Here is a 57,671-nt window from a genome sequence, read left to right as displayed (position 1 = left end):
CGTTTGCACAAGGCGCGCCGAGGCGGCCACATCCACGCTGGTGGTGTTCGTCACCTTCACCAGTGTGGTGGCGGACGTGCCGACCGTATCGGCGACTTCGACGGGGGCGGTGATCACCGGCAAGCCGAGACCCTTGACGTCCACATCGACATCCACGTCCGTGCTGGACGCAAGATCTATGGTGCCGCTGGCCGTGATCGCGCCGGACACGCTCACCACCGAATGATCGGTCAGGGCGATCGTGACGCTGGAGAGATTCCGGGCGTCGGGTGCGGACAGGTCGACGTTGGCGGTGACGTTCGCGGTCAGGCTGACCGTGACACCCGTGATGCGGCCGTCCATGACCACATCGGCGGTTGCCGCCGATGTGATGCCGACGGTGGCCAAGGCGGCTCCGGTGACGGTGATGGTGGTCCCGGTGACGGCGCTGGCATCCAGGGTCACCACGGTGCCGGTCAGCGATGCTCCCGACTTCACCCAGATCTTGGAGACGGCCGAGGTGATGGCGTTCGGATTGGCGAGCCCGGAATCCGTGATCGTTTCGATATCTTCGGCATCGGCATCGAAGCTGATCGTGTGCGCCGTGATGGCAGCGACCGGTCCGACCGTGATGAACTCGGAATCGACCGACAGCGTCTTCGCGCCAAGGTTCAGCGTTCCGGAGAATTCGACGGCATCGCTGCCCGCGCCGCCATCGACGATGATGTCGAACGTCAGCGTGCCCGGCAGGGTGGCCACGCCGAACGTGTCGTCGCCGGTGCCGAGCAGGATCTTCAGCTGAGAGGCCGGTGCGTTGAAGTAGATCTTCTCGAAGTTGGACGCGCCGGTCGGTGCGACCATGTAGCTGTAGCCCGCAACCGCGTTGTCGGACGCCACCAGCTGCGCGCTGAAGCCGCCGGTCTGGGTGCCGAGATCGATGGTGACGATGCCGCCGCTCTCGGGAGCGATCCGCGCAAGGCTGATAAAGCCAGCGTCTTCGCCCGTGGTGCGATAGGTCAGGTCGCCGTTGAAGCCCTCGCCATAGACCAGCGCCTCGAAGCCGGAGCGCGCTCCGGCAAGCGACGCGCCCTGCGCGGCATACAGCGTATCGGCACGGCCGCTGCCGGCCACAAGGTTCTCGACACTGTCGAATGAACCCGACACGCCAGCCGAAGAAACGTCACCCCTGTTGGCGCCATCAAGGAACCAATCGCTGCCGAGCGTGTTCTGGACGTTGAGCGTATCCTGCCCTGCGCCGCCGTCGAAGGCGAAGTCGGGAAGCGAGACGCCTGCGAAAGAGTCGGCGTCGAAGGTGAGCCGGTCATCCCCGTCGCTGCCCGCGATCGAGATGGCGCTGATGTCCGCAAGATCCCCGAAGGCCAGTAGCGCGCCACCATCCGACATGTCGCGGATTTCGACGCGCTGGATGTGGACGGTCTGCTCCTCGACCTTCTCCACCTGGTTGACCAGTTGGACCAGGATGTCGTGATCGGCACCGCTGTTGTCGAAATCGTTGAGGTTGAGCGACAGGATGTCCGCGTTCAGCAGCAGGCGCGGCTCCAGCGGCTCGAACAGGAGCCGCTGGCGGTTTGATCGTTTTGCAGCTGCCGAGTGCAGCAGGCGGGCCAGCCAGCTCCGGCGGATCGAGAAGCGCGCCATCCCGGGCTTGCGCCCACGGGGGCGACCGGTGATGCCTTCGGACTTGAACGGAAATGCCATTGTCCTGACGCCTTCGTCTGCGTGCTGCTGACTTACTCGCTACGCTACTGAACCGTTGCCGGTCTTATGCGTCCTGCTCGGCCAATTCACGGGCCGGCTCGGCAGTCTCCGGCGCACCCTCAGCCTGGGCGTCGTGCTCGCGCACCCGCTCTGCCGTTGGGGTAAAATTCCGGAGCGAATGCAGGTGCGCATAAATGAGATCGAGCTCATCCGCCCGCGCCAGCTGTTCCAGGCGCTCGCCCGACAGGGCCTTCAGCCGCTCGGCGCTGATGGCCTGGAAGCCGGTCAGCGTCATGCGCTGGCCACCCGGCAGCGTGAACTGCGCCTGCATGGGCTCGAGCAGGTCGAACTCCACGAGGCGGCGGGTGAAGGCCTGCGTCCGCAGGAACTGCTGCTGGTAGGCCTGCAGAAAGCCGAGCACGCCCTGAAGATACTGCGTGCGCTCGCCGGTGCTGTCGAACAGGCGCTCGCCGCGACCTTCGGTGTTCGCCCCCGAGAAATCCTCGTCGATGCAGAGCGTGAAGTTGTCGCCGGCATCGGTGCTGGCGAAGACGAAGGGATAGCGCCGCAGGAAGGCGGGGATGTAACGCGCGGTCCAGCCGCCGCTCCGGGACACGTACAGGTTCTCCTGGTCGCGCACGCCGAGCATTGCCACGGGAACCACCTGATCGCCCTGCCCGGCGAAAACGATGGCGAATTCCGGCATCGCCACGTTGAATTCCGCCGTCATCAGCGGAACGGAGTTGATGCTGGAGGCGAAGGAGTAATCCTGCCCGGCCTTCACCGACCAGTCGGCGTGGCGCTGGCGGGACACGGGAACGGCCCGTTCATAGATGAGAAGCTGACGCTGCGCCTTGTCCGTCGCGCCGGTGTTGCTTTCACCTACCATGACCTGCTCCCCCAAAAGTCGAATTGATCCGACCGAGCACATAGCACGGCCTTTGAATCAGCGCAGGGGAAAACATGCTTTTCAGCACTTCATGCGAGCATTTTCTTCTTTAGGTCTCCCTCTGCGGGCAAGGTTTAGCGACGTAATTGGCTAACGAGGAGGAAACGGACGGAAGTAAAAGCCCACAGGTTACTTCTTTGGGGTAAAACCTTTCGCTCCGTAGTAAAACGTGGCGAAGGGTGTTCCGTCTGCTGACAGTCCGGCGGACAGATGGCCGAGAGCCTCGCCGGCCGCTGATCGCAGAGCTGATTGCAGAGCTGATTGCAGCCCGGCGCCAACATTCCAGCGTCCGGCCAGCGCAAGAAGATCCTGCTCGAGATCACTCACCAGAAGCCCCGCGCCGTAGAGCATAAGATCGAACGAGCGGCGAGGGCTGGTTTCGTCGTGCACATCGAGCAGGAAGTAGTCGGCCGTACGCCCCCGCAGGAGGTCGAACGCCTTGAAGGCGACGGCTCCCGGGTCTCCGGGTGCACCCGAAAGGGCCGATCCGATGATGCGCTGCACACCGGCGGCGTCGAGATCCCCGGGCCAAACATAGCGGGAGATGTTGTACGCGCCGGAGACGGCGTTCCATTTCAGGACGAGGTGGACGAGCACGCCGTGTCCCGGCACGGGCAGGGCCATGGCGGCCCGCGCTTCGGCGGCATGTTCCAGGTAGACCTTGAAGACAGGGCCGGCGGCGGTGCCCTCATAGCCGAGATGAACGACATCGCACCCCCGCATCGCGTCCTGTATCCGGGGTTCGAGCTCGCCCGGCAGATCCAGTGCTCGCAGGACCTGCATCAGGCCGGGTTCGGGATCGTCGCCGAACGCTCCGGCGTGCACGCTGACGACGTACCGATCCGCCCTCACCGCTCCCGGCGCGAGCTTCACGCTGCGTTCGAAGCCGTATTCGTGGCCGAGGGCGTGGATCAGCCGGCGCGGACGTTCCGCGATGTCGTCCGGCGGCACGTCAGGGCTGGCTTGGCGCCGTGCCCGGAACCGCCGTGACGGCTTCCGGCTCCAGCGTAAAGGCCACGCGGCAGCGCTGCCCACCGGGCAGCAGGTTTTCCGGGTTCGGCAACATCAGGCGCACGCCGAATGTGCCGCTGGCGGCGTCGAACACCTGGTCCGTCACGCCCACCTTGGCGGGATAGCTTCCGCCGGTCGGCGGATCGAGCGTCACGGTGCCCGTCGAGCCCTCGCGGATGCGGCCCCACAGAGCCACCGGCACATAGGCTTCCACATGGAGCGGATCGAGCTGCACCAAGGTGAGCACGAAGCTCTCCTGGTTCATGAATTCGCCGGGGTTCAGGTTGCGCTCCGCCACGAGGCCGGACACGGGGCTTGCAATGGTGCGGAGCGACAGGGCGGCCTCGGCGCGCAACCGGTCCAGTTCGGCCAGCCTGCGCTTCAGCAGCTCGGTCTCGAGATCGCGCTGGGCGATCGCGAATTCCGCCTCCAGCTGGTCGAGCTTCTCGGCCGTGACGAGGCCGGTTGTCAGCTGCTTGGAGCGCGACAGGCGGCGCCGCGCGAGTTCGAGCCGCGTGCGCTGTGCCTCCACGTTCTCCGATGCCGCCGCCTGTGCGCGATAAAGCGCGGCATTGGCTTCCTCGACCGTCGAATCGAGCTTCGCCAGGGGTTGCCCCGCCTCCACCAGATCGCCCCGGCTCACCAGCACCTCGCGCAGGATGCCGGTTGCGGCGGAACCGACCTTCACCCGCTGCGCCGGCTCGGCCACGCAATCGAAACTGACATCCTGTGCACGCGCAGGCGCACCTGCACACAGCAGCGCGGCGGCAAGAAGAGCGGGGGCGGGCTGGAGGCGAAGGGTCATGTTGGCCTCTTACTCGGACTGGCCGGAGAAGGCGAGGATGCGGGTCTGCATCTCGTCCGACTTCATCAATTGCCGGCGCATCCCGGCATGGATCCGCTCCGCGCGGCGCTGCATCGCCTTCAGCAGCAGCCGGCGCACCAGCGGGCCATGCGCCTTCCGCAGCGGCAGCGTCACCGCACGCAGCACGCCGGCCCGGTCCATTTCCATCAGGGGATCATCGAGCGACAGTATGGCTTCGAAATGGCCCTTCTGCCCTTGCCGGCCCGCACGACCTGCAAGCTGGTCGTCCACCCGGCGGGCGTCATGCCGCTCCGACATGATGACGTGCAGCCCGCCGAGATCCTCGACGCCCGGGCCGAGTTCGATGTCGGTGCCGCGTCCTGCCATGCTGGTGGCGATGGTGATGTGGCCCCGCTGCCCGGCCTCGGAAACGATGGCGGCTTCCTGCCCGTCCTGCGCCGCGTTCAGCAGGCGGTGCGGCAGGCCTGCGGCGGTCAGCATCGCGCTCGCCTCCTCCGATGCCGCGACCGTGCGCGTGCCGATCAGCACCGGGCAGCCGCGCTCATGCAGTTCGCGCACCCGCGCGGTGATCAGCCGCCATTTCTCCTCGCCACGCTCCGTCACGAGGTCGGGACGGTGCACGCGCTGGATGGGGCGATGCGTCGGAATGCGCGTCACCGGCAGCCGGTAGACCTGCCAAAGCTCGCCCGCCACTTGCCGGGCGGTGCCGCTCATGCCGCACAGGTGCCGGTAGCGACGGAAGAAGCGCTGATAGGTCATGCGCGCGATGGTGGCGCGGCGGTGGGAGAGCTTGCAGCCCTCCTTGTGCTCGATCATCTGGTGCAGCCCGTCGCCCCAGAAGCGGTCGGGCATGACGCGGCCGGTGCCCTCGTCGATGATCTGCACCTTGCCCTCGCGCACGAGATATTGGTGGTCGCGGTGGAACAGCAGGCCGGCGGAGAGCGCCTGCCGTGCCAGTTCCTCGCGCATGACGGTGCCACGCCACACGCCGCCGAGAGGTTCGGCAACTTCGCGCACCCGCTCATTGCCCGCCTGCGTCAGCGAAATGCGGCGCTCGTCGATATGGACGAGGTAGTCCCGCGGCGTCTCCAGCTTCGCCGCAAGCTCCATGGCCTGCGCGATGACAGCCGCGTCCACATCGCCGTCCGCGTTCTCGGAGATGACGAGCGGCGTGCGGGCCTCGTCCACGAGCACGCTGTCGGCTTCGTCCACGATGGCGACATGCAGGCCGCGCAGCCTGAGGTCGCGGGTTCGGGACGCGCCCGCCAGCCCTTCCAGCTTGAGGCGAACATTGCTGTCCTGCTGCCCCAGCACCATGCGGTCCCGCAGATAGTCGAAGGCCAGTTCCTTGTTGGTGCAGTAGGTGATGTCGCAGGCATAGGCGGCGCGGCGCTCCTCCGGCTTCTGTCCGGAGATCACGATGCCGACGGAGAGGCCGAGCGCCCGGTAGACCGGGGTCATCAGCTCCGCGTCGCGGCGGGCCAGATAATCGTTCACCGTCACCACATGCACAGGGCGTCCGGACAGGGCCGCTGTCCCCGCCGCGAGCGTGGCCGTGAGGGTCTTGCCCTCGCCCGTGGACATCTCGGCAAGGCGGCCCCGCATCATGGCGAACGCGCCCATGATCTGCACGCCGCGATGGCGCTGCCCCTTGAAGCGGCCGGAAACCTCGCGCACCACTCCAAATGCGCGGGCCAGCTGCGTATCGGTTAGGGCGGACAGCTCCGGGGCTCGGCGCAGGTCGAGGCGCAGCGCATGGACAGCGGCATCGAGCGCCCCGGCGTCGAGCCCCTGCAGTTCGCCTTCCTGCTCCATCACGCGCTGGACGACGCGGTTCATCCGCCGCATGTCGCCACGGCTCAGCGCACCCCGGAAGCGGCCAGCGAAATCGAGCACGGCCTTGTCGAGCGCACTCCGCTTCGGTGCCTGCCGCTCGGCATAGAGTTCGATCCGGGGCTGCGCCGCGTCAGACATTGAACTGGCTCAGGAAGACCTGCCGCAAGCCGCGCAACAGCCTCCACGCGACGGCTTCGCGGCCATGGTCGAACCGCACATAGACCCGTCCGCCTAGCGCGCGAGCATCGTCGAGGTTCGCGACGCCCACATCGAAGAGGAACAGGCTCTGCAAGGCGCGCGGCCTGTCCCGGCCGCCGGGGTCCAGCGCGATCGTGCCGCCTCCCTCCGTCGTCAGAACGGGGCTCGGCACTTCGGACTGCGCGGCCGGGACCTCGCGCAGCAGCGTGGCCGGGACGGTGCGGCCGAGATCTTCCGCGAAGCGCACATGCACGCGCCCGGTGCGCCCGCGCACCAGATCCACATCCGCCTGAGAAACGACGACGCGCACCACGGGATCGGACGCCGCAACCACATATCCCAGCAGGTCGCCTTGTCGGACGAAGCGGCCCGTGAGGTCCTTCGCGTTCGGCAGGATGACGCGGCCATCATGCGCGGCGCGAACCGTGAGGCCGTCACGCCTCTGCCGGAAGGCCGCGAGCGTCGCCTCGATGTGGCCGATCTGCGCCGCGAACAATTCCGCCTGCACGCGGTCGAGTTGGCGCACAGCCTCATAGCGCAGGCGCAGTTCCTGCCGCTGCGCTTCCGCGACGGCGATCCGCGAGTTCAGCACCGGGTCTTCCATGCCCACCAGCACGGTGCCGCTGGCCACCTCCGCATCGCTGTCCGGGAGCACGGCGTTGACCACGCCTTCGGAACTGGCGCGCACCTGCGCCCGCTCCGGTATCCACACCACCCCTTCGGCCACGGTGGCGTAGGGAGCCGGGATCAGGAACAGCAGCGCCGCCAGGCCCGCCAGCACAGACGCCGATACGGTTAGCGCCCGGCGTCGCCGGCCGGAGAGGCGTGGGCTGGTGAAGAGGTATTGGCCGCCTTTCCAGAGCGGGAAGACGACGAGCGAAGCCACCGACCAGATGGCCATGATGATGCCGATGAAGAACAGCTTCGTGGCCACGAACATCGCGATGCCGAGCGTCACCAGCACGCGGTACAAGAAAGCGAGCACGCCATAGGCCACGAACCAGCGCGCCTCGCCCCGGCTGTCGGCCGGGTTGTCGGTCTCGATGCCGAACAGGTGCCGCTGCACGATGTACATGATGTAGCGGTTGGCGCGGGTGCCGAGGCTCTGAATCTCGATGAGATCGGACAGGATGTAGTAGCCGTCGAAGCGCAGCAGCGGATTGCCGTTGAACACAAGCGTGGAGACGCCGCCGATCAGCATCGTGTTGAAGGCGATGGCGCGCACCAGCCCCGGCTCGGCATTGGCCCAGACGAAGGCGGCGATGGCCGCCAGCGCCAGTTCGACGATCATGCCCGCGCCGCCCACCACCGCACGGCGCCATTTGTCGTGGAACGCTGCGGACGCGGAGGCGTCCACATAGGGCGCCGGCATCAGGATCAGCATCATGACACCGACCTCGTGGACCTCGCCGCCCCACACCTTGGTGGCGTAGGCGTGCCCCGCCTCGTGCAGCAGCTTGATGACCGGGTAGAGCACCAGCATCAGCGCGACATTGGTGGCGGTGAGAACCTGTCCGAAGACGTCGGCCTTCAGCTCCTCGAAATGCAGGCCCGCGACGACAGCCCCGGACACCACCAGCGCCAGCCACAGCAGGAAACCCGGCACGCTGAACAGCGGGCGCACGAAGGGCGCGGTCAGGTTGAGGATATGATCGGGGTCGAACAGCGGGAAGCGCAGGGCCAGCGGGTTCTTGAAGCGGGAGACGAAGGTCTGCCGCGCCTGCTTGTGCGAACGCTCCGAGATCTCGTCCAGATCCGGCGCCATCTCGCCGTGCAGCAGATCGCTGCCATGCAGTTGCGAGAGCAGCTGGATCACCTCGTCCTGCGTCGGCGGATCGTCGCCCGCCCGCTGTCCCACGAGGTCCCAGATCTCGGCCACCGTGCGGTGGCCGTTCATCAGGCACAGCATCAGATTGGCCTGCGGCGAAACGCGGTGGAACCGGCCGGTCTGGTGATCCTGCACGATGTACCAGACCTGCCCGCGCAGGACGTGCCGGTGGATCTGCGCATGCTGGCGCAGACGCGGCTTCAGGTTCTGGACGCGGTACCAGGAGGAGCTGAAGAGGGAGCGCGCCATCCGGACTGCCTTATGGCAGCCATTGCCACGCCTTGAGGCGCAGCCAGTCGGTCATCGAACGGGTCCAGATCCAGATCAGCAGGCGTTCCCCGGCGTCGATCTTGGCCACGCCCTCCATGCCCGGACGCAGGCGCGGCGAGTTCTCCGTCAGACGCCCCTCCACCCGGAACACCGTGCGTCCGCCGCCGGCCTCGGCCACGGGGGTGATGGTCTCGACATTCAACGCAAACGCCTGGTCCGGCAGCGAGGACACGACAAGCTGTCCCGCCTGCCCCGTCTGGACATCGGCGAGATCGCGCTCGTCCACATTCATGATGACGCGGTACGCATCGAGCGGCGCGATCTCGAACAGCACCTGCCCGCGGCTCACGGACGCACCGACCGACTGGCTGAGATCGCCGGACACGACGAGGCCGTCGAAGGGTGCGCGAAGCTGGGCGCGGGCGATCTGCTCGTCGATCAGCCCGATCTGCGCGTCGGCCTGCTCGATCTGGCTCTTCACCACATTGATGACGGCTGGCTGCCGGGCCGCCAAAGCGCGGTCATATTCATAGAGACGTTGCTGGCGCTCGGTGACCCATTTCAGGCGCTCGAGCGTGAGATCACGGTCTTCCAGCGCGGCGATGAGGTCCCCTGCCCGCACGGTGCTGCCGGCGCGCACATCGGCCTGCTTGATGAATCCGTCATAGGAGGCCACCACCGCACGCCGCACCGATCCCTCGATGCGAGACTGCGCGTTGACGCGGTATTCCTGCTCATACAGGGCGAAGAAGGCGATGACGGCGATGGCGCCAAGCGCCGCCAGCTTGCGGCCGGTGTGCGAGGGGCCGAGAAAAGTTTTTGCCTCGCGCCACAAAGCGTCGGCGACTTTGAAGCCGATCCAGCGGTCGCTCTGCCGGCGATCCTCCAGAACGGGAGCAAGCGCGGCGCATACGGCGTCGAGCAATCCCACCGTCTCCGGCTCGAAGGGCATGTCCTCAGGACGTTCAAGGCTGACGGCGCCGACAAAGCGGTCGCGCACAAGAAGCGGGATCGTCAGCACGTGGCCGCGCTGCAGAAGCGCCAGTTCCTCGGCCGCACGCGTGGCCAGAGGCTGGCCGGGCACCGGCGGATATTGCACCACGCTGCGCTGGTCCATCGCCTCGTCCATGGCGTTCTCGACATGACGGGCAAGGTTCATGCTCTGGCCGAAGCTCGCGGTGTGCGAGATGGCAGCGATGCGGACCGATCCACGCCGCACAAAACCGATGCTCACACGCAGCGCGGGTGCGCGGACTGCAAGCTCGGTCGCCACCGCCATGCAGGCCGGCTTGAAGCGCTCCTGCTCCAGCGCGGTCGCCAGAAGATCGAGCGCCAGTTTCGACCGCGTGCCGGTGCGCGAGGTGATGAACTCCCGGTCGGCGCGTTCGCGGTCGCGCAGGGCGGCGGTGCCCCACTGCACCTGCCGCATGGCCGAGCGCATGTGCCGAGCCTCGGACCGGCCGAGATCCAGCGCGACAACGGCGATCAGCGCACCGTCCAGCGATACGGGATAGGCCAGAGCGGCGGACCCTCCGCCGACACGCGCCTCCTGCGCCATGCCGCGCCCGTCGGCGGCGGCACGTTCGGCCAGCGCGACAAGCGCGGGATCGGGGCGATATTTGTCGGGCCAGACCGCTGCCGGTTCGAGGGCGCCGCCGGCTGCTGCCGGAACAAGCAGAAGACCAGCAGTTACATCGCCGATCATCTGGCACTGCAGGGACAGCCAGGCGCGGCGGAACTGCGCCGCATTGCCACCCTCGCCGAGCTGTCGCCAGATCGCCGTGTCCAGCACGGCGACATCGCCGCTCGCGCCCGCACCCGGAGCCGTTGCCGGCCTTTCGAGAGGTACGGGTTCGTCGCTCATGCTGGCGCGAGCCGGCGCTTAGCGTTCGACGTCGAGCGAGCCGTGGCGGGCCTCATGCTCGCGCAGCACGCCGCTGAGCACGGTCAGCAGCCGCTTGGCGGCGAGCGGGGTCAGGATGATGCGGTTGCTGAGCTCCACCGCCATGGACGATCCTTCGGACACGTTCCAGGTGCGGTTGGTGCCGAAGAACAGGTCGACCTGCTCGCGCGTGCTCTGCACGTTGATGACGTTGGCGAAATGGGTCGCCATGCCGGCATCGATCCATTCCAGCTTGCGGGCCTGGCCCTCGGCTTCACCCGTCGCAGGCGCACCGGTCGTCGTGTCCATGTTTCCCCCAGAAGGCCGCGGCACAGGCGGCCAATTTTCTTCATAGCCGAAATTGTACCGCAGCGGGGGCAGATCGCGCGCTTCGGCGCGCTCTGGTTGCCGGCGCGTTAAAAGCGGTAGGAGGCGCCCAGGCGTGCGCTGAAGATCTCGGGCTGCACGGCGAAGTCGTCGGGCTGCGCACCGTCGAAGGTGATCTCGTCGGTCGCCTTGGTGTAGAGGCCCTCCACACGCAGGCTGACATTGTTGCCCACGAGGGTCTCGATGCCGCCGCCGACCTGATAGCCCTGAAGGGTGTCTTCGTCGCCTTCGGTGCCGAACACCGCCGCCGCATCATCCGTGACGGTTGTCCGGATCCAGGCTGCGCCGCCCTTGGCGTAGATAAGGGATGCAGGCGTCACGAGAAAACCGAGCCGGCCAGTGACCGCATAGATGGCATCGACCTCGGCGAAGACCTCGGCATCGCCCAGCCCTTCGTCTTCGAAGGCGAGGTCCGTCCAGGTGCCGCTGGCTTCCACGCCGACGACCAGGCGCTGGAACGCATAGTCGAAGCCGATCTGCCCGCCGCCTCCGACGCGAAGATCGGCGAACTGCTCCCCGTTCAGCAGGATCTCGTCATAGCCGGTGTTTGCGCCCTGCCCTTCGAGATGACCGCCGAAATGGAAGCCGGTCCAGTCTGTCTCGATTGCCGGGGCGGCAGGAGCCTCGATCTGTTGCGTGCCGAACTTGAAGGCGCCGCCGATGCGCGCCTGCAGGAAGCTCGGCTCGTAGCTGGTGAAGTCCACCTCATAGCCTTCTTCCACGAAGGTGTAGGCAAGCTCCGCGCGGACCGCGAAGAAGTGCGTGAGCATGGATTCCACACCGAGACCAACATGCGCGCCGACCAGCAGGTCGTCCACGGGATCCGCAGCGAAGCCAATATTGGCCTCGCCGTCGATGAAGGCCACGCCGCCCTTCACGTAAAGCAGGGTCTCCGGGGTCACGAGAACGCCTAGCCGTGCGCTGAGCGCCGCCACGGTGTCGATGTTGACGGCATCCTCGGGAACGCCGTCGAACGGGTTGCCAAGATCGGCATGCACCCAGCTTGCCTCGGCCTCGACGCCCATGACGTAGCGCGGATGGAACTGCCAGTTGTAGCCGGCATAGATGCCGATATTGGCATCGGTTTCGCCGAAGCTGACGTTCAGTTCAGGAGCTAGCCCGGGAATAGCTTCTTCTGCGGAGTCGACGCTGCCAAAGCTCGCACCAGCCAGGAGGCCGAGATACGGCCCGGTCCAGGACGGCACGGTTGGGCTCGAAGGCGCGAAGTCGGCAGCATGAGCGGGGAGGGCGAATGCGGCCAACGCAGATGCCAGCGCGGCAGATTTCCAGAGGCGCATGTGTTGTCCCGTCCCAGCTACACTTTTGGATAACACACCGCGTTGTTCGCCGCTGTTGCACAACTGCAACGAGTGATCCCCATCACGGGGGCCGGAGAGCGGAACCAGTAGCCGCGATCATGCTTGAATCGGCATGGACAGCGGCCAGCCTCCTGAAACGGACACCAGAGATCGCGGCCTCCCGCTGCCGGTCACGACCGCGCCGATGGAGGCACACGCAGCCGACGCCTTGCCGGAGGGCCCGGGCTGGCAGTTCGAGCCGAAATGGGATGGCTTCCGGTGCCTTGCCTTCCGTTCGGGAACCGAGATCGACCTGCGCTCCAAATCGGGGCGCCCGCTCGCCCGTTACTTTCCCGATGTGGTGAGCATTCTCGGCGCCCTGCCGGCGGAGCGCTTCGTGCTGGATGGCGAACTTGTCATTCCCGTTGGGGGCGAACTTTCCTTCGAGGCGCTGCAACTGCGCCTGCATCCGGCGGAAAGCCGGGTGCGGAAGCTGGCGGGCGAGACACCGGCCGAGTTCATCCTGTTCGACCTGCTGTTCGACCCCGAGGGTGACATCCTGATGGATCGGCCCCTGCGCGAGCGGCGCGCGGCTCTCGATCAATTCTTCACAGCGCTGGCCGACACGTCCGGTCTGCGCCTCTCCCCATCCACCAATGATCGTGGCGTCGCGGAACGCTGGCTTGCTGGCACCGGCACCGCCTTGGACGGCGTGGTCGCCAAGCGCTGCGACGATCCTTACCGCCCGGACGAGCGCGCCTTCGCCAAGGTGAAGCGGCTTCGCACGGCCGATTGCGTGGTGGGCGGCTTCCGCTACGCGCAGGGCAAGAAGGAGGTCGGCTCGCTCCTGCTCGGCCTCTACGATGCGGATGGAGAGCTCGACCATGTCGGCTTCACGTCCGGCTTCGCCGAGATGGACCGGGCCGCGCTGACCGCGCGCCTCGAGGCGCTGGTGGAGCCTCCCGGCTTCACCGGACGCTCGCCGGGCGGGCCGAGCCGGTGGAGCACGGAACGCACCGGAGAATACCAGCCGCTGCGCCACGAACTGGTGGCGGAGGTACGCTACGACCACGTCACCGGCGACCGCTTCCGCCACGGCACGAAGTTCCTGCGCTGGCGGCCCGACAAGGCCGCCCTGCAGTGCCGGATGGATCAGCTCGACGCGCCTGCCGATCCCGAGCGGCTGGCGACACTTCTGGGGATCCGCGATCATGGCTGAGGCGAAGGAAGCAATCGAGATCGGCGGCGTTCGGCTGACAAGCCCGGAGAAGGTGCTCTACCCGGAGCAGGGCATCACCAAGCGCGATCTCGCGGAATACTATCTGGCCGTCGCCGACTGGATGCTGCCGCATCTGGTGGATCGGCCGGTGACCATGGTGCGCTGTCCGACGGGGCGGCAGAAGAAATGCTTCTACCAGCGCCATGCGGGATCGGGTGTGCCCGAGGAGCTTGGGCAGGTGGAGATCGAGGGCTTCGAGGAATCCGGCGCCTATCTCTACATTCGCGACATACGCGGCGTGCTGTCCATGGTGCAGATGGGCGTGCTCGAAATCCATCCCTGGGGCTCGAAGGTGGATGACCCCTCGCGCCCGGACCGCCTGATCTTCGACCTCGATCCCGGCGAAGGCCTCCTCTTCGCCGACGTGATGCGGTGCGCGCATGAGCTTCGCGCACTCCTGCAGGAACTTGGGCTGGAGCCGTTCCTGAAGACCACGGGCGGCAAGGGGCTCCATCTCATCGTGCCTCTTGCCCCCACGCATGACTGGAGCGGGGTAAAGCGCTTCGCCCGTCATGTCGGCGATCTGTTAAGCGAACGCGCCCCGGAACGCTTCCTGACGCGCATCTCCAAGGCCGAACGCGAGGGGCGGATTTTCATCGACTATCTGCGCAACGATGCGACCTCGACCGCCATCGCGCCCTATTCCACCCGCTCCCGCCCTGGAGCGCCTGTTTCGGTGCCGATTGCCTGGGATGAACTCGCGGACGGCTTCGATCCCTCGCGGTTTACGGTGTGCACGGTGCCGCAGCGGCTGATGGATCTGGACTTCGATCCCTGGGCCGGTATCGGCTCTTCGGCGCAGACCCTGCCGCCGATCCCGGAGGCAGCGGCAAAATCCCGACGCCCGCGCAAGAGCGCACCATCCGCCTGATTGCAGTGGACGATCCTGCGCCCTCCTTCCGTTTTCCGGTCACCTGCTGCTAAACAGCCATGCCGTGCGCGCATGCGGGCGGAGCCTTCAAGGTCAGGATCAGTCCGCGAATGAATGTTCACCAGATGGATACCGAGCAGATCCGGCAGAGGATCGACGAGCTCGGGCCCTGGTTCCACAACATGGAACTGTGCGGCGTGTGGACGGCCCCCGGCCACTTTCTCGGCAATTACCCCGCCATGAAGTGGGAGCGCTTCGCGCACGCCTTCCCCGAAGACCTCACCGGCAAGAGCGTGCTCGATCTCGGCTGCAATGCCGGCTTCTACTCAATGGAGATGAAGCGGCGCGGCGCCGCCCGCGTGGTGGGCGTGGATTCCGACGAGCACTACCTGGCGCAGGCGCGGTTCGCGGCCTCCATCAGCGGCTACGACATCGAATTCCGGCAGATGTCGGTCTACGACGTCGCCTCGCTGGGCGAGCGGTTCGACATCGTCATCTTCATGGGCGTGCTCTACCACCTGCGCCACCCCTTGCTGGCGCTGGACCTGCTGAACGAGCACGCGGTCGGCGACATGATGCTGTTCCAGACCATGCAGCGCGGCAGCCGCGAGATACATCCCGTGCAGGCCGACTACGACTTCTTCGAGGTCGAGCACTTCGACGAGCCGGGCTATCCGAAGATGCACTTCTTCGAGCATCAATATGCCCACGACTGGACCAATTGGTGGGCGCCCAACAAGGCCTGCACGGAGGCCATGCTGCGCAGCGCGGGCTTCACCATCGAGTCCAACCCCGAGGACGAAGTCTATATCTGCCGCCGCACCGAACCGCCGTGCGGGCCGGGCGCCGTCTACCCCAAGGAAGGAACGCGGGCATGATCGAAGCCGCGATGATCTGGAACGAGCCCAACAACAAGTCGCATTGGGACCCGGAGATCGATCCCGACTTCGTGCTGTTCGCACAAATGACGAAGCTCGCCGGCCAGGCCATCGCCGCCGAATGCCCGGGCCTGCCGCGCGTGCTGGGCGGCATGTCGCCCATCGACGCCGGCTTCGTGCAGAACCTTGAGCGCAAGGGCGTGTTCGAAGACGTGGACGTGGTGGCCGTGCACGGCTTCCCGCTGGACTGGAACCTCTGGCAGATCGACGAATGGCCGGCCAAGGTCGCCGAGATCAAGGCTGTGACCAACCTGCCGGTCTGGGTGTCGGAAGTCGGCGTGTCGAGCTTCGGATCGGAAGAGGTGCAGGCATGGGGCGTCGGCAAGACGGCCAGCCTGCTGAGGGGCGTGGTGCCGCGCGCGCATTGGTACAGCCTCTACGACCTGCCGCAGGCCTGGGGCGCCACGACGCGCCACCGCGAGGCGGAAGGCTCATCCTACTACCGGCACTTCTACATGGGCCTGCTGCGCGAGGACGGCTCCGCCAAGCCCTCGCTGCAAGCCTTTGCCGATCACGGCGAGGGCATGGGGATCTGCCAGTGGTTCCACTATCACGACCACCGGCTGGATGACGCGGTGGCCTGGCTGAAGCGGCTCGGCGTGCGCCATCTGCGCACCGGCCTGTCCTGGGCCGACAGCTTCCGCCCCGACGCGCTGGGCTGGTTCGACCGCCAGATGGAAGCGCTGGCCGACTTCGACGTGACGGTGACGTTCTGCTTCACGCCGGAACATCGCGGCATCGCCCCGCACCACACCTCGGCGCCGCAGGTGCCCGAGGAATATGCCGAATTCTGCGCCCAGATGATCCGGCGCTATGCGCCCGCGCGGGTCGCGTCGATGGAGCCCGAGGTGGTGGTCGCCTGATCGGCTGCGGGGCCGCTCCTCAGGCAGCGGCCTTGATGTTGTCCGTAAGGCACTCGGCGACCCGCGTCTGGAATGCCGGCTTGTAGTGCGCCAGGTCCATCAGCGCCGTCGGCACGCCCATGTCGAGCACATGGGCCGTGGGGTCGAACAGGGTCGCCATGCCCTCCTCCTGCAGCCGCTCCATCGCGCGGATGATCTTGGTGCGCTGCGGTATCGGGGCGCCCTTGTAGTCGGTGTTGAAATGGCTCACGAGGACCACCGGCTTGCGCAGGAAAACCACGAGCTCGCGGATCTCCTTGTAGATCTGGTCCGTGCTCTGTTCCTCGATGCGGATGGTCTCTGCCACCTCGCGCGGGACGCCTTCAAGCTCGGCGGGGATCTTGGACGTGTCGTTGACCTGGAACCGCATCATCGGGTCCCACCAGCTGGCGGCGGTCTTCTCGTTGACGCCGAGCAGCTCCCGGGTGCGGTTGATCTGCAGGAAGAAGGCCTTGAAGATGATCTTCCGGATCGAAGAGACCTCCAGCACGAAGACATCGGTGTCCTTGAAGCTCTCGTGGAAGCTCTCCAGTGCTCCTGCGGCCGGAAACTTCCACTCGTCCTTTATGTTCATGTAGGGGCGCAGGCGCGCGGGCGGCTGCTTGGCGCCGGTGATAATGTCGATCTGCTGCTTCACCTCGGCTGCGTAATGCGTGAAGCCGAAGATGTTCTTCTGGTTCAGCTTGATCGTGCCGGCATCCGCGAGCATCTGACTCGGGGTGATCACGCGGCAGCATCCAAAAACGGTGACGGTCGGTGTCATAGGGCGGTTCCCGATCAGGCGAAGCCGAGGGCGCGAAGCTCGGAGATGGCGGCGCGGACAGGGGTGTATTTCTGGACGGCCTCAAGGCCGGCATAGCGCATGGCCGCGGCCTCGGCATCCGACATGGAGAACATGCGGTGCAGCGCGGTGTCGATCGACCGCGGATCGCCGCAATCGGCCAGGAAGGCGTTGACGCCATCGTCGATGAAGTCGGAGGCACCGCCAAGCTTGGGCGCCAGTGCGATGCAGCCGCAGGCCATGCTTTCCGCCGCCGTGCGGCCGAAGGCCTGGTAGTCGGACAGATCCACGAAGAAGTCCGAGTCGCGCAGCAGCGTGGCGACATCCGTCTGCTTTAGCTTGCCGATCAGTTCGACGCCCTCCGGGATCTCCATGCCCGTGCGGGCCAGGTCCTCGTGGTCGACGCCGAAGATCTTCACGTCGGCCGGCCCGAATTCGCCGGCCGCCACGCGCTCCATCAGGGCAAGCGTCTTGCGCGGCGCGCGACGCGGAGTGTCCGGACGCACCATGGCGCACAGCACGCGCCGGTCACGCTTCTCGCGGCGCGCGGGCTTGTAGATGGTGTGGTCGATGCTGGGCACGACAAGCTCGACCTTGTGGCCGTGACTGGCTCCCACGATGTCGCAAAGCCAGTGCGTCTTGGCGAAATAGGTGCAGTTCGGCAGCACCGCGAAACTGGCCACGGCGATGCCGTGGTCCACCGTGCCGGCCTCGTAGAACAGGGGCTCGTAGTCCTGCACGTAATAGGCCGTGCGGAACGAGGCCTTGGTCTCCGTGATCGCCTCCGCGATGGAGTGCACGGAGGTGTTGGTCGTGGCCACCACCACATCCGCATCGGCGGCGACACGGCCGAGTTCGCGCGGCCCGGTGAAGGGCAGCACGCCGGTCGCGGTCCATGCATAGCGGTCATAGGTGTCCATGAAGGACTCGATGTTCTGCTGGTTCACCAGCACCGTCGCGTCGACGCCGAGGTCGCGCAGCGCGGTCACCTCCTGCATCACGGAATGGGCGCCGCCGCTGCCGCCTCGGACGGGAAGAACAAACGCAATCTTGGGCATCAGGTCCGCAGCTCCGATTCCAGCTCTGCCATCTTCGCCCGGAGGCGCACCATCGCGGTGTTGAACTGCATCCCGCGTTCAAGGGCACCGATGTTCACGCCGGGATGCTTGTTCTTCAGTTCGAAGCCGCCGGCGCGGGTCAGCTTGGAGCGCGTGGCGGAGCCGAAGCTCACGCTCTTCTCGTGGTAGACGAAGCAATTGTCGGCCACGACGAGCTTGAAGCCGGCGAGACCCGCTCGCAGGCACATATCGGTCTCCTCGCCATAGCCAAGCGGGAAGGCCTCCTCGTCGAAATAGCCCACGGTGTCGAACACGGCGCGCGAGATCAGCGTGCAGAAGCCGTTCAGCACCGGGAAGCACGGATAGGTGCATTCCGAAGCGGCGGCGAGCTTGGCCTGCACATCCTCGATGATCTCGGGCTCGATGAAGTCGTTTTGCGACCATGAACCGTCCGGGTTCTTGGCCTGCGGCACGGACTGCCAGGTGGCGGCGTTGGACAGCGGGCCGATCAGGCCCGCGCCCGGCACGCGCGCGGCGGCCTCATGCAGCCTGCGCAGCCAGCCCTTCGACACCACGGTATCCGAGTTCAGGATCACCACCCATTCGGCATCGGTGAGCTTGATCGCCTCGTTGATCGACTTGGTGTAGCCGCGGTTCAGCGCGCGGCGGTGCATGGAGAACCGCTCGTCGCCGGCCACGATCTCGTCCAGCAACAGGGTGGTGTAGCCGCGGCTGCCGTCGTCGATGACCTTGACGCGGAACGGCGTGTCGGTGGCATCGCGCACCGAGCGCAGGCAGCGCGTCACCACGTCCGCGCCATTGTAGACGGGCACGATGATCTCGGTCATCGGCACCTCGGTGCGCAGCCGCATCACGGCCGGCACCGAGACCTTGTGCTCGGGCGCCAGCAGCACCTCGCGGCCAAGCCTCTCGTCATAGATGCGCGTCAGTTCCTCGCAGGCCGCGAAGGCGCCGGTGAGGCGGCCATCCTCGAAGCGCGGGCCGCTCTCCGGTGCGTCGGACGGCACGAGGGGGCACATGACAAGGCCAAAGCAGGGGCGGAAGGCGATGGTGAGAACAAGTTCGCCGGACGCGGCAAGCTCGCGCTCCTCCGGCTCCAGCACCATCTGGACCTCGGTGCTGGAGAACCTCCGCATGACGCGGCTGCGGCGCAGCCGGCGCAGCCGGTCGAAGGCCTGTCCGTTCCACCGGCTCAGGAAGATCTCGACATGGCATTGCGTGGTGTTGGAGGTGGCCTTGCTCAGCTTCAGCCAGAGCTTGAACCGCTCCTCCTCGCGGACTTCGGCCGCAAGGTCCGGCAGGCGCTGGTGGACGGTCCAGGACACCTCGTTCTCGGCCGTCAGCCGCGCCCCCCAGGAAAACCCCGAAGAGGCCGGCGGCGGATCGGCCCGCTCGAAGCGCGGCCCGACGGCTGTCGGGTCGACGTCAGCCCAGACGCCGTCTGCCACATGGTTGAACCAGGAGGTCAGCCCACCGGCGATTCCGTTCGGCCAATAGGACGGCTCGCCGCCCCAGCCCTTGCCGGAGCCGTGGGACGTTTCCGTCAGCGGGTCCAGCATGTCCGGCCCCTCGAGCGCACCTCCGCCCGTCAGGTCGACCACGCGCAGCGCTAGGCCGGCGTTCCCCGTGCGCACGAGGTCGGGCACGGGCCAGGTGAAGCCGAATGCCTCTGCGGGTGCGTCCTCTTCAACGGCGTCGGCCGCGTGGATGATGTTCAGCACGGTCTCGCCGTGCAGGATGGCGAGCGGGGCGGAAGGCCCCTCCTCCGGCACCACCCAGCCCACGAGCGCGCCGCGCTGGGGATCGAAGCGGAACCGGCCATTGGCGATGGGCTCGTAGAGGCTCACGAACGCACCTCTCGCGGCGTGCATCGGCAGGCTGATGGCTTGGTCATGCCCTGGCTCCTGCCGCTGCAATGCCGAAGCGGCTGAGATCCGGGAGCGGCGGCCCCTCATATCCGGTTGTGCGGGGCTGTTCTGGCTCGATCTTGAGGAGCGGACGCGGCGCGCGCAGCAGGGCGGCGCGGCCGGCGGCTACGCGCAGGACAAGCCAGGCATCGCCTGCCTCCAAGGCTGCTGCCTCCGTGTCCGTCAGGACGAGGTCGAACGCCTCCATCTTCGCACGCTTGCGGGCCTGGCACGACAGAAGCGTGCGGCGCACATCCCGTCCGCTCTGCCGCACCACCAATTGCACGTCCATCGGCGCGGGCGTGCCGTCGCCCGCCGCGCGTGTCTCGATGTAGAGCCGCAGCCCCGTCAGCAGGAGAGGAGCGACATCCTTGCGGAACCGGAACGCCAATTCGGCGGCGGTGCCGTTTCCCGTGACCCGCAGCCCGTAATGAGGCAGTTCACCGGCCCGGAACTCCTGCGGTTCGCTGACGAGGAAGCTGACGGAGCCGCGCCTTTCGGCCGGCCGCAGCACCACGCCGTTGGCGCGTTCGCTTGGCGCCGTCACCGCGCCCTCACCCGGCCCCTGCCAGTCATGCATTGTGGGGTTTTCCAGGAACTCCAGCGACAGCGGCGCCGTCTTGCGCGGTTCGACGCCTGTCACCTTCTGCAACTGGCCCGCGATCTTGCGGTCCGCCGGCTGTGCGGCCGCCAGCGCGCGCAGGTGCTTTGCCGCCAGGGCCACGGACCCGATGGCGAGGTGAGCGTCCGCCAGCAGGCGGTGGGCATCGATGTCGTCCGGGTTCAGCGACAGGGCGCGCCGGACCGGCGCCAGCACTTCGACGGGGCGGCCCAGCCGCATCAGCGCGCGGCCGGCCTTGATCAGGCTCTCGCGGAAGGCGGAATCGCCGGGCTGCACCTGCTGCCAGTAGCCCAGGGCTTCCTCGTAATTGCCCTCATTGTGGGCAAGGCGGCCAAGGATGACGACGGCGCGGGCGTGGGAAGGGTGCAGGTCGAAGGCCTGCGTGGCGAGCGCGCGTGCCTTGTCGGTATCGCCCTGCCCGGCCGCGATGCGGGCGCGCACCCACAAGGCATCGACATTGTCGGGGGAAAGGCGCAGCGCCTCCTCGAGGTTCTTGATGGCGGTGGCGTGGTCGCCCTCGCGCTCCGCCTGCCGGCCCAGATCGACCAGCGACTTCAACAGGTCGTTCTCGGGCAGCCGGATGGTGCCGATTTCCTGGCCATCGGCGGTCTGGATGGTCAGGACCTCGTTCGGATCCGGCGCCTGCCAGACGGAGGGCGGCAACGCGATCTCGAAGGCATGGGCACCATCGCCGATGCCGGCGGAGAGGAGATCCTTGCGCTCGCGGTCGGCCAGTTCGGTGGCGACCACCTCGCCCTTCCACACCGCCTGCACCTTCAGGCGGCGGGTGCCATCGCGCTGGTCCCATGCCCAGCCGGTGCAGCGCCCCCGGCGAAAGCCTTCGACGCGGCCCGCGAGCCAAGCGTTCTGGCGGGTGAAGGAGATGAGGCGGCGATCCACCTCCACCATCCCGCCATCGGCATCCACCACCTGCAGGGAAACCTCGCGGGTGGCCTCGGTACAAAGGTGGCCCGGAACGGTGTAGCGGATGCCGTGGGCGCCATCGCCGATGCCGGCGCCCGCCAGGTCCTGGCGCGGCTGGTCGCCCACCACGATGTCGGACTTGTAGCCGTCGATCACGAGCAGGGCGAGAAGCCGCTCGCGCGGGCGAGCGGGATCCCACGCCCAAGCGCGCAGCATCTCACCCGTCATGCCATCGATACGACCGCGCATCCGTCCTCCTCCCGTTCAGGCCTTCAGTTGCGGCGGCCTATTCGCCTTCCCACTGGAAGACGGTCTTGCCGGTCTGGGCGCGGAACATGGCCCGCCGGAAGCGCGAGGTGCTCTTGCGGCCGATGATGACGCGGATGGTCTTTGCGGCGCGCGTCTCATCGGCATTGCTGGGGACGTGCGGTATCGGCGTCGCAACCACTTGGCCGCTCGTGCAGATGGCGAATCCGGAAATCGCCAGCGCGTCCTTGTAGGTCGACAGGAAGTTCACGTAGTCGGCCATGGTGGGCTTGTAGAGGACGCGCTTATCGAAATGGTCCGCGACCTGCAGGCCCTTCAGCGCGAGGTCGCCGTCCTTGTCGAAGAACGGGTGCTGGATGACCGCGAACTGCGTTGCGGACCGCACGATATTGACCAGAGCCTGGCGGAACGCTGCCTGTCCCGGCATCTCCGGCAGCAGGTTGATGGCGAAGGCCGAAGCCGCGAGGTTGCGGCGGTCGAAGTCCAGCACGTCCGCCAGTTCGGCGTTGATGCCCTTCTGATGGCACTGCAGGACGGCGTCCTCGGATTTGTCGATCGCGAGGCCCGGCCCCGGCGCGCAGGTGGCGGCAAAGTCGAAGGACTGGCCTTTCCCCGCGCCGAAGTCGATGAATTCGAGGGTCTCGCTCACAGGCTGTCCTTCCGTCCGTCACATGAAATTTCGCGATAAGGTGCTGGGGCCGCGCTCATACCGGCAGCTCCTCGAAGCTGTCGGCCGGCACGGCGTCGGGCATGAAGCGCCGCGCCCGTGCCAATCCGTCCTCGCCGCTCCCGAATATCCGCACGGCCGAGGTGAAGAGCGTCCGGTCTTCCGGGGCGATCTCGTCCTCTGGGCCGAACAGGCTCTTAGGGCCGGTCGCGGGACGCTCACCCATCAGCACGTTCAGGGGCAGGCCGCGTCGGGAGGCGATTTCAGATATGCGCCGGCCGTCGCCGCGCTCCAGTCCGTCCGCGAAGACAAGGATGGACCCGGCATGGACGGAGGGCTCGTCGAGCGCCATCCAGTCCTGCTTCAGGTGCCAGAAGATCCGTTCGGAAGCCGGCGCGTTGCGCGCCCAGCGCTCCAGCGCCCTCTTCTGCTCGCCGGGGCGGCCCTTGCCGGTCAGCACGGCGACCCCATAGGGAGCGGCCCCGCGCGCAGCCACCGCGAAGGCCTGCTTCCGCGCCAGCAATTGCCGGTAGAGGCGGTCATAGCCCAGTGCCATGTATTCGGCGGAATAGGCCCGGCCGTATCCGTTCTGCCAGCGGATCACGTCGTTGACGCGCGCCCGGACGTCAGCCGGATTGCCGCGGATCCGGCGCATTACGTCCGAAATGTCCGTGGTGCCCGAGCCGTGGGGAACGAGCCAGCCGCCGCCATGCGCAAGGATGCGCTCGCCCACGGCACCGAGATCCACCCCCAGCACCGGAAGCCCGCACGCCCACATCTCCGTCAGCGTATGGCAGTAGGTCTCGGGCCATACCGAGAGCACCGCCCCGATATGCGGACGGATGCTGCGCACACGGGCGCTGAACTCCTCGCGCTGGTAGGTGCCGTGCAGGACGAGACCGGGCGCGGCTTCCAGGTGGCCGTGATCGCCGAGGATGTGGAACTCGAATTCCCGACCGCCGTCCAGCGCCGCGATCTGCCGGATCAGCCCGGCTCCCTTGGCCTCGGAGATGTTGCCCGGCACGAGGACGCGAAGCGGACGGTTCGGGTCTGGAAACGCGCCAGAGAGTGACGAATCCGGGAACGAGCGTCCGTGCGGGATCACCCGGAAGTCGCGCTCGGACAGATCCGGAAAAGCCTCGCACAGGATGTTGCGTGCGCGCTCCGAAGTGGTGACGAATGCATCGCAATGCGCGAAGGCGGCGCCGAAGATCTCCCGCCAGCGCGGGACGAAACCCGTGCGTGAAGGCGGGAACAGCTCAGGCTCCCAAAGCTCAAGCGCGCAATCCGCGCCGCCCGTGCCACAGTCCACGCCGTGGTGCTGACCATTCTCGTCCAGCAGCTTCACGGACGGGCAGGCGGTGTAGAAATCGTGGAACGAGAGCGCGACCGGCAGGCCGGCCATGCGGCAGACCTCCGGCAGGTCGGCGCCGTGCCAGGCGAGGTGGCGGATATGGACCAGCTCGAAGCCGAAGCGGACGAGGAGCTTCAGGACCTCCTCGTTGTACTCCGCCGAGCGGTGCGTGGTGGGAACGATGCGGCTGCGCAATGGCTGCGTGAGAACCGCCTCGTCGCCCCCGGGCGCGTAGCGGGAGAGTTCCAGTTGGCGGCTGTCGCAGCGCAGGACCCAGGGCTCGTAGCGGTCTGCCAGAGCCGCCATGAGATCGCGGTTCGTCTGCGGCGTGCCGCCCGTCTTGGTGGAGATGACGAACAGGACACGCGGCCTCGGCTTGCGCGCGGGCCTCTCGAGCCGGACCATGGCTCGCCGGATCCGCCAGCGGACGCCGAGCAGATCGGCACCGTGCTCGAACACCCGCGTCAGCAGCCGGTATTCCGGATAGCGGGCATGCAGCACCGCCTGCCCGTCGTCGTAATGCAGGGACTTCGCCGCGCCGAAGCTGGCGGAGCGCCGGTGGTAGACGAAGGTTCGGTCGTCCAGCACATGCTCCCCGCCCGCACGGAGCGCGCGCATGCAGAAGTCGTTCTCCTCGCCATAGCCGATGGGGAACGCCGCCTCGTCGAGCGCTCCGACCCGGTCGAGGCAGTCGCGCCGGATAAACATGCAGAAGCCATGGCCGGTCGGCACCCGGGGATAGGCGGCGATGGAGGCCTGCCGGACCAGCCGGCCCATATCGTCCACCCCGAGCCCATCGGGCAGAGCGTTCTCGATGCCGGGTTCAGGCGCGGAGAACACGCCTGCATTGTTGGATAGCGGAGTGGCGGTCGCGACCTTAGGGCCGCTATAGGCCGCCATGCGCAGGCCGGCGAGCCAGCCGGGCGTCACCATCGTGTCCGAGTTCAGCAGGACGACGTCGTCATCGCCGGCCAGTTCGATTCCCCGATTGACGGTGCGGGTGAAGCCCAGATTGTCGTCGTTTCGCAGGATCTCGATGCCCGGAAGGTCCTCGTAGAGGGACAGCACCTCACCCACGGCAGGGTCAGGACTCCGGTCGTCGATCAGGATCAGCCTTGCATCGCCCGATGTGTTCCGCACGAGTGCCGCAAGGCAACGCGAAAGGTCTTCCGCCGCATTGTAGATCGGCACGATTACGGAAACGCGGCGCGCGGGGTGCGATTCCAGGACGGCGTACAGGCTGTCGAGGTGCGGCCTTGCCGTGCCGGCCAGCGCTATCGCCTGATCGGGCCCTTCCAGCGCACGGCCGGAGAATGCGGGCGTGACACGCACCTGGATGCTGTCCGCGCCAGGATCCGGATTGGCCGGATCCAACCGGAAGCCGCCGCGACCATCGGACAGGCCTTTCCGCGCCAGGTCGCCGCGGCTGCGGTCCGCACGGCCGGAACTGTAGCGGACCCCGTTGATGTGGACGTCGTAGCGCGCCGGGTGATCGCCGTCGGGATCGATCAGCCAGCCGGACACGCCGTCCGGCTCGACCGCCTCGAGGAACCCCGTCGCGCCTTCGCCGGCACGCAGCATTGTTTCCGCGATCACGTCTCCGCCGTGCAGGAGGGCCAGCCGCGTTCCGGCACGGGACACACTGAAGCCGGGATCACGGCCACGCAGGCGCAGCAGAAAATGTCGGCGATCCTCATGGAAGCTGCACGGCACCTCGCCATCCGCGTTCCAGAAGCGCCAGACCGGCTGGCTTGCAAGGAGCGGCACCGCCAGCTCCGTACCACCCTGAAGGCGTAGACGGGCGATGTCTGCCTGCTCGCCATCAAGCAGCAGGTGGAAGCCTTCCACGGCACGTTCGGCCCGGACCCCGCCGACCGCTTCCTGCCTGACAATCTCGTCGTCCTCCAGCACGGTGCGAGCGGAGAACAGACCGTCCGCAGACGTGAACGACACCTCCACCGATCCATTCGGCAAGGATGGCACCACGACGCCGAAGCAGAGCCGCCTGTCCTGCGGCGAGCCGACTGCATGGCTTGGTTCGCCGATTTGCACGGGCTCCATGCCCGTGACCTCTACCGTGATCCCGTGCGGAACAGCCTCATCCGCTTCAAGAACGAGCGAGCACAGCAGGAGCGCGCGTTGCGCACCTGAATAGACACCGTGGATATGCAGGCCGGGCTCTTCCGCAGGGGACCAGAGGTCATCGCCGGGCAGTTCATCGGCTGCCCCGATGTCCTGCTCCGCCGCCGGCGCGCTGCGGACGGGGAACGCCGTTGTCGCAAGCGTGCTGCCGGAGGAGACCAGCGCGACCTGCAGGATGTCCCCCACGGACCTGCCGGAGCGATGGGCTGCATCTGCCAGCATGCGCTCCGCCACGAAGAAGCCGAACAGTTGCGCCGTGCCTGCCTCGAAAGGCAGATCCGGACGCCCGAACACGGCTCCGAGGTCGAGCTTCAGCCGCCCATCCACGACAAGGTGTGCGTCGCGCTCCGGCGCGGGATCGAACAGCCAGCCGCCGAGACCGTCTTCCGCAACGTGATCGAAGGCGCCGAGAGGCTGGAATGGAGCCATGGCCGTGGCCGGCCCGGAAAGCACGATCTCGTCAGCCGTGTCGGTCGAGGCAACGATGTCCGGAATACTGTCGATGTCGGCGGTATAGGGCAGCGCATGGGCGAACCCGGCCCGACCGTCCGCTATGCCGGCAGCCGCGAGATCCGCGCGATCGGTCAGCCGGGGAATTGAGATGGAGGCGTGGCCCTCCGCCTTCAGCCGCAGCGAAGAACCGAGCGCCTGATCGTCGCGCGTCGCGGCCCAGCCGCGAACGAACACGAAGCCGCGGCCACGCTCGATGCGCTCAACAAAGCCTCGCAAGGCCGACTTACCAGCCATGCATCATCGATGCGCAACCCGCCATTGCACAACGCCCCCGCCTGTTTCGAAGGATACAGAACCGAAGAGCAAGATGTAAACGGGTAGATTGCGAATAGCAGGGTAGCTACAATGCAAGATCTAATTGGTTAAATGGCCTATCACACCGCCGCTACTCAAGATTGAGTTATAGCCGTTCTACACGTTATACGGCGCTATTCTGCGTGGAGGCATGCAGCGATGTGGCTGAACCGTTTTCGCAGATCCAGGCCGTTCATCGAAACAGCGCGCGTGGATCTCGGCCCGGCCTGGGCCGGCAACAGCGTGAACTGCGTGCCGTTCCGGCGTGACGCGGTCCTGACCTCCGCCAACACACACACGGCTGCCTACTTCGACGCCGACGGGGACGTCCGGCTCGTGGAGATCGACCGCGACAGCGGGCGTCGCAAGGAAGCGGTGCTCGCCAATGCGCGCAAGCCTCTCGATGCCCATCAGGCGATCAGTATGGGCCGCGATGCTCAGGGGCGCCTGCACCTCGCCTTCGGCGCGCACAACGAGACCCTCCTGACGACACGCAGCCGCTCCGCCGACCTCACGGAGGGGTTCCTCGCAATCGAGGAAGCCGCAGGAGGGGCAACCTATCCGATGTTCCTGTCTGTCCGCGACGAACTCCTGCGCCTGTTCCGCATCGGCAATTCCAAGGCCGGGGAGCTTTGGGTGGAGAGGCTTCAGGGCGACGCCTGGGTCAGGGACAAGAAACCGTTCATCAGCGGCCTTCTCGAGCCGTGGACCGCCGGGCCCTATCTCAACCAGCCCGTCGTCGCACCGGACGGCACGGTCCATCTGTTCCTTGTCTGGCGGCTGCCCGGCAAGGCCATGTCCGGCGGGCTCGTCGTCAATGCGGGCATCGATGCCATGCGGTCGACGGATGGGCTTCGCAGCCTGTTCACGACGTCGGGCGTGCAACTGTCCCTGCCCGTCACACCTGTGAACTCTGAACGCATCGTGCCCGTCCCGCTGGGCGCCAGCCTGATCAACCAGGCCGCAGCCGGTCTCCTGCCGGATGGCACGCCCTTGTTCCTGACCTATTGGGACGATGGAAATGGCGTACCGCAATACCGGCTCGGCTGGCCAGGCGCCGGCGGTTGGCAGGTGTCCACCGTCAGCGCCTTCCGAACCCCGTTCCGGCTCGACGGGGGAGGCACGCTGCCGATCCCCCACAGCCGTCCCGATCTGGTTTGCCACCGGGATGGGCGCATAACCATGATCCATCGCAGCGCCGAGACCGGCAACCGCCTGATGGCGACGAAACTCCAGCCGCCGCATTACCGGCTCGACAGCGCGCGCACGCAAGTTCTCGTGGACCAGGACCTCGGTTTCTACGAGCCGATCCTCGATCGCACGGCCTGGGAGGCACGCGAGGAACTCGTGCTCTATGTGCAGCCGTGCAGGCAGGAGATGAATTCCGACGGCACCAGCGCGCAGCACGCCGAGCGGGCTTTTCTCGCCTGCTTCAGCCCCTCATAGCGGCCGCCACTTGGCTTGAATGTTCGGACCTTTCCTCTATCGTTCGCCCCCTTTTCCCGGCAGCAAACAGCGGCGGCCTGCATGACAACGACCGTGATCAAATCCCGGCCCCGGGCGCGGACCCGGCCCGAAACCACGCAGGAAGAGAAGGATCCCCAGGTTCGCCGTGTGCTGAACGTCGGCAGCGGCCCCTACTCGCCGCGCAAGCTGCATCCCGTTTTCTCCGGCGCGGACTGGATCCAGCTCCGGCTCGACATCGATCCCGACGCCAAGCCCGATCTCCTCGGCAGCATCATCGATGTCGGCGACCTGATCGAGAACGAGAGCTTCGACGCAGTCTGGTGCTCGCACATCCTGGAACACCTGCACGAGCCCGAGCTTGCCAAGGCGATGGCGGAGATCAGGCGCATCCTGAAGCCGGATGGCTTCCTGTTGCTGACGTCGCCAGATCTGGAATCAGTCGCCGAACTGCTGATCGAGAAAGGTCTCGATCATGTGGCCTACAACTCACCGGCCGGTCCCATCACTGTGCTGGACATGATCTACGGCCACACCGCCTCCATCTCACGGGGCAAGCACTACATGGCCCACAACACGGGCTTCACCGAACAAAGGATCGGGGAACTGCTGATCCGGTCCGGATTCGACCTGTGCCATGTGAAGCGCGGCGCTCATTGGGATCTGTGGGCACTCGGCCTCAAGGACAGGGCATCGAGCGACGAGGTGCTGGGCAAGCTCCGCGCGAGCGGGCTGGACCTCGTCGAGGATGAGGCCTGAAACAGAAAAGCCGGGCCACTGGAGGGCCCGGCTCGTTGATCCTCTTCCGCGGGTTCAGTGAACCAGGTTGGGCCGTCCGACGCTCTCATAGGTGAAGCCGAGGGCTTCCATGTCCTGGGGGCGATAGACATTGCGCAGGTCCACCACGATGGGCTGCTTCAGCGTGGTCTTCAGCAGGCCGAAATCGAGCGCGCGGAACGCGTCCCATTCCGTGACGATGACGAGCACGTCGGCATCCTTGGCGCAGTCATAGGCGTTCTCGGCGTAGAACACCTCCTCCGGCAGCACCTTGCGTGCCTCGTGCACGCCTTCCGGATCGTAGGCGCGGATCTTGGCGCCCTTGTCCAGCAGCGAGTTCACGATGGCGATGGACGGCGCGTCGCGCATGTCGTCGGTGTTCGGCTTGAAGGTGAGGCCTAGCAGCGCCACCGTTGCGCCCTTCACATTGCCGCCGAGTGCGTTGACCACCTTGCGGGCCATCGCCGTCTTGCGGGCATCGTTGACCCCAACAACCGTTTCCACGATGCGCAGCGGAGCGCCGGCTTCCTGTGCGGTGCGGGTCAGCGCCAGGGTGTCCTTCGGGAAGCAGGACCCGCCATAGCCCGGCCCGGCATGCAGGAACTTGGAGCCGATGCGATTGTCGAGGCCGATGCCCCGCGACACGTCTTGCACATTTGCGCCCACGCGCTCGCACAGATCGGCCAGTTCGTTGATGAAGGTGATCTTCGTCGCAAGGAAGGCGTTGGCCGCGTACTTGATCAGCTCGGAGGTGCGGCGGCTGGTGAACAGCAGCGGCGAGGAATTGATGAAGAGCGGACGGTAGAGCTCAGTCATCACGGCGCGGGCGCGCTCGTCGTCCGTACCGATGACGATGCGGTCGGGACGCTTGAAGTCCTCGATGGCGGCGCCTTCGCGGAGGAATTCCGGATTGGAGACCACCGAGATCTCGGCATCCGGAGCCACTTCGCGGGATATGGACTCGACCTGGTCGCCGGTGCCGACCGGAACCGTCGACTTCGTCACCACCACGGTGAAGCCCTTGCACTTGGCCGCGATTTCGCGGGTCGCGGCATAGACATAGGAGAGGTCCGCATGGCCGTCGCCACGGCGGGACGGGGTGCCCACTGCGATGAACACCGCGTCGGCGTTCTCCACTGCGGGGGACAGCTCGGTGCTGAAGGACAGTCGCCCCTGCCGCACATTGCGGTCCACCAGATCCTCGAGCCCCGGCTCATAGATCGGCATGATGCCCTGGCGCAGGGCCTGTATCTTGCGCTCATCCTTGTCCACGCAGACGACCGTATGGCCGAAGTCGGCGAAACAAGCGCCCGAGACGAGGCCAACATACCCCGTTCCGATCATTGCTACGTGCATGGTTCTAGGTCCGTGGTTTGGAAGCCGTGAAACGCATCAACCCGGCGCGATTGAGCGGGGTTTGTCAATGTACACTTACCCGTTCTCCATGAACTTCCGATGAGAAGCGACGCCTTTGAGGGCCCGGCTGCCGCAAGTCATAAGATAACCCATGCTGGCGCATGGCAGCCATGCATCCGCGCGGCCTCTAAAGCGCTTTGTCGAGGACCTTTTTGAGGCACGCTGCAAATATCTTAGTATTCGCGGCACGTGGCTTCCTGGGCTAATATGTTCAGGAATGACATTCGTCGGGTCCAGTGCGAGGCTTTTCATTGACGTTTCAGCCGATGCGAGCAGTTGAGGCCGGCCAGACGTTCGAAAGACGCGACACGGCGCTGCGGCACCGGCACTTGTTTGCCTTTCTACTTTCGATTGCTTTTGTAGTTCTGGACGTCGCTCTGGTTGCGCTGGCGGCGGTGCTAGCTGCCCTGCTTCGTCAGGGCACCCTGGACTCAGGCAACTGGCCGCAGTTCGTGGGCGTGGTGCTGCCTGCCTATCTGGTCACCTGCGCCGCCACCGGCGGATACAGTTCACGCGTTCTGACCAGCTTTTCCGCGGCTGCCGCCCGGGCTCTTCTTGCGATGGCCGTCGCGGTCAGCATCGGGTTCTGCGCCGCGTTCGCGTTGCAGGTGGGCGGCCAGATCTCTCGCCTCGAGACGGCCTATGCCATCGGCTCGGCGCTGGCCTTCCTGCTGCTTGCCCGAAGTGTCGGAGCGCGGATCGCCGCTCCGGCTCTCCAGAAGGGGGCCGAGCATTCGGTTACCGTCGTCACTGACGGCCACGTGCCGACCGAAGCCTGGGCGGGGGCCCGTGTCGTCAACATTCATGCCAAGGCAGCCGCGCTGCCGGAGGGCGAACTCGCCTTCTTTGCGTATGTCGGGCATCTCGTGCGCGACAGCGATCGCGTGGTCCTGATCCTCGGCAATGTTCAGCAAAGGCTGCGCTGGGCGGAGACGATGCGCCTGTGCGGCGTCAACGCGGAGGTGGTGGCGGACCTCGGCGGGCTGAAGCCGATAGGGCTGTCACGATGGAGCGGCAGCTCCACGCTGGTCGTCTCCCGCGGCCCGATGACCCTGGGCGAACGCGCGGCGAAACGCGCCTTCGACCTGGGCCTCACCCTCGCGGCCATGCCGTTGGCCCTGCCCCTCATCGCCATTGCAGCCGCCCTCATCAAGATGGACTCGCCGGGTCCGGTCTTCTTCATCCAGACGCGCGTCGGCCGCAACAACCGGCATTATCGCTGTTTCAAGCTCCGCACCATGCGCCATGAAGCAAGCGACCCGGAGGGCGCGCGCTCCATCTCGCCTGGCGACGACCGCACGACGAGGATCGGCCGCGTCCTGCGCCGGACAAGCCTCGACGAGTTGCCGCAGCTGTTCAATGTCCTGGCAGGCGATATGAGCCTTGTCGGCCCGCGGCCGCACGCACTGGGCTCGACCGCCGGGGGCGCGCTGTTCTGGGAGGGCCTGCCGGACTACTGGACGCGGCACGCCATGAAACCGGGTGTCACCGGCCTTGCGCAGGTGCGAGGTCTGCGCGGCCCGACGCAAACCCGCGAGGACCTCGAGCGCCGGCTGGCAGCCGATCTGGAATACATCAATTCCTGGTCGCCGCTGCTGGACCTGCGGCTCCTGCTCCGGACCGTCGCCGTGGTCGCGCATCGGAACGCATTTTAGAACCCTTTGGAACAGCCCGGCCCCGGCCGTGTTGGTCTTGTTGGCGGCAATCGGTGCCGCCGCACGGGTGTCGATAGCGATTCCTTATCGACCAACGCGAACTACCACGTTGATTATTAAGCAGGTACGGGCCATTTTGGAGCAGTTCCAGAGCGTGAAGCAGGTTTAAGTCATGTCGCATTACGAGCCGTGGAACCCCGATAGGGCCGCGGACATCATCGCAGAGTTTGCAGGGATCGAGGGTCCGGCCATGCCGATCCTTCATGAGATCCAGCACACGTTCGGCTTCGTTCCTGACGCGGTGATCCCCATGATCGCAGACGCGCTGAACACCTCGCGCGCAGAGGTCTTCGGCACCGTCAGCTTCTACCACGACTTCCGCCGTGAGCTGCCCGGCCGCCACGTCGTGAAGCTGTGCCGCGCCGAGGCCTGCCAGGCTGCCGGCGGCGACCGGCTGATGGAGCGCGCGGAGCAGCGCCTCGGGGTGAAGCTCGGCGAGACCACTCCCGACCGCCGCGTGACCATTGAGCCGATCTATTGCCTCGGCCTGTGCGCCACGGCGCCGTCCGCCATGCTGGACGACCGGATGATCGCCCGCCTGGACGAGCAGAAGCTCGACGCACTTCTGACGGAGGCGCAGGCATGAGCATTCGCATCTACGTTCCCATCGACGTCGCCGCCATTGCCTGTGGCGCCGAGGAAGTTGTCACGGCGATCCGCGACGAGGCCGGCCGACGTGGCCTTCCCGTCGAGATCGTCCGCAACGGTTCCCGCGGCCTGCTGTGGCTGGAGCCTCTCGTCGAGGTGGAGACCGCTGAAGGCCGCATCGGCTTCGGCCCGGTCTCGGCATCCGACGTTCCGGCGCTGTTCGACGGCGGCTTCCACGAGGGCAAGACGGGCCATGCGCTCTGCATCGGCATGGTCGCCGAGCACAGCTACCTGACGCGCCAGCAGCGCCTGACCTTCGCGCGCTGCGGCATCACGGATCCGCGCTCTTTAGACGATTACCGCAAGTTCGGCGGCTACAAGGGCTTCGAGCGGGCTTTGTCCATCGGCCCTGCAGCCATCGTCGAGGAAGTGTTCGAGTCGGGCCTTCGCGGCCGTGGCGGCGCGGGCTTCCCGACCGGCATCAAGTGGCGCACGGTTGCGGCGACCCCCGAGCAGCAGAAGTACATCGTCATCAATGCCGACGAAGGCGACAGCGGCACCTTCTCCGATCGCATGATCATGGAAGGCGACCCCTTCGTGGTCATCGAGGGCATGACGATCGCCGGCATGGCGGTGGGCGCGACCAAGGGTTACGTCTACACCCGCTCCGAATATCCCCATGCCATTCAGGCCTTGAACGACGCCATCAAGGTGGCGCGTCGCGCCGGCCTGCTCGGCACCAATATCGGCGGCTCGCCCTACAGCTTCGACATGGAAGTCCGCATGGGCGCGGGCGCTTATATCTGCGGCGAGGAAACCTCGCTGCTGGAGAGCCTTGAGGGCAAGCGCGGCCTCGTTCGTGCGAAGCCCCCTCTGCCGGCCATCGTCGGCTTGTTCGGCAAGCCGACCGTCATCAACAATGTGATGTCGATCGCCTCCGTGCCGGTGATCCTCTCCGAGGGCTCGAAGTTCTACAAGGACTTCGGCATGGGCCGCTCGCGCGGCACGATGCCGATCCAACTCGCCGGCGACATCAAGTATGGCGGTCTGGTCGAGATCGCGTTCGGCATGGAGCTTGGCGACATCGTCAACGGCTTCGGCGGCGGAACGGCCTCCGGCCGCCCGGCGCGCGCGGTCCAGGTGGGCGGCCCGCTCGGCGCCTATGTGCCTCTGCATCAGTGGAACACGCTGTTCGACTACGAGGCCTTTGCGGGCATCGGCGCCGGTGTGGGCCATGGCGGCATCACGCTGTTCAACGACAGCGTCGACATGCTGAAGATGGCCCGCTTTGCGATGGAGTTCTGCGCCATCGAGAGCTGCGGCAAGTGCACGCCGTGCCGCGTCGGTTCGACGCGCGGCGTCGAGACCTTCGACAAGATCAGCCGCGGCGAGAGCGTCGAAAAGAACCTCGCTTTGATGACGGACCTCTGCGAAACGATGAAGCTTGGCTCGCTGTGTGCACTGGGCGGCATGGTGCCGTTCCCGGTCGAAAGCGCCATGCGTCATTTCCCCGAAGATTTCACGCCGGAGCCCGCGCTCCAGGCGGCTGAGTAATAGAGAGGAGACCCCCGAAATGTCTCTCGTCCAAGAAACCGACTACGGCACCAAGAAGTCGCTGTCCGAGAAGATGGTGACGCTCACCATCGACGGCATGCAGGTCACCGTTCCGGAAGGCACGTCGATCATGCGCGCCGCGATGGAGATGGGGACCGCGATCCCAAAGCTCTGCGCCACCGACATGCTCGAGGCGTTCGGCTCCTGCCGCATCTGCCTCGTTGAGATCGAAGGCCGCGCCGGCACGCCGGCATCGTGCACCACGCCGGTCGCACCCGGCATCGTGGTCCACACCCAGTCGGATCGCCTCCATCGCCTGCGCAAGGGCGTGATGGAGCTCTACATCTCCGACCATCCGCTGGACTGCCTGACCTGCTCGGCCAATGGCGATTGCGAGCTGCAGGACATGGCCGGCGCCGTGGGCCTGCGCGAAGTCCGCTACGGCATGGACAACCTCAGCCACTTCGACAAGAACTCCGAACTCTACATGGAGAAGGACGAGTCGAACCCGTACTTCACCTACGAGCCGTCGAAGTGCATCGTCTGCAACCGCTGCGTCCGCGCCTGTGAAGAGGTTCAGGGCACCTTCGCGCTGACCATCATGGGCCGTGGCTTCGACAGCCGCGTCTCCGCCGGCATCGCCGAGCCCTTCCTCGAGTCCGAGTGCGTGTCCTGCGGCGCCTGCGTGCAGGCCTGCCCGACCGCGACCCTGAACGAAAAGGCCGTCATCGAGATCGGCACGCCGGATCATTCGGTCGTGACGACCTGCGCCTATTGCGGCGTCGGCTGCTCCTTCAAGGCCGAGATGAGCGGTTCCAAGCTCGTGCGCATGGTGCCGTGGAAGGACGGCAAGGCCAATGAAGGCCATTCCTGCGTCAAGGGCCGCTTCGCCTTCGGTTATGCGACGCATAACGATCGCATCGTGAAGCCGATGATCCGTTCCAAGATCACCGATCCCTGGAAGGAAGTCAGCTGGGAAGAGGCCATCGGCTATGCGGCGTCCGAGCTGACCCGCATCCAGCAGAAGTATGGCCGTGACTCGGTCGGCGGCATCACGTCTTCGCGCTGCACGAACGAGGAAACCTACCTCGTCCAGAAGCTGATCCGTGGTGGCTTCGGCAACAACAATGTCGACACCTGCGCCCGCGTCTGCCATTCGCCGACCGGCTACGGCCTCAGCGTCACGCTCGGCACCTCCGCCGGCACGCAGGACTTCGCCTCGGTCGACTATTCCGACGTGATCCTCGTTATCGGTGCGAACCCGACCGACGGTCACCCGGTGTTCGGCTCCCGCATGAAGGCCCGCATCCGCGCCGGTGCAAAGCTGATCGTCGCCGATCCGCGCCGCATCGACATGGTGAAGTCGCCCCATGTGAAGGCTGACTACCACCTGCAGCTGAAGCCCGGTTCGAACGTGGCCTTCGTCAACGCCATGGCCCATGTGGTCGTGACGGAAGGCCTGATCGACGAGGCCTATGTCCGCGAGCGTTGCGATCTCGGCGATTTCGAGAGCTGGGCGCGCTTCATCGCCGACGAGCGTCACTCGCCGGAAGCCAGCGAGCAGTACACCGGCGTTCCCGCCGCGCAGCTGCGCGAGGCGGCACGCCTCTACGCCACGGGCGGCAACGCGGCCATCTATTACGGCCTCGGCGTCACCGAGCACAGCCAGGGCTCGACCATGGTCATGGGCATGGCGAACCTTGCCATGGCCACCGGAAACATCGGCCATGTGGGTGCCGGCGTGAACCCGCTCCGCGGCCAGAACAATGTCCAGGGCTCCTGCGACATGGGTTCGTTCCCGCACGAGCTGCCGGGCTATCGCCACGTCTCCGACGATGCTACCCGCGAGATGTTCGAGAACCTGTGGGGCCGTCCGCTCTCCTCCGAGCCCGGCCTGCGCATCCCGAACATGCTGGACGAGGCCATCGGCGGCCGCTTCAAGGGCATCTACATTCAGGGCGAGGACATCGTTCAGTCCGACCCCGATGCCCAGCACGTGGCAGCCGGCCTGGAAGCCATGGAATGCGTGGTCATCCAGGACCTGTTCATCAATGAGACGGCGAAGTACGCGCATGTCTTCCTGCCGGGTTCCTCCTTCCTCGAGAAGGATGGCACTTTCACCAATGCCGAACGCCGCATCAGCCGCGTCCGCAAGGTGATGGCGCCGCTCGCCGGCTACGCAGACTGGGAGACCACTCTGCTGCTCGCGAAGGCCCTCGGCTTCGAGATGGAGTACAGCCATCCGTCCGAAATCATGGACGAGATCGCCGCGCTGACGCCGACCTTTGCGGGCGTGTCCTTCAACAAGCTCGACGAGATCGGCTCGGTCCAGTGGCCGTGCAACGACGACGCGCCGAACGGCACGCCGATGATGCACGTGGACCGCTTCGTCCGCGGCAAGGGCAAGTTCATGCTCACGCAGTATGTGCCCACCGAGGAGCGCACCTCGTCCAAGTTCCCGCTGGTGCTCACCACGGGCCGCATCCTGGCGCACTACAATGTGGGCGCGCAGACCCGCCGCACGGAAAACACCGCGTGGCATCCCGAGGACGTGCTGGAGATCCACCCGTTCGATGCCGAGGTTCGTGGCGTCAAGGATGGCGATCTCATCGCCATCGAGAGCCGCGTCGGCGAGGTGTCGCTGCGGGCCAAGGTCACCGAGCGCATCCAGCCGGGCGTCGTCTACACCACGTTCCATCACCCGGTGACGGGCATCAACGTGATTACGACGGAGTTCTCCGACTGGGCCACGAACTGCCCCGAGTACAAGGTCACCGCCGTTCAGATCCGCAAGACGAACGGCCCGACCTACTGGCAGGAAAAGTTCGCGGAAGAGGACATCTCCCTCACCCGCATCCTGCAGGCCGCGGAGTAAGTCATGGCCGGCGACAACACGAAGACTCTGGTTCGCATGGCGAACCAGATCGGCACCTTCTTCGAGCCGTACTCGGAAGAAGAAGCCGTTGCCGGGGTGCAGCTCCACATCGAGAAGTTCTGGTCCCCGGCCATGCGCCGGGACCTGGTGGCCTATATGGACCACGGCGGCGAAGGTCTCCTCCCTTCCGTGACAAAGGCCTTCCAGCGCTTCACCGATCCGGACGATTCCCCGGCGGAGCGTGCAATACTGGCACCGGGTAATTCCGGCCAGATGGCGAGCGACGCCGGCTGAGCGATGCACGATGAGTGACGCGTTCAAGGACTGGGAAAAGGACGGCCAGGGGCGGCTCAAGGTGTGGCCCCTCGCCGCGTTCGAGACCGCCGTGTTCAACAATGAGCGCGGTGGCCTGAGGCTGGAGATCGATGTGCCGGCCAAGCCGGGCCAGCCGATCCCGGCCGTGCAGCTGGCTCTCGATCCCGAGCAGCTGCGCAACCTTGCCGAGGCGCTGGTCGAGGTCGCTACTCGCCTCGAGCAGGCGCGCGCACCGGCCGGAAATGCCTGACGCCTCCCTTGGCGTCGCCCGCCTCAGCTGGCGCGGCGGCGCCTTCGAGGCCGGGCAGAGGATCATTCCCACCGAGGTTCCGATCGCCATTACCTATGGCGGCTCGACGCAGGCCGTAATGATGGCCACGCCCTCGGACCTCGAGGACTTCGCGGTCGGCTTCACCGTGACCGAAGGCCTTATTCAAAGCACGTCCGACATCCGGTCCCTCGAGGTCATCGAGGAAGACGAAGGCGTCGAACTCAGGATGTGGCTCGCGCCCGAACTCGCGGACGCCTATTCCCGTCGACGGCGCCTTTTGGCCGGGCCGACCGGCTGCGGGCTGTGCGGCATCGAAAGCCTCACCGAAGCTGTCCGCACGCCGCCCTCCCTCTCCGTGCAAGTCCAGTATCAGCCCGCCGAGATCATTGCCGCGATGGCAAGCCTTGGCCCTGCTCAGGCCCTGAACCAGCAGACCCGCGCGACGCATGCCGCCGGCTTCTGGACGCGCTCCGGCGGGCTTCTGGCTGTACGCGAGGATGTCGGCCGCCATAACGCGCTGGACAAGCTGGCGGGACATGTGTTGCGCACCGGCGCCGATGCTTCGGATGGCATCATCGTCCTCACCAGCCGTGTCTCCGTGGAGATGGTGCAGAAGGCGGCCATGATGGGCACGCCGGTCATCGCGGCGGTGTCGGCCCCCACGGCGCTGGCCGTGCGAACCGCCGAGGCTGCCGGCATCACTCTCATCGCGGTCGCTCGCGGCGAAGAGTTCGAACTGTTCACCCACCCAGATAGAGTGGCCGGAGCGGCGCTCACCGTCTGACGCAGCCCGCCCTATTCTGTCCATGCCGATGTGCGAAGGCTCGCCCGACGCATCAGGGGGTCGAGCGCCATGCCATCAGCCCTTCGACGGCCTGTGTACCGGGCCGTTGCCACGCTCGTTCTCGTGCTCGGCCTCACCGGCGCGGCCCGTGCGGAAGCACCGGCCGACACGAGATCGGCGCAAACCCAGGACCTGCAGAGCGAGGCCGGTCGGCAGCGCTTCATCATCACACGACAGGCCGAACGACCGTTCCCGAGGCCTGGCCAAGGCTCGCCGGAGACGCAGGCCCTTGGCGCGCTCAACCTTGCGCTTGCGCTGTTGTGGCTGGGCGGCGAGGAGCAGGTTCGTCAGGCGAATGATCTTCTGTCCGCCTTTCTGGACGGCGCAGCCACGGCGCCCTGGTACAAGGGCGTCACGCCGAGGCATCGGGCCGGAGCGCCTGCGGACAACGACTATTTCCACTTTCAACCGGCACAATATCTGTTCCGGATGGTGAGCATGCCCGGCGGCGCGGCGCGCCTGTCCAACGCGAACCGGGAAAAGATCCAGGCTCTCATGAGGGACTGGGCGCACACCGAGTGCCGGATCGAGGAGGCACGGGGGGATGTCTGGACCATCTGGGGCAGCGAGAACCACGCAGCGTTGCGCGACGGCTCCTGCTGGGCGGCGGCGGTGCTTCTTTCCAGCGACCCGTCGCTTGAGGGGATCGAATATGCCGATGGCTCGGACGCCGCCGAGCAGCGCAACGCATGGATCGCACACCTGAAGCGCTGGCTGCGCAGCCGGGGCCGCAGCGGCGCTCTCGTGGAGTACTTTTCTCCGACTTATGCGCAGTACACGCTCCTGAACATCCAGCTTTATGCCGATTTCAGCGAGGATGCGGAGCTGCGGGGCCTTGCGCGGTCGTATCTCGACCTGTGGTGGGCACAATGGGCTCAGGAGCAGGTCGACGGCGTGCACGGTGGCAGCAAGACGCGCAGCTATGCCAAGAGCGTGCCTGACGGAACGGCCATGCCCATCACCGCCTGGCTTTATTTCGGGCTCGGCGAGCGCCCCAAGCGCCTGCCCCCCGGCGAGGCGCCGATGGCGGTCAGCTCCTATCGCCCGCCTGCCCTCGTGGCGGCTCTTGCCACTGCTTCAGGGGCCAGAGGCGTCTACGACGTGTTCACGCGCGCGCCGGGCCTTCCGCGATCGCCGATGGAGCCTGGGCCCGTCTACCACATTGATGCAGCACGCAACGGCGTGTTGCGGGTGACGCGCGTAGCGCCTGGCTTCGCGATGGGCATGGGCATGGTTCCCTTGCTTCGCGATGTGGACTGGACCGCGATCAGCTCGCAGAACCGCTGGTCGGGCCTCGTATTCGAGGGAGGCAATCCGCGCGCCCGCATCGTGCCTTCCGTCCTCCTGCCCCGCGGGCGCAAGAGCTACAATGCCCTGTTCGGCGTGCAGAACGGCGCCACCCAGATCGTGCGCGGCGTCTTTCCGGATGAGGCCAGGCATCCCCCGCGCATGGGAGTCTGGATCGGCAAACCCTTGAGAAAACTCGAACAGGGCGACTGGATCTTCGTGGAGCACGGCGCCTTCGCCGCGGTCCGTCCGGCCTTTGGAGGCTGGAAGCCCGATCCCGCCGCTGAGGGGTGGATGGTGTTGAACGACCCGTCCTCCCCCATCGTCCTGCAGGCGGCTGCCCGCGAGGACTATCCGAACCTGTCGTCCTTCATCGGCGCCGTCGCTGGCATGGAGATCGACCGGACCGAGACCGAGGTCAGTGTCCGAGGTCTCGGCGATGCCGGGCGGCTAACCCTCGGGCTTGGAACGAACGGAACGCTGCTGATCGACGGCAAGCCGGTCGACCTGCAGTCGCCTTTCGTAATGCGCAGCCCCTTCATCAACCAGGCAAAGGGCTCGGGCACGGTGGAGATGCGCTTCGGCGAGGCAGAACTCGACCTCGATTTCGGGCAACCCTAGATCTCAGGCCACCGAGCGCATCTGTGCGAGATCGCGGGCCGAGATCTTCCACCGGGTGGCGAGATCTTCCTCGTTGCGGCGGATGGCCTGCTCCAGCTGAGCGTCCGGCTCGATCTCTTGAAGGACAAGGCGGTGGATATCGGCGATCTCGGCCAGATGGTCCCGCTTGCCGATCGTGTGGGTGACGCTCTCGCCGTGGCGGCGGTGCATGTTCAGCGGCTGCGCGGAATACAACACCTGCCCGCCGAGAAGGCAGCTCTCGACGTAAAGCCGCCAGTCGCCGGCGCAGGTGAAGGCAAAGGCCTCCTCCTCGAGCGAAGCGAACACCGCCCGCAGATGATCCGCCCGCCAGACGACGGAGGACGCGTTGAGGATGAGATTGCGGTCGCCGAGGAAGCGGCGCAGGAAATCGGTGCCGTCGAAAGCGCCATCCGCGTCGAGGCCAGTATCGCCGTTCTCCCGATAATACCCTTTGTAGTCCTCGTACAGAACCTCGCCCGAAGGCCCGATCGCCCGGGAATCGCTGAAAGCCAATCCGGCATCGGGGGCGTCCGTGAACCGCGCGACAAGCGTTTCCAGGAATTCCGGCGCCGACAGGTCGTCCGCCTCCGCGATCCAGATGAATTCGCCGCGGGCCAGATCGAGGCCGGCCTTCCACTGGCGGAAGACATTGCCGGAATTGCCGGAATTCACCTGCACCTTCAGCGAACGGCGGTATTTGGGGCCGATTGCATTGAGACGCGCGACGCTGTCGTCGTTCGATGCATCGTCCAGCACGATGATCTCGAAGACCGGATAGGTCTGGCCGAAGATCGAGGCCAGCCGCTCCTCCAGGTAGCGGCCGTAATTGTAGTTCGGCACGATCACCGAAACGGTGCGATGGCGTGGCGAGAGCAGGCGCAGGAGATCCGCCGCGTAATGGTTGAAGTCGAACCGCTCCGCCACGAGGGCACGGCGCTGGGCCATGCGGCGCGGCGCAAGCTGCGCGGGGTCGTAGACCGCGGCAGAGATGATGCGCGCCGACGCCTCCACGTCGAGGAACGGGATCAGCACGCCGAGCGCGGAATCGCGCAGCAGCTCGACCTGCCCGCCGCCGGAGTCGAAGCTCGCCACGGGAATGCCGCAGGACAGCGCCTCCAGCACCACCGAGGGGAACGGATCCTCGCGCGAGGACAGGAAGAACAGGTCCGCCGCACCGAAATAGCGGCCGACATCGGCGGCGAACGGAACGAAGTGCATGTTGCGAAGGCCGCGCACCTCGATGTCGCGCTTCAGCCAGCGCGACACGCCGGGGTCCAGCGCACCGACCCAAAGGAAGTGGATGTTGGGATGCGTGGTCGCCAGCCGGGCCGCGACCGCGACGAACACGTCGATGCCCTTGCGGATGTCGCCGTAGCCGACATTGACCACGAGCTTGGAAAAAGGAACGAGGCCAAGTTCCTCTCGCACCGCCGCCCGCGCATCGGGAGGGACGCGGATGTTCTTGTACTTGCCCTGTGGGCGGACGACCGCGCGGCGCGACGGCGCACCGAACGCGGCTGTGAGTTCGCTTTCCACGAAGGCGTTGGGGAACACCACGGTGCCGCTGTTGTCGCGGATGCGCTCGTAGAGCGGCACGCCGTAGCGCTCGCGCACGATGGTCGGCAGTTCATGCAGCAGGGAACAGGTCTCGAAGGAGAGGTCTGCCAGCATGCCCGCAAGGGCGCCGGAGAACACCGTATTGGTGATGGCGCATTCGAACCCGGCTTCCTTCAGGCCCGCGAGGTGACGGGACAGTTCCTCGAACATCTCCTCGGGGCGCGCGGCCACGAAAGTGGGTGCCAGCGCCTGGTATTCGGCCAGCATGGTGCCTTCGCCGAGCAGAACGAACGCGATCTCGATGCCGAAGCGCTGCTTGAAGGTGCGGCCGATGTTCAGCAGCAATTGCTGGGCGCCGAACGGATAGGCGTCGTGACCGATCAGCACGATCCGGCGGACGCTGACGTTTCGGCGCGCCAGCGCAAGCGCCCGCGAGAGCGCGTTCAGATAGGCATGTCCGAAATGGCAGTCCGGCTCGAGATAGGCGCCCTCGCACCATTCGTTCCAGGCATTGATGCAGACCAGCGGCTCGCCGTGGAACGGCTGCGCGCGTGCGATGTCGCACAGGCCCCCGACCCAGCGCTCGAAGACTTCCGGCGTCGACCCGTGGAACGACATGCCGGCGCCCTGCGTCCGGGCATCGTTGTCCCACATGGGGAACGCCGTCTTGATCAGCGGATAGTCCGCCGGACGGTCCGCCAGCGAAAGCTCCACCGCCGCCTCGTAGGAGCGCACATTGCCGGTGAAGGCCGGGTCGAGGATCTCGACCTCGTTGTTGATCCAGGGCAGGTGGTTGCCCAGCTTGTGGGGCGGGAACTCCACCGCGCCGTCGAAGCCGTATTCGCGCGGATCGACGGAGCCGAAGGCCTGCGCCATCACGATGAGCGGTTCGAGGCCGTGATCGGCGCGGAAGGTCTCGCGCCAGATCTCGAGAGTCTGGCGGCAGTCGGGGATCACGTCGGCGCGGTAGACGAAGATCAGGGGCCGCCCGGCCACGCGGATATAGTTCGGCCGCTTCATGTAGCGGGCGAAATCCGCCACGAGATCCTCGACCGCGTCCTCGCGGTAGTCCTGCTGGATCAGCACTTCCTTGTCGAGGCCATCCCAGCGACGGGTCCAGTTCTCGTTGGCCCACATCAGCGAGAACGGGAAGCTGATGCCGGGATCATCGACGAAGGCGTCAAGCGGCTTCTGGAGCAGGCGGTGGCCGTTGAAGTTGTAATAGTAGAAGCAGAAGCCGTGCACGCCCATGCGGGCCGCAAGCTCGATCTGCCGCTTCATCACCCCCGTGCCGGCCAGTTCGTAGAAGCCGAGATCACGCGGCACGCGCGGCTGGTAATGGCCGGCATAGCGTGGCACGCCGCGCGGCACATTGCGCCATTCGGTGAAGCCCTCGCCCCACCATGCATCGTTCTCGGCGATGGGATGGTATTGCGGAAGGTAGAAGGCCAGCACCTTTGCCTTCCAGTCCGTGTGGGCGGCCGGAGGTGCAAGCGCCTCGAACATCGGTCCGGCGGCGCAGTTGCGGGCGATCTCGCGATGCACGGACGGCCCGTCGGCACGGCGCACGGGCTCCCAGCCGAAGCCCTGCCCCACATCCATGAAGACCTCGAACGGGTTCTTGCGCCTGTCCCCGCCCAGATAACGCTCGCGCACGAAGTCCGCATCGAACAGCGGCGATCCGCGCCGGCCCTCGCGGATGCCGCGGATGAACCAGTGCTGGAAGGCATCCACGCCGGCGTCGCGCACATCGGGATTGTTGGCGAGGTAAAACTCGATGTCGAAGAAGCGGTTGGGCGAGAACGCGTTCGACGCACGATGCTCCAGGTAGTGGGCAAGCGCGCTTTCGCGCGTCAGGTCGAGGCCATAGGCTTCGGCATACCAGCGCGGCTCGAAGACAGGGCACGGCTTGTGGCCTGCCTGCTCTCCCGCCTGCAGGTAATGGCGCAACGCGCCACCCTCGGGGGGCCGCTTGAAGTGCGTCCTCACATACCAGAGCGGATCGAAGAACAGGTTCGGGCGCCTGAGATCGGCATCTCCTTCCGCCACGAAATGCATCGCCGCGTCGGCGTCCGCCGGCACGTCGGCATAAACCGCGCGGTACAGCTGGGGGTCGAACAACCCGCTGGATTCGAGGCGGCGGGCCAGCGCCTCGCCGTCCCCTGTGCCCAGCCAGCCGGTGTCCGGGGGAGCCGGCTGTTCGGGTTCCGGTTCCGCGACGGCAAGGGGTGGCGCCGGTTCGTCCGGGGGCGCCCCGGCTTTCGGCTTGCGCTTGCGGACCGGCACGCCCTCCGCGGATCGGCGCCGTTTATCCGCCATCAGCCGTGCTCGGCCACGTCCATCAGGTAGCGCCCGTAGGCGGTCTTGGCCATCTGCTTGCCGCACTCCATCAGCTGGTCGCGGCCGATGAACCCGTTGAGGTAGGCGATCTCCTCCAGGCAGGCGATCTGCACGCCCTGCCGCTTCTGGATGACGCGCACGAACTCGGACGCTTCGACCAGGCTGTCATGCGTCCCGGTGTCGAGCCAGGCATAGCCGCGCGAAAGCTGCTCCACGAACAGCTCGCCGCTTTCCATGTAGATGCGGTTGACGTCGGTGATCTCCAGCTCGCCGCGTGGCGAAGGCTTGAGGTCGGCGGCAATGTCCAGAACCCTGTTGTCGTAGAAGTAGAGCCCCGTGACCGCATAGTTCGACTTCGGCTGCGCCGGCTTCTCTTCGAGGCTCGTCGCGCGGCCGGTCTTGTCGAGCTCCACGACGCCGTACCGCTCCGGGTCATCCACCCGGTAGGCGAACACGGTCGCACCCGTGCCGCGCTCGACGGCGCGCTGGGTCAGTTGCCGCATGCCGGCGCCGAAGAAGATGTTGTCTCCCAGCACCAGCGCCACGCGGTCCGTGCCGACGAATTCGCGGCCCAGCACGAAGGCCTGGGCGAGACCTTCCGGCCGCTCCTGCACCACATATGAGATGTTGAGCCCGAACCGCTCGCCCGTGCCGAACAGCCGCTTGTAGTTGTCGATGTATTCGGGAGCCGAGACGAGCAGGATGTCGCGGATGTTCGCGAGCATCAGGATCGACATGGGATAGTAGATCATCGGCTTGTCGTAGACCGGCAGGAGCTGCTTGTTCACAGCCAAGGTTGCCGGATGAAGCCTTGTGCCGGATCCGCCGGCCAGAACGATGCCCTTCATGCCCCTCTCCCCCGGCGCCCGCCCGCGCCGTTCAATCCATCAGCTCTGCGAGGATGTCCCCGAGAGCCGTCTTCCACGGCCGGGGCTGCACCCCGAACCGGTCCCTGATCTTGTCTGTTGAAAGCCGCGAATTGGCCGGCCGCCGTGCCGGCGTCGGGTACTCGGCCGTGGTGATCTGCTCGACCTCTGGTGCCGGTCCGCCGCGCGCGGCCGCCTGCGCGAAGATCTCCCGCGCGAAATCCGCCCAGGTAGTGCCGCCCTCGTTCACGAAGTGATAGGTGCCGAAGGGCGCCGCCTCATCGCCCGCCGCGCGCAGGGCGATGGTGGCCAGAGCGGCCGCCAGATCCGCCGCGCTGGTGGGGCAGCCCTGCTGGTCACCGACCACGCGCAGAACAGGCCGGTCCGCACCGACGCGCAGCATGGTCTTCACGAAGTTGGCACGATGGGCGCTGACCACCCAGGCCGTGCGCACGATGACGTGGCGCGGATTGGCGGTGCGCACCGCCTGCTCGCCGCCCTCCTTGGACGCGCCGTAGACGCCGATGGGCGCAACGGGGTCGTCCTCGGTGTAGAAGCCGTCCTTACTGCCGTCGAACACGTAGTCCGTCGACACCTGGATGATCGGCGTCCCGGCCTGAGCGGCGGCGTGCGCCAGCGCCGCGGGTGCCAGAGCGTTGATGGCCCACGCCGCCGCGACATCGCTCTCGGCCTTGTCGACGGCGGTGTAGGCGGCGCTGTTGATGATGGCGCCCCAGCGCCGCGCACCGACATAGGCGGCGATCGCGTCGGGTCGCGTCAGGTCCAGTTCGTCACGCGTGGGTGCGTGCACATGCACGCCATCCGGCCAGGCGAAGCGCTGGAGCTCCAGTCCGACCTGTCCGGCGCCGCCGGTGACGAGCACGTCCATCGCTCAGGCGCTCTTCAGTCCGAGGCGCTCGCCGGAATAGCTGCGCGACTGGATCTCGCGCCACCAGCCCTCATTGTCGAGATACCAGCGCACGGTGTGCTCGATCCCCGTTTCGAAGGTCTCGGCCGGCGCCCAGCCCAGTTCGTCGCGGATCTTGGTGGCGTCGATGGCGTAGCGCTGGTCGTGCCCCGGCCGGTCGGCCACGAAGCTGATCTGCTCGCGGTAAGCCTTGCCGTCCGTGCGCGGGCGGTGGCGATCCAGCGCGGCGCAGATCGTCTCCACCACGTGCAGATTGGTGCGCTCCGAATTGCCGCCGATATTGTAGGTCTCTCCGGGCACGCCGCGCTCGAACACCGCCTGCAGGGCGGCGACATGATCCTCCACGAACAGCCAGTCGCGGATGTTGTCGCCCTTGCCGTAGACCGGCAGCGCCTCGCCCGCGAGGCACTTGATGATCATCAGCGGGATGAGCTTTTCCGGGAAGTGGAACGGCCCGTAATTGTTGGAGCAATTGGTGACCAGCACCGGCAGGCCGTAGGTGTGCTCCCACGCCCGCGCCAGATGGTCGGACCCGGCTTTGGACGCCGAATAGGGCGAGCGCGGATCGTAGGGCGTCGTCTCGGTAAAATAGCCGTCTTCGCCCAGCGAGCCGAACACTTCGTCGGTGGAGATGTGGTGGAAGCGGAACGCCTCCGCCCTCTCCGCCGGCAGCGTGCGCCAATAGGCCAGCGCGCAATCCAGCATCACGAAAGTGCCGACAACATTGGTCTGGATGAAGGCTCCGGGACCGTCGATCGAGCGATCGACATGGCTCTCCGCCGCAAGATGCGCCACCACGTCGGGCCTGAACTCGGCCATGGCGCGCGACACCGCCGCCGCGTCGCAGATATCGCCCTGCACGAAGCGGTAGTTGGGCGCGTTCTCGACCGATTGCAGCGAGGACAGGCTGCCCGCATAGGTCAGCTTGTCGAAGTTGAGAACCTCATAGCCCGCCTGCGGCACGAGCCTGCGGACGAGGGCCGATCCGATGAAGCCGGCGCCGCCGGTGACGAGGATGCGCATGTGTGGAGCCTCCGTCAGGCGTCGATCTCTTCGAGTGGGTTGCCGTCATAGGCGAAGGGGCTGTCGAACTCCGCGAGCGTCGGCAGCACCGTGTCCTTGCCCGACAGCACAGGCTCGACGCCCTGCGGCAGCGGCCATCGCACGGCGACGGCCGGATCATCCCAGCGGATGCCGCCATCGCAGTCCGGCGCGTAGACGTCCGAAACCTTGTAGGTAACCTCGGTGTCCGGTTCGAGCGTGACGAAGGCGTGCGCGAAGCCGATGGGGATGAAGAGCTGGTGGCCGTTCTCGGCCGACAGTTCCGCGCCAACCCATTTGCCATAGGTCGGCGATCCCTTCCGCACATCCACCGCGACGTCGAAGATGCGGCCGCGCACGCAGCGCACCAGCTTGTCCTGCCCGTGAGGCGGCGTCTGGAAGTGCATGCCGCGCAGCACGCCGACGGGCCGCGAGAGGGAATGATTGTCCTGCACGAAGCGGACCTGGATGCCGCGATCGGCGAATGCCTTCTCGCTGTAGACCTCGGTGAACCAGCCCCGGTCGTCTCCGAAGCGCTTCGGCTTGATCAGCTGAACCGGATTCAACATCCACTCCTCAACACAGAGGCCGCACGATCAACCAGCCAAGGAAGATCATCATCTTCCGACGGCGTGAAGCATCAATAAAGATCTAGTCGAATGCTATGCCCGAATCCCGCACCCGTGCACGCTATTCATAAGTCCTATGCGGCCACTATGCTTTCTGCAAGCCAGATTTGGATGACAATATTAGGGGTTGCCCTTTCAACAAGCACTGCAATCTGTGGTTTCATATCGCAGACGGGACTTGCCGCTTACGCCTGCAGCGCGTACCCATCAAGACCTTCCGGAGCAGGACAACGCTGATGCAGGACGCTGCACCGCTAAGACGCTGGGTGTTCAGCTTCGACCAGCGGGCGGCCGGCTGGTTCGCCGACATGATCAAGGTCGCGGTGGTTTCGGCGCGGGCCCACACCTCCCTGCAGCCGCTCTGCCTGTTCGACGGAGACCAGACCCCACCCATCATCAGCTGGCTGGAACGCAACGGCGTGGACATTGTGCGCGCGCGCGTGCCGTTCCGCGACGAGCTGTTCTCCGAGGCCGTGATCTCGGCCAATGCCGGTACTCCCTATCATCCCGAGCATGCCGCGGGAGCCTTTCTGAGGCTGATCGCGCCGGACTACGTGGAGGAGGACAGCTTCCTCTACACCGATTGCGATGTGATGTTCTGCGCGGATCCCCTGCCCTTCTTCACCTCGCCACGCGTGCTGGCTGCGTGCCCGGAGGCCGCCACCACTGATGGCGAGAAGGGCCAGCAGGGCTTCAACAGTGGGGTCATGATCCTGAACAGCGCCGGTTTCGCCGCGCGAAGGCCGGAGATGATCGACCTCCTGCGCCGGAACCATTTCTATTTCCGGCGGCACCAGAGCTTCGACCAGTCCATGCTCAACCTGCTGTTCCGCGACGATTGGGAGCCGCTTGGCGAGGAAATGAACTGGCGCCCGTTCCAGGGCATCAACAGCCGCGCGGCCATCCTGCACTTCCACGGCCCGAAGCCCCATCGAATCCAGGCCATTCTGGACGGTCAGGCCAGCGCAGACGAGGCGCAGGTGATGAGCCGCCTCGTCTTCGACCACAGGCTGGAATACGATCACTATCTCGGTGAATACCGCGGCTTCCTGGCGGCCGCATGATGAGCGCTCCGGCACCCAGCTCGGTCTACGAGGACGGCCGCTACCTGGAACAGAATCCCGGCTGGCACGAGGAAGACTCGCCCTGGAAGGCAGCCCATGTGCTGCGCATGGTCAGCGCTCACGGCCTTGCGCCGCGCAGTGTGGCCGAAGTGGGCTGCGGTGGCGGGATGATCCTTGTTGAACTCGCGGCCAGGATGCCCGAGGCGGAACTTACCGGCTACGAGATTTCGCCGCAGGCGTTCGCGCGATGTACCGAACGAAGCCGGGAGCGCCTGACCTTCCGCTTCGAGGATCTGCTGCAGACGGACGCCCGCCACGACCTCCTGCTCACCATGGACGTGGTGGAGCATGTGGAAGACTATATGGGCTTCCTGCGGGGGCTGCGTCGCCACGGAGGACTGCACATCCTTCACATTCCGCTCGACCTGTCGGTGCAGACGGTGCTGCGCGCCTCCGGCCCGCTGCTCCACGCCCGGCAAAAGGTCGGGCATCTCCATTATTTCAGCCGTGAAACCGCGCTGGCGACCCTGACCGATTGCGGGTTCGAGGTGGTCGACTGGTTCTACACCTATCCCGCACCCGGGGCGCCCGGCCGGAGGCTGCGCACGCGCATGGCAGGCTGGCTGCGGCGCGTTGCGGCACGGATGGCGCCGGACCTTTCCGTGCGCGTGCTGGGCGGCAGTTCCATCCTTGTTCTCTGCCGGTAGCGCGATATGAGCGCGCTACAAAGCCGCTTCAGTCGCGCCGCCACCGGGCTGTTTTGCGGTTACGCATTCCTCCCGGACGCACCGGAACGGGTACTTGTCGTCGAACTGGTTCTCGACGGCGTGCCGCTGAGGCTCGCGCGCGCCGAAAAGAACGTGCCGGACTTGGAGCCGGACCACCCGGCGCAGGGACACGGCTTCAGCTTCATGCTGCGGGATGCCGATCTCGCAGGCGTCTGGCAGGCGGGAGCCCGCCTCGCGAACACCGAAGAACCCCTCGGCCCCGCGATCCTGCTCGCGGAAGACCCTCTGGAGCCCGATGCCGATCCCCACCGGCGCGGGCATGTTTCCTGGCTGGGGGGACTGCGCTTCTCGGGCACCATCGGCATCAACCGCCCGTCCCACACCTTCGTGGAAGCAAGGGTCGAGGGCGTCCCTGCCGTGCGGGTGCGGCCGAGCCGGTGGACCCACGCCGTGATCGGACGGGAGCCTCGCCCGCTCCGCGGCTTCGACCTGCACCTGCCGGCGGGCTTCGCGGATGGCGTGGTCAGGCGCGTCCACTTCTTCGACGAAGCCGGCGGCGAACTGGACGGCAGTCCCGTCGCGACTTTGGCCTATGCCGATGGCCTGCGCGCTGCACTGGCCGGAACACCGGCCGACGAGACGGAGCATGTCCGGGCGGAACTGTTCGACCGGCTGTTCCCGCGCTCGGTGCCGCTCGATCTCTATGCACATTGGCGCACGCGCTTCCCGCTTCCGCCTGCGCCGAACGATGTCCTCCCCCTGGCCGTGATCGCGACCGGCGACGGCGATCTCTCCGTCACGGAGGCATCTGTCGGTGAAGAAGACGTCCCGGTGCTGGGGGCTGCGGGCGATGGCATCTGCTCGTTCACGCCCGAGACCATGGGAGCCGCGCTGGGCAGGGTCCCCGACAATGCCGTCGTGGTCCTGTGCCCCGCAGGCGCGCGCCTCCTGCCGGGGGCGGTGCGCCACCTCGCGGCCACGCTGCACGGGGCACCGGACGTTCACGCGGCCTATGGCGATCTTGAGATGGACAGCCAACATGGCCGCGCCATGCTGCTGGCCTTCACGGCGTTCGATTATGAACGCGTGCTGGAACAGGGCTATTGCGCGCGCGTCTTCGCACTGCGCAAGCGGGACCTTCAGGCGGCCGTGGACAAGGGTGCGGCATCCAGCTTCCGCGTGCTGACGTCCCTGCTCGACGCGGCCGCCGACGGGGCCGACATCCTCCATTTGCCGCAGCCCGTGGCACGCCTGACACCCGACGCGATGCGGAGGGGCGCCGATCAACTGGCCGGCGCAACCACCGCCCACCTGCGCGAGCGTGGCGTGGCCGCGCGGATCCAGCACGCCCAACCCGGCGCCATGCCGGCATTGCGTGTCGCCCGGCGTTCCCATGCCGGGGACGTGACAATGGTGCTGATGGCCACCAACCCGGCTCGCCTGCGCACCTGCATTGCCGCGGTCGTGGCAGAAACGGGCGGCAACGGGCCCATTTTGATCGTCCACTCCGCTGCGGCGGAAGCCGCCCTCGCCGCTGTCGCCCCACACCTTGCGTCCGGAGGTGTGCGCCTTCTCTCCCATAGCGGTCCGCTGCCCTCGGCAGGGGCGTGGAACGCGGCGATCGCATCCTGCGGAACCGAACAGGTGTGCCTGGTCCATGACGTGGTGCTGGGCGGCGAGCAGGGCTGGCTCGATGAAATCCTCCAGCGCCTCCATGGCCGCACCGCGCTTGCGGCACCCCTGACGGTCCTGCCTGACGGGATGATCGCCGGTGCCGGCCTGGTCTCAGGACCGGACTTTGCCGTGGCCCCGGCGTTCACCGATCATCTCGCGGGCGAGCCGGGCTATGCCGACATGCTGCGCACGGCCCGCACCTGCAGCGCGGTCGGTGGCGCTGTGGTCTGTCTCAGGCGTGACGCGTTCCTGGAGGTGGGCGGGTTCGACGCCGCACGATTCCCGGTCGGCCTCTACATGGCGGATCTTGGGTTGCGGCTGGGGCGCAAGGGCTGGCGCTCGGTGCTGACGCCGCACGCGACGGTCACGGTCTCGGTGCCGGTCGGCGGCGGGCCAGGCGCCCTTCTCGCACGCGAACGGGATGCTCTCCGGGCCCGTTGGGGCGATGGCTTGCTGGCAGACCGGTTCTACAGTCCATCCCTGTCTCTTGATGGCACGCCGTTTTCCGCGCTTGCATGGCCGCCGCGTGCGCGTGAAGCCCGGTCGAGCCTGCTGGCTGGCGCGCCGGGGAGCGACCGGACCGCCACAGGCGTGGAAGCGCGGGATTACATCGTATAGGGTAGGCAGAGGTCGGTGCGGGGGTTCTGACGTGGCGCGGCAACAGATTATCGATGTGGGCAAGGGGCTTTTCCTGGTGCGCTATGCCAGCGCCAATGACAGGGCCAATCCGCCCAGCGTGAGCATTGCTCCGGCACCCGGCAGCGAGCGCGCCATCACGACCATCCTTCATCCCGATGCGCGTGACGCCACCTTGTGGCAGCCCGGCACCGGCCTTGTGTTCCGCAGCACGGCACCCGGCCAGATCGCGGTCAATGTGATGCCCGCAGGTCCGCGCGGCTCTGTGGCGGCTTCGGTCGAGATCGAGACGCTGACGCAAGGGGTGCCGCCGGTACCTGCGAAGCTGACCCAGCAGCGCCCCAGCAACCAGATCACCTTCACCGACGACCTCGTGGGCAACGAGGATGATGACGAGGAGGAGGAGGGCGTGCAGGCCTCCGTCTTGCCGCCGCTGCCGGCATCGGGCGGTGGGGAGGTCAGGGTGCTGGGCCATGTGGCGGGCCGCGGTGACGTGACCGCCGGTCCCGACGAATGGCTTGCCGGTCCTTCCGCACCGTCGCGCATCGAAGGCATCGCCATCGAATGGCCGTCCTGCCCGCCCGGCGCGAAGCTTCGGTATGCAGTGACTTATGGCACCCGAAACCCGGCAAGTTCCGGGTTGAAGGATCTGGGCACGTTCGTCGGCAGCCGCGGCAAGGCCATGCCTATCACGGGCATCGCACTCGAACTGGTGGGTGCAACCGGTCAGCAGATCGTGGCCGAGGCCTTGTTCCTTGGCTCGCCGCTCTCCCGCAGCAAGGGTCCGAAGGTCCAGCTCTCCGGCCCGACGCGGCAGGAGCCTCTGGTTGGGCTTCGGCTCAGCCTGACCGAAGCGGCAGAGTCCAAGCCCCCACGCCAGAACCCGGCCGTGCGGCCTGTCGCCGCCGTCGAGGCCGCGCCCCGTTCCACCGGCCGTGTGCGCGTGTTCCGGGGCAAGGCCGGCGCCGGCTAGGCCGGATCTTGGCCGAAGCACAGGGCGGACTTGGCGCGCTTCGGCTGCTGGACGAAGGCGCCCACGCCTCCGAACTGGCCGCGCAGGCGGTCGAGGCCCTGCAGAAGAGAGACGGTGCGAAGGCCTTTCGCCTGTCGGACCGGCTGTGCCGCATCGCCGCCCGCCCCGACCCTACCCATCTGGTGCTGCGGGCCGACAGTTGGCGCATGAGGGGCCGGACGGACGAGGCCGTCCGCGATCTCCTTGCCGCCCTTCGCCTCGCCCCGGAAGATCGCGCCGCAAACCGCCGCATGCTGGCTTTGGGCGATGAGGAGATGGCACGCATCGCCGCCCGGGCGCTGATCCGCAACGAGACCGATCCGGGTGTGCTCCTCCAGACGCTCGGCCGCCTCGGCACACCGGACGCTCCAATCGTCCAGCTCGATCGCGTGGGAGTGGCGATGGAAGGCTGGGCCGCCTGGGCGGCCGGGCAGAAGCTGCGTCTCCAGCTCCGCGGCCCTGCGGGAACGGTCGTCATCGAGATCGCGGGGCAGCCGTCCCATCCCTTCGCGTCGGGCACCCGGAGCGCGGCGGCCCTCCTGATCCAGCTACCCGACGATCTGCAGGCCGTGCTGGCGTCTTCCGGAGAGGGTGAGCCGGAGCCCGTGGACGTGCCGGGGCTGCACCGGAGCTCCAACGTGTCGCGTGTTTCGCACACGCCGCCCGGCCAGGAATGCGCAGCGCAGCTTTGGGTGATCGTGCCCGTCTATGACGATCCCGGCGCCACCCGGGCGTGCCTGGAAGCCTTGATGCCGGAGATCGAAGCGGATCCGGAGCGGTGGCTCATCCTCGTGAACGATGCCGCGCCCGACCCCGGAATGGCGGAGGTGCTGGGTGCTTTCGCGGGCCATCCTCGGGTGCAACTGCTGCACAACCCGGTCAATCTGGGCTTCGTCGGCACGGTCAACCGGGCGCTGGAAACGGCTGGACCGGGCGATCTCCTGCTCCTGAATGCCGATACCCTCATCCCTGCCGGCGCGCTGGACCGGCTGCGGGAGGCGGCGCGCCTGTCTCCGGACATCGGCACCGTTACGCCGCTGTCGAACAATGGCGAGTTGACGAGCTTTCCCCGTCCGTTCGAGGTCAATCCTTTGCCGTCGGCGGGCGAGATCGGCCGCCTTCATGATGCTGCGGCCCGCACCAACCCCAATCACGTGGTCGACCTGCCGAACGGTATCGGCTTCTGCCTGTACGTCACGTCCGCATGCCGGGTCGCCATCGGGCCCCTCTCCGGCGACTACCACAGCGGCTATCTTGAAGACGTGGACTGGTGCCTGCGCGCGCGGGCGGCGGGCTTTCGCAATGTCTGCGCGACGGGGGTCTATGTCGGCCACGCCGGCTCGTTGTCCTTCCGGGGCCGCAAGCGCGCGCTCGTCGTGAGGAATCTTGCCGTGCTCGAGCGGCGGTTCCCCTCATACCGCACGGAAACCGCGGCCTTCCTTGCGGCAGACCCGCTGGCGGCCGCGCGCTCGCGCCTCGAAACCGCGCTTCTAGAGGAGGACGCCGCTTCGGTTCTCCTGGTGACGGGTCCCGGTCCGCTGCGCGAGGTCGCACAGGCGCGCGGCCGGCGGCTGTTAGCCGAAGGCCGGAAGGCTCTCCTCGTGGAAACGAGGCGTGACGCTGGACGGGTGGTGGTGCGGGTGCGACATCCATCCGGGGGCTTGCCGCAGACGATGACGGTTGCTTTGGAGAACGGAGACGCAGCCTTGGCGACGTTCCTGCGGGAGCTTTCCCCGGCCGCGGTCGAGGTGGTGGATCCTCGTGCCGTGGGACCGGAGGTGATCGATCTGCTGTGCGACATCATCCCGGTGGATCTGCTGCTGGCCGGAGGCGACCTGCTGAACCAATCCGAAGATCGCCTTTCGGCGCAGGCGTGGAGAAGCGCCTGGGAGCGCAGGTTCCCCCGCATCCGCCGGTTTCTTGCACCGGACCGGGCGGCGGAGGACTTCGCCACAAGGGCCTGGCCTGGCCTCCAGACCACCTGCCTAAGCGCCGACAGCCACCCGGCCATGTATCAGCCAGGGCTGTACCGCCGCATCGGCTTTATCACCCTCGATAGCGGTTCTCCCAGAGGGTTCGCTCGCCTCCGCGAGGTTCTCTCGAGCCTGGACAAGGGCACCGAGCCAACGGTTCTCGGCCGCACGCTCGATGACCTCGCGTTGATGGCTCGCGGCACGTTCGTGACCGGTGCCGTGACGGCGGACGAACTCGGCGCGCTGGCGCACGCCCATGACCTTGAGGCGCTTGCCATCGTCTCCACTCAGCCGTTGTTCGGACACCCGCTGGAAGAAGCGGCGCGCCGATCCGGCCTGCCGGTTTTGGACGGGGTCTGCAATGTCCCTGCACCGCCTTCGTCCAGCCGACGCGAGCCCAGCGGGCCGGTGATGCGATGATCGGCCTGTCTCTTGCGGCGCATACTCTGCTGTTCTTCGGGCTGTGCGCGGTGCTGTTCCGGCGCGGCTACGCCAATGTCTATTCCGGGCTGTTCATCTATCTGGCCTTCCACTTCATGGTCTTCGTCCAGCGGCCGCTGGCGGTCCATCTGTTCGGGCTGGATTCCGAATTCATCTTCATGACCTACTGGCCGCCGGACGAGGTGTTCCTGCGGACGCTTCTGGTGTCCGATATCGGCCTGCTCGCCTTCGTGACCGCCTATGTCTCGGCGCTCGGCTTTCGGCCCATAGCTCCGACGCTCAGCCTGCCGCCCGTGGGCCGGGCCGATGTCCTGTCATTCGGGCTTTCGGCGCTGATCCTGTCGCCTCTGATCGCCTATTCCTTCTTTCTGGCCTTCACCATGCGGCAGGCCTACGACACGGACGTGCTGTTCGAGCTCAGCAAGCTCAACATCGCCATCGACCCCACGACCGGCGCCCGCCTTCTCACCGACACGACGGCCTATGTCCTGTTCGCGCGGTACATGGCGTTCCCGTTCGCCATCTTCCTCATCGTCCTGATGCGTGGGCGGTGGTGGTCATATCTCCCGATGGTCTTCTGCCTGTTCGTGGCCCTGCAACTCGGCGAGCGCTGGCCCCTGATCATCGGCGCGCTCGTGGCCGTGCTCGTGGTCGGCTATCTGCAGCGGCAGACCCGGTTCCGCGCGCGGCATTATGTGCTGCTCGCCCTCGGGCTGATCGTGTTCGTGGTGGTGGGGCAAAACCGCAACGCGATCCTCTCCGGCGACTTCAGCCTTGACGTCAGCCTGGCGCAATCCTCCTTCGGCAATCATCCCGACTTCGCCAATTACGAGTTTCTGGCCTATGTCGTCGGCAAGGTGCCGGATGCGAGCGGGACCTTCTCGTACTTCACGCAATATCTGGGGGTGTTCACCCAGCCGATCCCGCGCGCCTTCTGGCCGGACAAGCCCGTGGGCTCGCCCATCAACCTCGTCAACCTGCAGGCCTATGGGCGGTTCGCCTCGCGCACCACCTCGCTTGTCGGCGATGGCTGGATCAGCCTCGGCTATGCCGGCGTGGTCGTGACGCTGGGGCTGGTGGGCGCCTTCTACGGGAGGATGTTCCACTGGTTCTGCCGGCGCGACGTGTCGATCTACTTTTTCTGCGCCCATTTCTGGGTCGTCGTCCTGCTGCTGCAGTGGGCGCGCGACGGCAGCTACAAGATCCTCGACTTCTTCTTCTTCTGCGTCGGACCCACGATCCTCGCCGCAGGCATCCGCCGGCTGATCGGCGGGAATGCCGCGACGGGCTCTCCCGCACAGATCTCGCTGCCTGTCAGGCCAGGCGGTCGTCCTGCCTGAGCAGGCCTGAACCCGACACCTTGATCCCGGCGGCAGGGCTCGCCCATGAGGGACGGCCGCAAACGACAAACGGCGGATGCTTTCGCATCCGCCGTGTCAGTGGTCTTGTGCGCCTCCCGTTTCCGGGAGGCTGACTGATCAGATCTGCACGTCGCCGTCCGTGAAGCGGATCGTCTCGACGCCCGTGAGCTGGACGGTGCTTCCATCCTCGAAGGACACGGTCGTGATGCCATCCACCGTCTCGATCGTCGCATCCTCGCTGCTGCGGGTGATGTAGTCGCCGCCCGCGATCGAGAAGTCCACGGTGTCGAAGCCTTCGCCACCGGAGATGGTGTCGCTGGTTGCACCGACGATGTAGAAGGTGTCGTTGCCGGCATCGCCATACATCTCGGCAGATGTCTGGCCGCTGATGAAGCTGTCGTTGCCTTCGCCACCGAACAGGGTGTCTTCGCCCGAGCCGGCCAGCAGCCAGTCGTCGCCAGCGCCGCCGGAGAGCTCGTTGTCGCCAGCGCCGCCCAGAAGGGTGTCGTTGCCTTCGCCACCCAAGATGGTGTCGTCGCCCGCACCGCCCTGAACGAGATCGTTGTCTGCGCCTGCGTCGATGAGCGTGGAAGCGTCGCTGGCATAGATCGTGTCTGCGCCCGCATCGCCGTAGATCTCGCCGCCCTCGGCCGATCCGTAGATGATGTCGTTGCCGTCACCGCCCGAGATGGTGTCGGCACCCGAGCCACCGTAGATGGTGTCGCTGCCGGCATCGCCGTACAGCTCGTTGTTGCCGCCTTCGCCAAAGATGACGTCGTCGCCGGAGCCGCCATACAGGGTGTCGCTGCCCTGGCCGCCATAAACGAGATCGTTGTCCGCGCCGCCGTTAGCGAGCGAGCCCTCGTTCGATGCCCAGATGGTGTCGTTGCCGGCGCCGCCGTAGAGGTCGTAGCCAGTGGCGCCCCAGATGAGGTCGTCGCCTGCGTCGC

43 protein-coding genes (2 of these 43 cut by a window edge) are annotated in these 57,671 nt (G+C 66.6%); 21 read left to right on the top strand and 22 right to left on the bottom strand.

Features of this window, described 5'->3' with window-relative positions; all coding sequences use genetic code 11:
* The 9 genes from SCD90_RS07025 to SCD90_RS06985 all read right to left on the bottom strand — a co-directional run.
* On the bottom strand, positions 1–1,698 hold the start of the coding sequence (locus tag SCD90_RS07025) for an LEPR-XLL domain-containing protein (protein WP_319843940.1). Its footprint begins 28,518 nt before the window's first position; the window shows 1,698 of its 30,216 coding nt (coding positions 1–1,698); it begins with the start codon at positions 1,696–1,698; its stop codon lies off the left edge, out of view.
* Positions 1,699–1,762: 64 nt separating this feature from the next.
* Entirely contained in the window at positions 1,763–2,587 is an 825-nt protein-coding gene (locus tag SCD90_RS07020) for a SapC family protein (protein WP_319843939.1), read from the bottom strand.
* A 189-nt stretch (positions 2,588–2,776) separates the two neighbouring features.
* Entirely contained in the window at positions 2,777–3,598 is an 822-nt protein-coding gene (locus SCD90_RS07015; protein ID WP_319843938.1) for a hypothetical protein, read from the bottom strand.
* A gap of 1 nt (position 3,599) precedes the next feature.
* Complete coding sequence (locus SCD90_RS07010) at positions 3,600–4,463, bottom strand: efflux RND transporter periplasmic adaptor subunit (protein ID WP_319843937.1); 864 nt, start codon at positions 4,461–4,463, stop codon at positions 3,600–3,602.
* A gap of 9 nt (positions 4,464–4,472) precedes the next feature.
* Entirely contained in the window at positions 4,473–6,458 is a 1,986-nt protein-coding gene (locus SCD90_RS07005) for a preprotein translocase subunit SecA (RefSeq protein ID WP_319843936.1), read from the bottom strand.
* On the bottom strand, positions 6,451–8,595 hold the full coding sequence (locus SCD90_RS07000) for an HlyD family efflux transporter periplasmic adaptor subunit (protein WP_319843935.1): 2,145 nt from the start codon (positions 8,593–8,595) through the stop codon (positions 6,451–6,453). Before SCD90_RS07000 ends, SCD90_RS07005 begins: the two co-directional genes overlap by 8 nt.
* Positions 8,596–8,605: 10 nt before the next feature.
* Positions 8,606–10,480, bottom strand: coding sequence for a GAF domain-containing protein (locus SCD90_RS06995; protein WP_319843934.1), 1,875 nt, complete (start codon positions 10,478–10,480; stop codon positions 8,606–8,608).
* 18 nt (positions 10,481–10,498) lie between these two features.
* Complete coding sequence (locus tag SCD90_RS06990; RefSeq protein WP_319843933.1) at positions 10,499–10,807, bottom strand: DUF3467 domain-containing protein; 309 nt, start codon at positions 10,805–10,807, stop codon at positions 10,499–10,501.
* Between the two features lie 107 nt (positions 10,808–10,914).
* A complete protein-coding gene (locus SCD90_RS06985; protein ID WP_319843932.1) occupies positions 10,915–12,183 on the bottom strand; it encodes an outer membrane protein in 1,269 nt (422 codons plus the stop codon).
* Positions 12,184–12,316: 133 nt separating this feature from the next.
* Here SCD90_RS06985 and SCD90_RS06980 point away from each other — a divergent pair, with 133 nt between their 5' ends.
* The 4 genes from SCD90_RS06980 (at position 12,317) to SCD90_RS06965 (ending at position 16,134) form a co-directional block, all read left to right on the top strand.
* Positions 12,317–13,402, top strand: coding sequence for an ATP-dependent DNA ligase (locus tag SCD90_RS06980; protein WP_319843931.1), 1,086 nt, complete (start codon positions 12,317–12,319; stop codon positions 13,400–13,402).
* Complete coding sequence (gene ligD / locus SCD90_RS06975) at positions 13,395–14,333, top strand: non-homologous end-joining DNA ligase (RefSeq protein ID WP_319843930.1); 939 nt, start codon at positions 13,395–13,397, stop codon at positions 14,331–14,333. Before SCD90_RS06980 ends, ligD begins: the two co-directional genes overlap by 8 nt.
* A 110-nt stretch (positions 14,334–14,443) precedes the next feature.
* The gene (locus tag SCD90_RS06970; protein ID WP_319843929.1) at positions 14,444–15,211 is read left to right on the top strand and encodes a TIGR04290 family methyltransferase; all 768 of its coding nucleotides are present in this window, start codon (positions 14,444–14,446) and stop codon (positions 15,209–15,211) included.
* A complete protein-coding gene (locus SCD90_RS06965) occupies positions 15,208–16,134 on the top strand; it encodes a glycoside hydrolase 5 family protein (protein ID WP_319843928.1) in 927 nt (308 codons plus the stop codon). The genes SCD90_RS06970 and SCD90_RS06965 overlap by 4 nt, the downstream gene beginning before the upstream one ends.
* A gap of 19 nt (positions 16,135–16,153) precedes the next feature.
* On the opposite strand, the gene SCD90_RS06960 is transcribed toward SCD90_RS06965, so the two are convergent.
* The 6 genes from SCD90_RS06960 to SCD90_RS06935 are packed head-to-tail and all read right to left on the bottom strand — an operon-like array spanning position 16,154 to position 25,355.
* Positions 16,154–16,900, bottom strand: a complete 747-nt coding sequence (locus tag SCD90_RS06960; protein ID WP_319843927.1) for a hypothetical protein — start codon at positions 16,898–16,900, stop codon at positions 16,154–16,156.
* 50 nt (positions 16,901–16,950) lie between these two features.
* Complete coding sequence (locus tag SCD90_RS06955) at positions 16,951–18,012, bottom strand: glycosyltransferase family 4 protein (RefSeq protein WP_319843926.1); 1,062 nt, start codon at positions 18,010–18,012, stop codon at positions 16,951–16,953.
* On the bottom strand, positions 18,012–19,880 hold the full coding sequence (locus tag SCD90_RS06950) for a glycosyltransferase family 2 protein (RefSeq protein ID WP_319843925.1): 1,869 nt from the start codon (positions 19,878–19,880) through the stop codon (positions 18,012–18,014). Before SCD90_RS06950 ends, SCD90_RS06955 begins: the two co-directional genes overlap by 1 nt.
* A gap of 43 nt (positions 19,881–19,923) precedes the next feature.
* A complete protein-coding gene (locus tag SCD90_RS06945; RefSeq protein ID WP_319843924.1) occupies positions 19,924–21,735 on the bottom strand; it encodes a tetratricopeptide repeat protein in 1,812 nt (603 codons plus the stop codon).
* 37 nt (positions 21,736–21,772) lie between these two features.
* Positions 21,773–22,402 carry a hypothetical protein gene (locus SCD90_RS06940; RefSeq protein ID WP_319843923.1) on the bottom strand — a complete coding sequence of 210 codons (630 nt, stop codon included), beginning with the start codon at positions 22,400–22,402 and terminating at the stop codon, positions 21,773–21,775.
* Between the two features lie 55 nt (positions 22,403–22,457).
* Entirely contained in the window at positions 22,458–25,355 is a 2,898-nt protein-coding gene (locus SCD90_RS06935) for a glycosyltransferase (protein ID WP_425265659.1), read from the bottom strand.
* A 954-nt stretch (positions 25,356–26,309) separates the two neighbouring features.
* Between SCD90_RS06935 and SCD90_RS16600 the strand changes: the two genes are divergently transcribed.
* The 3 genes from SCD90_RS16600 to SCD90_RS06925 all read left to right on the top strand — a co-directional run bounded on the left by SCD90_RS16600 (position 26,310) and on the right by SCD90_RS06925 (position 28,946).
* Positions 26,310–26,516, top strand: a complete 207-nt coding sequence (locus tag SCD90_RS16600; protein WP_425265650.1) for a hypothetical protein — start codon at positions 26,310–26,312, stop codon at positions 26,514–26,516.
* Positions 26,517–26,882: 366 nt separating this feature from the next.
* Complete coding sequence (locus tag SCD90_RS06930) at positions 26,883–28,169, top strand: BNR-4 repeat-containing protein (RefSeq protein ID WP_319843921.1); 1,287 nt, start codon at positions 26,883–26,885, stop codon at positions 28,167–28,169.
* Between the two features lie 81 nt (positions 28,170–28,250).
* Entirely contained in the window at positions 28,251–28,946 is a 696-nt protein-coding gene (locus SCD90_RS06925) for a class I SAM-dependent methyltransferase (protein WP_319843920.1), read from the top strand.
* 54 nt (positions 28,947–29,000) lie between these two features.
* Here SCD90_RS06925 and SCD90_RS06920 read toward each other — a convergent pair whose 3' ends face one another.
* Entirely contained in the window at positions 29,001–30,320 is a 1,320-nt protein-coding gene (locus SCD90_RS06920) for a UDP-glucose dehydrogenase family protein (protein ID WP_319843919.1), read from the bottom strand.
* A gap of 389 nt (positions 30,321–30,709) precedes the next feature.
* On the opposite strand from SCD90_RS06920, the gene SCD90_RS06915 reads away from it, so the two are divergent.
* From SCD90_RS06915 to SCD90_RS06880, 8 genes are all read left to right on the top strand, one after another.
* Positions 30,710–32,035: an exopolysaccharide biosynthesis polyprenyl glycosylphosphotransferase gene (locus SCD90_RS06915; RefSeq protein WP_319843918.1), complete on the top strand. Its 1,326-nt coding sequence runs from the start codon at positions 30,710–30,712 to the stop codon at positions 32,033–32,035.
* Between the two features lie 172 nt (positions 32,036–32,207).
* Entirely contained in the window at positions 32,208–32,681 is a 474-nt protein-coding gene (locus SCD90_RS06910) for a formate dehydrogenase subunit gamma (RefSeq protein WP_319843917.1), read from the top strand.
* Positions 32,678–34,237, top strand: a complete 1,560-nt coding sequence (locus SCD90_RS06905; RefSeq protein WP_319843916.1) for a formate dehydrogenase beta subunit — start codon at positions 32,678–32,680, stop codon at positions 34,235–34,237. Before SCD90_RS06910 ends, SCD90_RS06905 begins: the two co-directional genes overlap by 4 nt.
* 19 nt (positions 34,238–34,256) lie before the next feature.
* Positions 34,257–37,112: a formate dehydrogenase subunit alpha gene (fdhF, locus tag SCD90_RS06900; protein WP_319843915.1), complete on the top strand. Its 2,856-nt coding sequence runs from the start codon at positions 34,257–34,259 to the stop codon at positions 37,110–37,112.
* Positions 37,113–37,115: 3 nt separating this feature from the next.
* Positions 37,116–37,406: a formate dehydrogenase subunit delta gene (locus SCD90_RS06895; RefSeq protein ID WP_319843914.1), complete on the top strand. Its 291-nt coding sequence runs from the start codon at positions 37,116–37,118 to the stop codon at positions 37,404–37,406.
* 10 nt (positions 37,407–37,416) lie between these two features.
* Positions 37,417–37,677, top strand: coding sequence for a hypothetical protein (locus tag SCD90_RS06890; RefSeq protein WP_319843913.1), 261 nt, complete (start codon positions 37,417–37,419; stop codon positions 37,675–37,677).
* A complete protein-coding gene (fdhD, locus tag SCD90_RS06885) occupies positions 37,670–38,482 on the top strand; it encodes a formate dehydrogenase accessory sulfurtransferase FdhD (RefSeq protein ID WP_319843912.1) in 813 nt (270 codons plus the stop codon). Before SCD90_RS06890 ends, fdhD begins: the two co-directional genes overlap by 8 nt.
* A gap of 69 nt (positions 38,483–38,551) precedes the next feature.
* The gene (locus SCD90_RS06880) at positions 38,552–40,450 is read left to right on the top strand and encodes a hypothetical protein (RefSeq protein WP_319843911.1); all 1,899 of its coding nucleotides are present in this window, start codon (positions 38,552–38,554) and stop codon (positions 40,448–40,450) included.
* A gap of 3 nt (positions 40,451–40,453) precedes the next feature.
* Here the strand turns inward: SCD90_RS06880 and SCD90_RS06875 are convergent, their stop codons facing one another.
* Genes SCD90_RS06875 through rfbC form a run of 5 tightly spaced genes read right to left on the bottom strand, consistent with a single transcriptional unit; the run spans position 40,454 to position 47,772 of the window.
* Entirely contained in the window at positions 40,454–44,347 is a 3,894-nt protein-coding gene (locus SCD90_RS06875) for a glycoside hydrolase family 99-like domain-containing protein (RefSeq protein WP_319843910.1), read from the bottom strand.
* On the bottom strand, positions 44,347–45,216 hold the full coding sequence (gene rfbA, locus SCD90_RS06870) for a glucose-1-phosphate thymidylyltransferase RfbA (RefSeq protein WP_319843909.1): 870 nt from the start codon (positions 45,214–45,216) through the stop codon (positions 44,347–44,349). The genes SCD90_RS06875 and rfbA overlap by 1 nt, the downstream gene beginning before the upstream one ends.
* Positions 45,217–45,247: 31 nt before the next feature.
* On the bottom strand, positions 45,248–46,123 hold the full coding sequence (rfbD, locus tag SCD90_RS06865) for a dTDP-4-dehydrorhamnose reductase (RefSeq protein ID WP_319843908.1): 876 nt from the start codon (positions 46,121–46,123) through the stop codon (positions 45,248–45,250).
* Positions 46,124–46,126: 3 nt separating this feature from the next.
* Positions 46,127–47,185, bottom strand: coding sequence for a dTDP-glucose 4,6-dehydratase (rfbB, locus tag SCD90_RS06860; RefSeq protein ID WP_319843907.1), 1,059 nt, complete (start codon positions 47,183–47,185; stop codon positions 46,127–46,129).
* 14 nt (positions 47,186–47,199) lie between these two features.
* A complete protein-coding gene (gene rfbC / locus SCD90_RS06855; protein WP_319843906.1) occupies positions 47,200–47,772 on the bottom strand; it encodes a dTDP-4-dehydrorhamnose 3,5-epimerase in 573 nt (190 codons plus the stop codon).
* Positions 47,773–48,068: 296 nt separating this feature from the next.
* On the opposite strand from rfbC, the gene SCD90_RS06850 reads away from it, so the two are divergent.
* From SCD90_RS06850 to SCD90_RS06825, 6 genes are read left to right on the top strand one after another with little or no spacing between them, the layout of a single operon-like run.
* Positions 48,069–48,896, top strand: a complete 828-nt coding sequence (locus SCD90_RS06850; RefSeq protein ID WP_319843905.1) for a glycosyltransferase — start codon at positions 48,069–48,071, stop codon at positions 48,894–48,896.
* Positions 48,893–49,603, top strand: a complete 711-nt coding sequence (locus SCD90_RS06845; RefSeq protein WP_319843904.1) for a class I SAM-dependent methyltransferase — start codon at positions 48,893–48,895, stop codon at positions 49,601–49,603. The genes SCD90_RS06850 and SCD90_RS06845 overlap by 4 nt, the downstream gene beginning before the upstream one ends.
* Positions 49,604–49,609: 6 nt before the next feature.
* Positions 49,610–51,916, top strand: coding sequence for a hypothetical protein (locus SCD90_RS06840; protein ID WP_319843903.1), 2,307 nt, complete (start codon positions 49,610–49,612; stop codon positions 51,914–51,916).
* A 31-nt stretch (positions 51,917–51,947) separates the two neighbouring features.
* Positions 51,948–52,907 carry a hypothetical protein gene (locus SCD90_RS06835; RefSeq protein WP_319843902.1) on the top strand — a complete coding sequence of 320 codons (960 nt, stop codon included), beginning with the start codon at positions 51,948–51,950 and terminating at the stop codon, positions 52,905–52,907.
* An 8-nt stretch (positions 52,908–52,915) separates the two neighbouring features.
* Positions 52,916–55,339, top strand: a complete 2,424-nt coding sequence (locus SCD90_RS06830) for a glycosyltransferase family 2 protein (protein WP_319843901.1) — start codon at positions 52,916–52,918, stop codon at positions 55,337–55,339.
* Positions 55,336–56,700: an oligosaccharide repeat unit polymerase gene (locus SCD90_RS06825; protein ID WP_319843900.1), complete on the top strand. Its 1,365-nt coding sequence runs from the start codon at positions 55,336–55,338 to the stop codon at positions 56,698–56,700. The genes SCD90_RS06830 and SCD90_RS06825 overlap by 4 nt, the downstream gene beginning before the upstream one ends.
* A gap of 138 nt (positions 56,701–56,838) precedes the next feature.
* Here the strand turns inward: SCD90_RS06825 and SCD90_RS06820 are convergent, their stop codons facing one another.
* Positions 56,839–57,671, bottom strand: the 3' portion of a protein-coding gene (locus SCD90_RS06820) for a calcium-binding protein (protein WP_319843899.1). The gene runs 679 nt beyond the window's last position; the window shows 833 of its 1,512 coding nt (coding positions 680–1,512); its start codon lies off the right edge, out of view — the gene reads right to left on this strand; the stop codon is at positions 56,839–56,841.

Source organism: Terrihabitans rhizophilus, assembly GCF_033898525.1.
Taxonomy (GTDB): domain Bacteria; phylum Pseudomonadota; class Alphaproteobacteria; order Rhizobiales; family Methylopilaceae; genus Flaviflagellibacter; species Flaviflagellibacter rhizophilus.
Note: the sequence above shows the minus strand (reverse complement) of the source record. Positions and strands in the feature narration are given on the sequence as shown.

What these genes read in the sequence shown, in the direction of transcription:
- SCD90_RS07020 (WP_319843939.1), bottom strand. Translation starts at nt 2,587, where the DNA reads ATGGTAGGTGAAAGCAACACCGGCGCGACGGACAAGGCGCAGCGTCAG.
- SCD90_RS07010 (WP_319843937.1), bottom strand. Translation starts at nt 4,463, where the DNA reads ATGACCCTTCGCCTCCAGCCCGCCCCCGCTCTTCTTGCCGCCGCGCTG.
- SCD90_RS07005 (WP_319843936.1), bottom strand. Translation starts at nt 6,458, where the DNA reads ATGTCTGACGCGGCGCAGCCCCGGATCGAACTCTATGCCGAGCGGCAG.
- SCD90_RS07000 (WP_319843935.1), bottom strand. Translation starts at nt 8,595, where the DNA reads ATGGCGCGCTCCCTCTTCAGCTCCTCCTGGTACCGCGTCCAGAACCTG.
- SCD90_RS06995 (WP_319843934.1), bottom strand. Translation starts at nt 10,480, where the DNA reads ATGAGCGACGAACCCGTACCTCTCGAAAGGCCGGCAACGGCTCCGGGT.
- SCD90_RS06990 (WP_319843933.1), bottom strand. Translation starts at nt 10,807, where the DNA reads ATGGACACGACGACCGGTGCGCCTGCGACGGGTGAAGCCGAGGGCCAG.
- SCD90_RS06985 (WP_319843932.1), bottom strand. Translation starts at nt 12,183, where the DNA reads ATGCGCCTCTGGAAATCTGCCGCGCTGGCATCTGCGTTGGCCGCATTC.
- SCD90_RS06980 (WP_319843931.1), top strand. Translation starts at nt 12,317, where the DNA reads ATGGACAGCGGCCAGCCTCCTGAAACGGACACCAGAGATCGCGGCCTC.
- ligD (WP_319843930.1), top strand. Translation starts at nt 13,395, where the DNA reads ATGGCTGAGGCGAAGGAAGCAATCGAGATCGGCGGCGTTCGGCTGACA.
- SCD90_RS06970 (WP_319843929.1), top strand. Translation starts at nt 14,444, where the DNA reads ATGAATGTTCACCAGATGGATACCGAGCAGATCCGGCAGAGGATCGAC.
- SCD90_RS06965 (WP_319843928.1), top strand. Translation starts at nt 15,208, where the DNA reads ATGATCGAAGCCGCGATGATCTGGAACGAGCCCAACAACAAGTCGCAT.
- SCD90_RS06955 (WP_319843926.1), bottom strand. Translation starts at nt 18,012, where the DNA reads ATGCCCAAGATTGCGTTTGTTCTTCCCGTCCGAGGCGGCAGCGGCGGC.
- SCD90_RS06945 (WP_319843924.1), bottom strand. Translation starts at nt 21,735, where the DNA reads ATGCGCGGTCGTATCGATGGCATGACGGGTGAGATGCTGCGCGCTTGG.
- SCD90_RS06935 (WP_425265659.1), bottom strand. Translation starts at nt 25,355, where the DNA reads ATGCTGCGTGCCGGCGAAGGCGCGACGGGGTTCCTCGAGGCGGTCGAG.
- SCD90_RS06930 (WP_319843921.1), top strand. Translation starts at nt 26,883, where the DNA reads ATGTGGCTGAACCGTTTTCGCAGATCCAGGCCGTTCATCGAAACAGCG.
- SCD90_RS06925 (WP_319843920.1), top strand. Translation starts at nt 28,251, where the DNA reads ATGACAACGACCGTGATCAAATCCCGGCCCCGGGCGCGGACCCGGCCC.
- SCD90_RS06920 (WP_319843919.1), bottom strand. Translation starts at nt 30,320, where the DNA reads ATGCACGTAGCAATGATCGGAACGGGGTATGTTGGCCTCGTCTCGGGC.
- SCD90_RS06910 (WP_319843917.1), top strand. Translation starts at nt 32,208, where the DNA reads ATGTCGCATTACGAGCCGTGGAACCCCGATAGGGCCGCGGACATCATC.
- SCD90_RS06905 (WP_319843916.1), top strand. Translation starts at nt 32,678, where the DNA reads ATGAGCATTCGCATCTACGTTCCCATCGACGTCGCCGCCATTGCCTGT.
- fdhF (WP_319843915.1), top strand. Translation starts at nt 34,257, where the DNA reads ATGTCTCTCGTCCAAGAAACCGACTACGGCACCAAGAAGTCGCTGTCC.
- SCD90_RS06895 (WP_319843914.1), top strand. Translation starts at nt 37,116, where the DNA reads ATGGCCGGCGACAACACGAAGACTCTGGTTCGCATGGCGAACCAGATC.
- SCD90_RS06890 (WP_319843913.1), top strand. Translation starts at nt 37,417, where the DNA reads ATGAGTGACGCGTTCAAGGACTGGGAAAAGGACGGCCAGGGGCGGCTC.
- fdhD (WP_319843912.1), top strand. Translation starts at nt 37,670, where the DNA reads ATGCCTGACGCCTCCCTTGGCGTCGCCCGCCTCAGCTGGCGCGGCGGC.
- SCD90_RS06880 (WP_319843911.1), top strand. Translation starts at nt 38,552, where the DNA reads ATGCCATCAGCCCTTCGACGGCCTGTGTACCGGGCCGTTGCCACGCTC.
- SCD90_RS06875 (WP_319843910.1), bottom strand. Translation starts at nt 44,347, where the DNA reads ATGGCGGATAAACGGCGCCGATCCGCGGAGGGCGTGCCGGTCCGCAAG.
- rfbA (WP_319843909.1), bottom strand. Translation starts at nt 45,216, where the DNA reads ATGAAGGGCATCGTTCTGGCCGGCGGATCCGGCACAAGGCTTCATCCG.
- rfbD (WP_319843908.1), bottom strand. Translation starts at nt 46,123, where the DNA reads ATGGACGTGCTCGTCACCGGCGGCGCCGGACAGGTCGGACTGGAGCTC.
- rfbB (WP_319843907.1), bottom strand. Translation starts at nt 47,185, where the DNA reads ATGCGCATCCTCGTCACCGGCGGCGCCGGCTTCATCGGATCGGCCCTC.
- rfbC (WP_319843906.1), bottom strand. Translation starts at nt 47,772, where the DNA reads ATGTTGAATCCGGTTCAGCTGATCAAGCCGAAGCGCTTCGGAGACGAC.
- SCD90_RS06850 (WP_319843905.1), top strand. Translation starts at nt 48,069, where the DNA reads ATGCAGGACGCTGCACCGCTAAGACGCTGGGTGTTCAGCTTCGACCAG.
- SCD90_RS06845 (WP_319843904.1), top strand. Translation starts at nt 48,893, where the DNA reads ATGATGAGCGCTCCGGCACCCAGCTCGGTCTACGAGGACGGCCGCTAC.
- SCD90_RS06840 (WP_319843903.1), top strand. Translation starts at nt 49,610, where the DNA reads ATGAGCGCGCTACAAAGCCGCTTCAGTCGCGCCGCCACCGGGCTGTTT.
- SCD90_RS06825 (WP_319843900.1), top strand. Translation starts at nt 55,336, where the DNA reads ATGATCGGCCTGTCTCTTGCGGCGCATACTCTGCTGTTCTTCGGGCTG.